The 57,671-nt window shown below is 59.5% G+C and carries 47 protein-coding genes and 2 pseudogenes (1 of these 49 running past the window's edge); 25 read left to right on the top strand and 24 right to left on the bottom strand.

Annotation, left to right across the window (positions count from 1 at the left end):
• A protein-coding gene (locus GA0061102_RS24905) for a GNAT family N-acetyltransferase (protein WP_092854180.1) crosses the window boundary here: on the bottom strand, nt 1-240 show its 5' portion. It extends 387 nt beyond the left edge of the window; 240 of the gene's 627 nt are visible here — the first part of the coding sequence; it begins with the start codon at nt 238-240; the stop codon falls past the left edge of the window.
• A gap of 245 nt (nt 241-485) precedes the next feature.
• Here GA0061102_RS24905 and GA0061102_RS24900 point away from each other — a divergent pair, with 245 nt between their 5' ends.
• The 7 genes from GA0061102_RS24900 to GA0061102_RS24870 all read left to right on the top strand — a co-directional run bounded on the left by GA0061102_RS24900 (nt 486) and on the right by GA0061102_RS24870 (nt 9,828).
• Nucleotides 486-1,484 (top strand): LLM class flavin-dependent oxidoreductase, encoded by a 999-nt coding sequence (locus GA0061102_RS24900; protein ID WP_092854178.1) that lies wholly within the window; start codon nt 486-488, stop codon nt 1,482-1,484.
• Nucleotides 1,485-1,536: 52 nt separating this feature from the next.
• Nucleotides 1,537-3,174, top strand: a complete 1,638-nt coding sequence (locus GA0061102_RS24895; RefSeq protein WP_245298128.1) for an ABC transporter substrate-binding protein — start codon at nt 1,537-1,539, stop codon at nt 3,172-3,174.
• Nucleotides 3,175-3,214: 40 nt separating this feature from the next.
• Entirely contained in the window at nt 3,215-4,837 is a 1,623-nt protein-coding gene (locus GA0061102_RS24890; RefSeq protein WP_092854174.1) for an ABC transporter substrate-binding protein, read from the top strand.
• Between the two features lie 64 nt (nt 4,838-4,901).
• Nucleotides 4,902-5,918: an ABC transporter permease gene (locus tag GA0061102_RS24885; protein ID WP_092854172.1), complete on the top strand. Its 1,017-nt coding sequence runs from the start codon at nt 4,902-4,904 to the stop codon at nt 5,916-5,918.
• On the top strand, nt 5,915-6,784 hold the full coding sequence (locus GA0061102_RS24880; RefSeq protein WP_092854170.1) for an ABC transporter permease: 870 nt from the start codon (nt 5,915-5,917) through the stop codon (nt 6,782-6,784). Before GA0061102_RS24885 ends, GA0061102_RS24880 begins: the two co-directional genes overlap by 4 nt.
• Nucleotides 6,781-8,445: a dipeptide ABC transporter ATP-binding protein gene (locus tag GA0061102_RS24875; RefSeq protein WP_092854168.1), complete on the top strand. Its 1,665-nt coding sequence runs from the start codon at nt 6,781-6,783 to the stop codon at nt 8,443-8,445. Before GA0061102_RS24880 ends, GA0061102_RS24875 begins: the two co-directional genes overlap by 4 nt.
• Before the next feature lie 57 nt (nt 8,446-8,502).
• On the top strand, nt 8,503-9,828 hold the full coding sequence (locus GA0061102_RS24870; RefSeq protein ID WP_092854166.1) for an NtaA/DmoA family FMN-dependent monooxygenase: 1,326 nt from the start codon (nt 8,503-8,505) through the stop codon (nt 9,826-9,828).
• A gap of 98 nt (nt 9,829-9,926) precedes the next feature.
• On the opposite strand, the gene GA0061102_RS24865 is transcribed toward GA0061102_RS24870, so the two are convergent.
• Together GA0061102_RS24865 and GA0061102_RS24860 are read right to left on the bottom strand one after the other, a co-directional pair.
• The gene (locus GA0061102_RS24865) at nt 9,927-11,117 is read right to left on the bottom strand and encodes a cystathionine beta-lyase (protein ID WP_092854164.1); all 1,191 of its coding nucleotides are present in this window, start codon (nt 11,115-11,117) and stop codon (nt 9,927-9,929) included.
• Nucleotides 11,114-11,212: pseudogene (locus tag GA0061102_RS24860) on the bottom strand (pyridoxal-phosphate dependent enzyme); the annotation flags it as partial. The gene GA0061102_RS24865 and the pseudogene GA0061102_RS24860, both read right to left, overlap by 4 nt.
• A gap of 311 nt (nt 11,213-11,523) precedes the next feature.
• On the opposite strand from GA0061102_RS24860, the gene GA0061102_RS33005 reads away from it, so the two are divergent.
• Complete coding sequence (locus tag GA0061102_RS33005; RefSeq protein ID WP_159432203.1) at nt 11,524-12,030, top strand: hypothetical protein; 507 nt, start codon at nt 11,524-11,526, stop codon at nt 12,028-12,030.
• A 15-nt stretch (nt 12,031-12,045) separates the two neighbouring features.
• Here GA0061102_RS33005 and GA0061102_RS24850 read toward each other — a convergent pair whose 3' ends face one another.
• From GA0061102_RS24850 to GA0061102_RS24805, 11 genes are all read right to left on the bottom strand, one after another.
• Nucleotides 12,046-12,669, bottom strand: coding sequence for a helix-turn-helix domain-containing protein (locus GA0061102_RS24850; protein ID WP_092854160.1), 624 nt, complete (start codon nt 12,667-12,669; stop codon nt 12,046-12,048).
• On the bottom strand, nt 12,659-12,835 hold the full coding sequence (locus tag GA0061102_RS33225) for a hypothetical protein (RefSeq protein WP_167668054.1): 177 nt from the start codon (nt 12,833-12,835) through the stop codon (nt 12,659-12,661). Before GA0061102_RS33225 ends, GA0061102_RS24850 begins: the two co-directional genes overlap by 11 nt.
• 176 nt (nt 12,836-13,011) lie before the next feature.
• Complete coding sequence (locus tag GA0061102_RS24845) at nt 13,012-14,697, bottom strand: dipeptide ABC transporter ATP-binding protein (RefSeq protein ID WP_092854158.1); 1,686 nt, start codon at nt 14,695-14,697, stop codon at nt 13,012-13,014.
• Nucleotides 14,694-15,560, bottom strand: coding sequence for an ABC transporter permease (locus GA0061102_RS24840; protein WP_208858703.1), 867 nt, complete (start codon nt 15,558-15,560; stop codon nt 14,694-14,696). Before GA0061102_RS24840 ends, GA0061102_RS24845 begins: the two co-directional genes overlap by 4 nt.
• A complete protein-coding gene (locus tag GA0061102_RS24835; protein WP_092854156.1) occupies nt 15,557-16,510 on the bottom strand; it encodes an ABC transporter permease in 954 nt (317 codons plus the stop codon). The genes GA0061102_RS24840 and GA0061102_RS24835 overlap by 4 nt, the downstream gene beginning before the upstream one ends.
• A complete protein-coding gene (locus GA0061102_RS24830; protein ID WP_245298126.1) occupies nt 16,488-18,119 on the bottom strand; it encodes an ABC transporter substrate-binding protein in 1,632 nt (543 codons plus the stop codon). Before GA0061102_RS24830 ends, GA0061102_RS24835 begins: the two co-directional genes overlap by 23 nt.
• A gap of 283 nt (nt 18,120-18,402) precedes the next feature.
• Nucleotides 18,403-19,185 carry an ABC transporter permease gene (locus GA0061102_RS24825; protein ID WP_092854154.1) on the bottom strand — a complete coding sequence of 261 codons (783 nt, stop codon included), beginning with the start codon at nt 19,183-19,185 and terminating at the stop codon, nt 18,403-18,405.
• A gap of 2 nt (nt 19,186-19,187) precedes the next feature.
• Nucleotides 19,188-20,006 (bottom strand): ABC transporter permease, encoded by an 819-nt coding sequence (locus tag GA0061102_RS24820; RefSeq protein WP_092854152.1) that lies wholly within the window; start codon nt 20,004-20,006, stop codon nt 19,188-19,190.
• Between the two features lie 31 nt (nt 20,007-20,037).
• Complete coding sequence (locus tag GA0061102_RS24815; protein WP_092854150.1) at nt 20,038-21,114, bottom strand: ABC transporter substrate-binding protein; 1,077 nt, start codon at nt 21,112-21,114, stop codon at nt 20,038-20,040.
• A 14-nt stretch (nt 21,115-21,128) separates the two neighbouring features.
• Nucleotides 21,129-21,959 carry an ABC transporter ATP-binding protein gene (locus tag GA0061102_RS24810; RefSeq protein WP_092854148.1) on the bottom strand — a complete coding sequence of 277 codons (831 nt, stop codon included), beginning with the start codon at nt 21,957-21,959 and terminating at the stop codon, nt 21,129-21,131.
• Nucleotides 21,960-21,966: 7 nt separating this feature from the next.
• Nucleotides 21,967-23,322: an LLM class flavin-dependent oxidoreductase gene (locus tag GA0061102_RS24805; protein ID WP_092854146.1), complete on the bottom strand. Its 1,356-nt coding sequence runs from the start codon at nt 23,320-23,322 to the stop codon at nt 21,967-21,969.
• Between the two features lie 311 nt (nt 23,323-23,633).
• On the opposite strand from GA0061102_RS24805, the gene GA0061102_RS24800 reads away from it, so the two are divergent.
• Genes GA0061102_RS24800 through GA0061102_RS24775 form a run of 6 tightly spaced genes read left to right on the top strand, consistent with a single transcriptional unit; the run spans nt 23,634 to nt 29,949 of the window.
• Nucleotides 23,634-24,812 carry an acyl-CoA dehydrogenase family protein gene (locus GA0061102_RS24800; protein WP_092854144.1) on the top strand — a complete coding sequence of 393 codons (1,179 nt, stop codon included), beginning with the start codon at nt 23,634-23,636 and terminating at the stop codon, nt 24,810-24,812.
• 11 nt (nt 24,813-24,823) lie between these two features.
• Entirely contained in the window at nt 24,824-26,179 is a 1,356-nt protein-coding gene (locus GA0061102_RS24795; protein ID WP_092854142.1) for an LLM class flavin-dependent oxidoreductase, read from the top strand.
• 11 nt (nt 26,180-26,190) lie between these two features.
• The gene (locus GA0061102_RS24790) at nt 26,191-26,529 is read left to right on the top strand and encodes a DUF3088 domain-containing protein (RefSeq protein WP_092854140.1); all 339 of its coding nucleotides are present in this window, start codon (nt 26,191-26,193) and stop codon (nt 26,527-26,529) included.
• A 13-nt stretch (nt 26,530-26,542) separates the two neighbouring features.
• On the top strand, nt 26,543-27,763 hold the full coding sequence (locus GA0061102_RS24785; RefSeq protein WP_092854138.1) for an acyl-CoA dehydrogenase family protein: 1,221 nt from the start codon (nt 26,543-26,545) through the stop codon (nt 27,761-27,763).
• Entirely contained in the window at nt 27,760-29,088 is a 1,329-nt protein-coding gene (locus tag GA0061102_RS24780) for an LLM class flavin-dependent oxidoreductase (protein ID WP_245298125.1), read from the top strand. Before GA0061102_RS24785 ends, GA0061102_RS24780 begins: the two co-directional genes overlap by 4 nt.
• Before the next feature lie 12 nt (nt 29,089-29,100).
• A complete protein-coding gene (locus tag GA0061102_RS24775; protein ID WP_092854134.1) occupies nt 29,101-29,949 on the top strand; it encodes an NADPH-dependent oxidoreductase in 849 nt (282 codons plus the stop codon).
• Nucleotides 29,950-29,955: 6 nt separating this feature from the next.
• Here the strand turns inward: GA0061102_RS24775 and GA0061102_RS24770 are convergent, their stop codons facing one another.
• Nucleotides 29,956-30,966, bottom strand: coding sequence for a LysR substrate-binding domain-containing protein (locus GA0061102_RS24770; protein ID WP_092854132.1), 1,011 nt, complete (start codon nt 30,964-30,966; stop codon nt 29,956-29,958).
• Nucleotides 30,967-31,304: 338 nt separating this feature from the next.
• Here GA0061102_RS24770 and GA0061102_RS24765 point away from each other — a divergent pair, with 338 nt between their 5' ends.
• Complete coding sequence (locus GA0061102_RS24765) at nt 31,305-32,924, top strand: ABC transporter substrate-binding protein (RefSeq protein ID WP_092854130.1); 1,620 nt, start codon at nt 31,305-31,307, stop codon at nt 32,922-32,924.
• A 59-nt stretch (nt 32,925-32,983) separates the two neighbouring features.
• Here GA0061102_RS24765 and GA0061102_RS24760 read toward each other — a convergent pair whose 3' ends face one another.
• Genes GA0061102_RS24760 through GA0061102_RS24730 form a run of 7 tightly spaced genes read right to left on the bottom strand, consistent with a single transcriptional unit; the run spans nt 32,984 to nt 40,673 of the window.
• Nucleotides 32,984-34,405, bottom strand: coding sequence for an FAD/NAD(P)-binding protein (locus GA0061102_RS24760; RefSeq protein WP_092854128.1), 1,422 nt, complete (start codon nt 34,403-34,405; stop codon nt 32,984-32,986).
• Between the two features lie 3 nt (nt 34,406-34,408).
• On the bottom strand, nt 34,409-35,644 hold the full coding sequence (locus GA0061102_RS24755; protein ID WP_092854126.1) for an acyl-CoA dehydrogenase family protein: 1,236 nt from the start codon (nt 35,642-35,644) through the stop codon (nt 34,409-34,411).
• 60 nt (nt 35,645-35,704) lie between these two features.
• Nucleotides 35,705-36,763, bottom strand: a complete 1,059-nt coding sequence (locus GA0061102_RS24750) for an aldo/keto reductase (RefSeq protein ID WP_092854124.1) — start codon at nt 36,761-36,763, stop codon at nt 35,705-35,707.
• Nucleotides 36,764-36,777: 14 nt separating this feature from the next.
• On the bottom strand, nt 36,778-37,713 hold the full coding sequence (locus tag GA0061102_RS24745; RefSeq protein WP_092854122.1) for an ABC transporter ATP-binding protein: 936 nt from the start codon (nt 37,711-37,713) through the stop codon (nt 36,778-36,780).
• Nucleotides 37,691-38,686 (bottom strand): ABC transporter ATP-binding protein, encoded by a 996-nt coding sequence (locus GA0061102_RS24740; RefSeq protein ID WP_092854120.1) that lies wholly within the window; start codon nt 38,684-38,686, stop codon nt 37,691-37,693. The genes GA0061102_RS24745 and GA0061102_RS24740 overlap by 23 nt, the downstream gene beginning before the upstream one ends.
• Nucleotides 38,686-39,654 (bottom strand): ABC transporter permease, encoded by a 969-nt coding sequence (locus GA0061102_RS24735; RefSeq protein ID WP_092854188.1) that lies wholly within the window; start codon nt 39,652-39,654, stop codon nt 38,686-38,688. Before GA0061102_RS24735 ends, GA0061102_RS24740 begins: the two co-directional genes overlap by 1 nt.
• 29 nt (nt 39,655-39,683) lie before the next feature.
• On the bottom strand, nt 39,684-40,673 hold the full coding sequence (locus GA0061102_RS24730; RefSeq protein WP_092854118.1) for an ABC transporter permease: 990 nt from the start codon (nt 40,671-40,673) through the stop codon (nt 39,684-39,686).
• A 288-nt stretch (nt 40,674-40,961) separates the two neighbouring features.
• Here GA0061102_RS24730 and GA0061102_RS24725 point away from each other — a divergent pair, with 288 nt between their 5' ends.
• Genes GA0061102_RS24725 through GA0061102_RS24710 form a run of 4 tightly spaced genes read left to right on the top strand, consistent with a single transcriptional unit; the run spans nt 40,962 to nt 45,979 of the window.
• Nucleotides 40,962-42,566, top strand: a complete 1,605-nt coding sequence (locus tag GA0061102_RS24725) for an ABC transporter substrate-binding protein (RefSeq protein ID WP_092854116.1) — start codon at nt 40,962-40,964, stop codon at nt 42,564-42,566.
• A gap of 23 nt (nt 42,567-42,589) precedes the next feature.
• Nucleotides 42,590-43,768, top strand: coding sequence for an LLM class flavin-dependent oxidoreductase (locus GA0061102_RS24720; protein WP_092854114.1), 1,179 nt, complete (start codon nt 42,590-42,592; stop codon nt 43,766-43,768).
• A gap of 11 nt (nt 43,769-43,779) precedes the next feature.
• Nucleotides 43,780-44,817, top strand: coding sequence for an ABC transporter substrate-binding protein (locus GA0061102_RS24715; RefSeq protein ID WP_092854112.1), 1,038 nt, complete (start codon nt 43,780-43,782; stop codon nt 44,815-44,817).
• A gap of 16 nt (nt 44,818-44,833) precedes the next feature.
• Complete coding sequence (locus tag GA0061102_RS24710; protein WP_092854110.1) at nt 44,834-45,979, top strand: acyl-CoA dehydrogenase family protein; 1,146 nt, start codon at nt 44,834-44,836, stop codon at nt 45,977-45,979.
• Nucleotides 45,980-46,018: 39 nt separating this feature from the next.
• On the opposite strand, the gene GA0061102_RS24705 is transcribed toward GA0061102_RS24710, so the two are convergent.
• A complete protein-coding gene (locus GA0061102_RS24705; RefSeq protein WP_092854108.1) occupies nt 46,019-47,620 on the bottom strand; it encodes an ABC transporter substrate-binding protein in 1,602 nt (533 codons plus the stop codon).
• Nucleotides 47,621-47,906: 286 nt separating this feature from the next.
• Between GA0061102_RS24705 and GA0061102_RS24700 the strand changes: the two genes are divergently transcribed.
• On the top strand, nt 47,907-49,226 hold the full coding sequence (locus GA0061102_RS24700; protein ID WP_092854106.1) for an NtaA/DmoA family FMN-dependent monooxygenase: 1,320 nt from the start codon (nt 47,907-47,909) through the stop codon (nt 49,224-49,226).
• A gap of 162 nt (nt 49,227-49,388) precedes the next feature.
• On the opposite strand, the gene rtcR is transcribed toward GA0061102_RS24700, so the two are convergent.
• Nucleotides 49,389-51,047 carry an RNA repair transcriptional activator RtcR gene (gene rtcR / locus GA0061102_RS24695; protein ID WP_092854104.1) on the bottom strand — a complete coding sequence of 553 codons (1,659 nt, stop codon included), beginning with the start codon at nt 51,045-51,047 and terminating at the stop codon, nt 49,389-49,391.
• Between the two features lie 210 nt (nt 51,048-51,257).
• On the opposite strand from rtcR, the gene GA0061102_RS24690 reads away from it, so the two are divergent.
• The 5 genes and pseudogenes from GA0061102_RS24690 to GA0061102_RS24670 all read left to right on the top strand — a co-directional run.
• Entirely contained in the window at nt 51,258-52,814 is a 1,557-nt protein-coding gene (locus GA0061102_RS24690) for an RNA-binding protein (RefSeq protein WP_092854102.1), read from the top strand.
• Between the two features lie 936 nt (nt 52,815-53,750).
• The gene (locus GA0061102_RS24685; protein ID WP_092854100.1) at nt 53,751-55,157 is read left to right on the top strand and encodes an RtcB family protein; all 1,407 of its coding nucleotides are present in this window, start codon (nt 53,751-53,753) and stop codon (nt 55,155-55,157) included.
• A gap of 184 nt (nt 55,158-55,341) precedes the next feature.
• Nucleotides 55,342-55,785, top strand: a complete 444-nt coding sequence (locus tag GA0061102_RS24680; protein ID WP_245298124.1) for a barstar family protein — start codon at nt 55,342-55,344, stop codon at nt 55,783-55,785.
• Nucleotides 55,786-56,073: 288 nt separating this feature from the next.
• A complete protein-coding gene (locus GA0061102_RS24675) occupies nt 56,074-56,697 on the top strand; it encodes a hypothetical protein (protein WP_092854096.1) in 624 nt (207 codons plus the stop codon).
• An 86-nt stretch (nt 56,698-56,783) separates the two neighbouring features.
• Nucleotides 56,784-57,671: pseudogene (locus GA0061102_RS24670) on the top strand (ISL3 family transposase); the annotation flags it as partial.

The following is a 57,671-nucleotide window of genomic DNA, read 5'->3' as shown; positions in this document are numbered from 1 at the left end:
TGTCTCGTCATCGTGACTCATGAACGCCCCGCCTGCGATGGTTTCGCCGTCGCGTTGTAATAAAAGAAAATCGCCGAGCGGCGGCGAAAATAGTGCGACGGGATAACGCAGGATTTCCGCCCGTGCGCCGCCTGGCCGGCTGGCAGCGCCGTACCGGCCGTCATACTCGCTGACTAGACCTTCGATCAGCGGCTGAGTTGCCGGCTCCAGAAGAGAAGAACGGACGATGATATCGGTCACGGAAACGCCTCCAATAACGGCCTGAAGGCTACTGGAGGTAGACTGCAGTCGGATCATCCCGACCTGCCGCTCTCTCAATGCCGCTCAGTGCTTCACGCTTCTAAGATGCATGATTGCTGAAGCGCTTCGCACGGCATGATCTTTCATTGTGCAGCCGACGATTGAAACATCATTGCTCGATTCAATAGTCCATTAAAAATATAGATTATAGCAATTAATGTTGTCGCCGATTGCCAAGAGGACAGATGTCTTACGCCCTGAGTTTTCTCGACAAGAGTCCGATTGATGGGTTCGAGCGTGCATCGCAAGCATTGCGCCGCAGCCTTGCGCTTGCCAGGCGAGCCGAAGAGCTAGGCTATCGGCGCTTCTGGGTGGCTGAGCATCATAATTCCCCCAAGCTCGCAAGCTCCTCCCCCGAGGTATTGATCGGCTACCTACTGGCAAATACGAGACGCATCCGCATAGGCTCCGGCGGCGTAATGCTACAGCATTACAGCGCCTACAAGGTTGCCGAGAACTTCAATCTGCTGGCGTCGCTGGCACCGGGGCGCGTCGATCTTGGGGTCGGCAAAGCGCCGGGCGGGCTTCCGCTTTCGACCGGGGCTCTCCAGAAAGCATACGATCCCTCCCGCAAACCATCGTTCGAAGAGCAGCTGGCCGAACTGGATGGTTTCCTGCGCCATGAACAGGGCGCCGAAGACAAAACCGAGCACCTCGCCGCCTTTCCAGCGCCCGACGAGCCGCCCGGCCGCTTCCTGCTCGGCGCGAGCCCCGACAGCGCGAGATTGGCGGCTCGTCTCGGCTGGGGCTTTGTCTATGCGGGTCATATCCATGGTGACGACGAAGCGATCTCGCAATCGCTATCGGCCTACCGGCAGGCGGGTGACAAGACTGCCCTGCTTGCGGTCAGCGTGGTCACGGCCCCAACGACCTCGCTGGCCGAGGGTCTCGTCGGCGACACGCGCCGATTCCACCTGCAAATCAAGGATGGACAAAGCGTCAATGTCGGCAGCCGCGAGCAGGCGCTCGAATATGTCCGCCAGGCTAGCGCGACCGACTATCGGATCGAAGAGAGAAGCCCGCGCGTCATTCGAGGAACGCCCCCCGATGTCCATCTGGAGCTGCAGCGCCTTCACAAGGGATTCGGCATCGAAGAATTTGTGATCGACTGCCCGGTTTCCGAAGGTGCGCACCGGCTTGGCACTATCGAATTGCTGGCCACGCGTAAGGCCGCAGCCGCCTGATTGGGAGGCGGTCCAAGATGACATCGGCCAAAATGACATGGGAAAGAATGCCGTGGTAACCAGAAGAGATTTTCTGAAGAGTTCAGCGATTGCTGCTCTGTCTCTGTCTGCCGGACTGCAAGCGACCGACACGCTGGCGGATGACAAGCCTGCGCGCGGCGGGTCCCTGATCTGGGGCGTGGAGACGGAACCGACCACGCTCAATCCGCATCTGAACGGCCAGGCCAAGGCGAAACTCATCCTGCGCAATGCCTACGAATGCCTTCTCGCCCGCTCCCCGGATGGCGGTTATGTGCCTTGGCTGGCGAAAGAGTATACGGTATCCGAAGATGGCAGGACCTATACCTTCAATCTCCGCGATGACGTGAGTTTCAGCGACGGGGAGAAATTCGACGCTGCAGCCGTCGTAACGAATTTCCAGAAACTGAGGGAGCCGCTCTATTCCGGCAGTATCAGTGCCGGCCACGTCTCCCACATTTCCGAGGCAATCGCGCTCGATCCTCATACGGTCGTACTCAAGCTCAACGACGTCTATGCGCCATTTCTCGATGGCGCGACCAGCATCGAGATCATCTCGCCGAGATCATTCTCATCGTCGCAGCTGAAGGCAGGCGGGCCTGACATTGCAGGCACCGGTCCTTTCATCCTCGATCGTTATGTCAAAGGTCAAGAAATCCGTTTCATTCGAAACGCGGCCTATAATTGGGCTCCCGGCAATGCCGGTCACCAGGGGCCGGCCTATCTCGATGAAGTGGTCTATCGCTTCCTGCCTGAATCGGCCGTTCGAACCGGCGCGCTGACCTCGGGCCAGGTGCATGTCATCGAGGGCATTTCCGGCAATGACGCAGCACTTTTCCGCGACAATCCCGATTTCACCTATCAAAGCGCGCTGAATACCGGCACGCCCTACACGCTTTACCTGAATGTCACCAACACCCCGACGAGCGACGTCAAGATACGCAAAGCCTTTCTTGCGGCGATCGATGTCGAGCGGATTATTCAATCCGTCTATCGTGGCGAACGCAAACGCGCATGGGGCGTTCTGACACCTGCGGACACCGATTTCTACGACAAAAGCATCGAAGGCAGCTACGGCTTCGATATCGATCTCGCCAAGAGATTGCTTGACGAGGCCGGCTGGACGAGCAGAGACGGCGATGGCTTCCGGACGAAGGTCGGTAAACGGCTGACGATCGAGATCGTCCAGTCGCAAGCGACCTTGCGCGATCAGCGCGACGTTCTTCTCGAGGCCGTTCAGGCGCAGGCCAGACAGAATGCCGGCATCGATGTCGTCTTGCGCTATGTCGACTCCGGAACCTATGCGAACAGGCAGAACGACGGCCAATACGGCATCATTCCGAACTCCACCACGACGCAGGAAAACGGCCTCACCCTCTATTTTCATTATCTGCCACGCGAGAAGGGCGGATCGATCAATTACAGCCGCACCGTGGCACCTGAAATATCCGCCTGGCTCGCCGAGGCCGCCTCTACGCTCGACGTCAAGAAGCGCTTCGAGATCTATTCGGCACTGCAACGTTTCGCACTCCGCGAACAGGGGCTCGGCCTGCCGCTTTATGTTCCGGAGGATCAAATCGCCGCGTCGGCCGAGGTCAAAGGCATCGGCTTTCGCCCATTCAAGCGCCTTCCCGAAAACGTCTATGACGTTTGGTTCCAGCGGCAAGCCTGAGTTTGGGTTCTCAAAGATTTTTCAAAGGAGATATCGATAAATGATTATTCGCAGACATTTTCTAAGCCTGACCGCCGCCATGCTTGCGACTTCCATGCTGTCAGGCCTTGCAATGGCAGCGGACGGCACGCCGGTCAGCGGCGGCAAGCTGACATGGGGCGTTGAGACGGAACCGGCTACGCTCAATCCGCAGCTCAACGGGCAGGACAAGACCAAGCTGCTGCTGCGCAACGCCTATGAGTCGCTGCTGGCGCGGACTGCAGATGGCGGCTACGTTCCCTGGCTTGCAACCGAATACAAGATCTCCGACGACGGCAAGACCTACACGTTCAAGCTTCGTGACAATGTCACCTTCACCGACGGGCAGAAGCTCGATGCACAGGCCGTCATCACCAATTTCATCAAGCTGAAGGACGCGGCTTATAGCGGCAGCGTGAGCGCCGGCCCGGTCTCGCGCATCGTCGAAGCGAAAGCACTGGACGATCATACCGTCTCCTTCACGTTGAACCAGGTTTATGCGCCCTTTCTCGATTATGCCGCGAGCCTGGAAATCCTTTCGCCCGCGGCTTTCAATTCGACGCAACTGAAATCCGGCGGACCGGAGATCGCGGGAACCGGTCCCTTCATCCTGAAGCGTTATGCAAAGGGACAGGACATTCAGTTCGTCAAGAACCCGGCCTACAATTGGGCGCCAAAGACTTCGGCTCATAACGGCCCGGCCTATCTGGATGAGGTGACCTACCGCTTCCTGTCCGAATCCTCCGTTCGAACCGGAGCACTCACCTCCGGCCAGCTCGACGTGATCGAAGGGATCGCCGGCAACGATGCCAGCCTTTTCAAAGGTAACTCGGACTTCAGCTATCAGACGGCCCTCAATACCGGCACGCCCTATTCGCTGTTCCTCAATGTCACCTGGGGACCGACCCAGGATCTCAAGGTACGCAAGGCTCTGATATCAGCCATCGACGTCGATGCGGTGCTGAAAGCCGTCTATCGCGGAGAACGCACCCGCGCATGGGGCATCACATCGCCGATCGATCCGCAATTCTACGACAAGAGCATCGAGGCGGCATATAAACCTGATGCCAAGGCGGCAAATGCGCTTCTTGACGAGGCTGGCTGGACCGCGCGGGACGCCGATGGCTTCAGGACGAAGGATGGCAAGCGGCTGACCATCGAGGTCATCCAGGCTCAGGCGACGGTGCGCGATCAGCGTGACGTCCTGCTGCAGGCCCTGCAGGCACAGGCACGCCAGAATGCCGGCATCGATCTCAAGATCGTCTTCGTGGATGCCGGCACCTATACCGATCGGCGCAAGACCGGTCAGTTCGGCTCGATCGCCAATTCCAATACGCCCACGGATGCGATCGACATCGAGTATCACTATCTGCCGCTCGATAAGGGCGGTAGCATCAACTACAGCCGCGCCTTCGCACCCGAACTGTCGCAATGGCTGAACGAGGCCGCTTCGACGCTGGACCAGAAGAAGCGCTTCGATCTCTATTCGAAGCTGCAGCGCTTCGCCATTCTCGACCAGGCCTATGCCCTGCCGCTCTACGAGCCCGAGGATCAAGTCGCGGCAGCAAGCTATGTGAAGGGCGTCAGCTTCCGGCCCTTCAAGCAATTGCCGGAGAGCGCCTACGACATCTGGCGCAGCGAATGAACCGTACCGTCAACACATATCCCCGGCAACGCAAACGGTCGGGGACAGTGGAGGAGTGACCAGCATGAGTGCTGACAATACGACGGCCTTCGAGCAGAGCCCTTCGGCCTGGTTTTCACGCTGGCGCAGGCTGAAGCACGACAGCCTGACATCGCAGATCCTGGTCCGTATCGGCTCGGCCATCGCGGTCCTATGGGCCGCGCTGACACTGAGCTTCATCAGCATTCATCTGGCACCCGGCGATATTGTCAGCCTGTTGATCGGCGAGCAATTGCGCACGCCGGAGGTAGAGGCGGCTATTCGCCTTGAATGGGGCTTGGACAAGCCATTGCTGACGCAATATCTGACCTATCTTCAGCGTGTTCTGCACGGCGATTTCGGACGGTCCTATATCCTGCAGACGGATGTTTCCGGCCTCGTGCTATCGCAGATGCTGCCGACATTGAAGCTGACCGCGGCCGCCCTCGTCGTCGCCGTGGTCTTTGCCGTTGCCAGCGCCCTGCTGACGGCCGGCAAGCGCCTGCCGCGCAGCATCGCAGGCAGTCTCGAGCTTATCCTGATCTCGACGCCGTCCTTCTGGCTCGGCATCGTGCTCTTGTTCGTATTCTCCTTCACCTTGAAGCTCTTTCCGGTCGCCGGCGACCGGACGTTTTCGGCGCTGGTCCTGCCGGCCCTGTCGCTTGGCCTATCGCTCGGAGCCGTCATCGGACAGGTGCTGCGCGAAGGGCTCGAACGGGCCTTGGAAGAACCCTTCATGCTGACGGTAAAGAGCTGGGGCGCCAATGACTTCGTGCTTAGGTTGCGCCACGGCCTGCGGCATGCCGCACTTCCCGCCGTGACGCTTGCCGGTTGGCTGGTCGGCAATCTGCTGTCCGGCGCCGTCATCACCGAAGCGGTGTTTGGCAGGCCCGGGCTTGGGCGGATTACGGTCGACGCCGTGTTGGCACATGACCTGCCCGTCGTGCTCGCCGTCGCCGTCCTCTCGGCCTTCATCTACGTTGTCCTCAGCACGCTGGTCGACGTGCTTTATCTTCTGCTCGATCCCCGCCTGCGCAATCAGAATGCGGAGGCCAGCCGTTGAGTGTCTCCTCGTCTCCCGAACAGGAAACCGATCACCGCAAACAGCGACTTTATTGGCGCGCGGCAAATCCGGGGCTTATTCTTTCGGCGATTTTCGTGCTGCTGGTGGCGATCGCAACCATCTGGCCGCAAGTTCTGACCGCGGCCAATCCGATCGCCGCCGACCCCTTGCAGGCGCAGCTGCCGCCGTCGACGCAACATTGGTTCGGCACGGATCATCTCGGGAGAGATGTCTTCTCGCGGGTTGTTTACGGCGCACGTTACTCCATCCTCATCGGCGTCAGCGCCGTCGCCATCGCAGCGATCGTCGGAGCCTTTCTCGGGCTTCTGTCGGGCCTTGCCCGTGGTCTTGTCGATGAGGCCATCTCGCGCTTTCTGGATGTGATTTCGTCGTTTCCGGACCTGCTTCTGGCTCTCGTGCTGATCTCCTTTACAGGACCCGGTACGGTCAACCTTATCTTCGCACTCGGCCTCGCCTGCGTGCCGCGCTTTGCAAGGGTCGTGCGCGCGCAGACCTTCGTGATCGCCAAAAGCGGTTATGTGGAGCAGGCAAGGACATTCGGACTAGGACGCAGCGTGCTGTTGGCTCGCCATATCCTGCCGCATGCACTGGCCCAGGTGCCCATCCTGGCAACGATCGGTCTCGGGACCACGATCATTCAGGCCGCGGGCCTCAGTTTTCTTGGCATGGGTCCGCAACCGCCCGCTCCGGAATGGGGAGCAATGCTGGCGGAGGCACGCAATTATCTTCGCGTTGCCTGGTGGATCGGCGTCTGGCCGGGTCTCGCCATCACGCTGACGGTCATCTCCATCAGCGTGCTTGGAAGACGCTGGCAACTTGCATTTGAAGGCAGGAGGCCGTCGTGACACCGGTACTCGACATCCGCAATCTGACGATCGGCTTTCCTCGGGACGGCCGCGATAACAGAGTGGTCCACGGCATCAACCTGCGGATCGAAAAGGGCGAGGCTGTCGCGCTTGTCGGAGAGTCCGGCTCCGGCAAATCGGTGACGGCGCGCTCGATCATCGGTCTCGCCGGCCCGAATGCCGTTGTCGCCGCTGACCGTTTCGATATCGACGGAAACGATGTTCGTGACTTCGATGATAGGCAATGGCAGCGCCTTCGCGGCGAAAAGATCGGATTCGTTCTTCAGGATGCGCTCATCTCCCTCGATCCGCTGAGACGGATTTCGCAGCAACTGTCGGACGCCTTCGGCGGGCGCAGTCTCTTTCGCCGGCCCGATCGGCGCGAAGACAGCCGCCTGCTGCTGAAGTCCGTCGGCATCCCCGATCCGGATCGGCGGCTGCCGCAATACCCGCACCAGCTTTCGGGCGGCCTGCGCCAGCGCACTCTCATCGCCACCGCAATAGCACGCGGGCCGTCACTGCTGATTGCCGACGAGCCGACGACGGCGCTAGACGCGACGGTTCAAAAGCAGATCCTCGACCTGCTTCTCGAACGACGCCAGGCCGGCCATACGCTTCTCCTGATCAGTCATGATCTTGCCGTCGTCTCCCATCTTGCCGATCGCGTGCTCGTCATGAACAGCGGCCGGATCGTCGAAGAAGGTTCGACGGAACAGATATTGAAGAGACCTCAGCATCCCTATACGCGGCAATTGCTGGATGCCGTGCCCTCGGCGGCCTCCAAGGGGTTCCGGCTGTCGCCGGCATCTGTGACACAAGCGGGGAGCGAGCAGGTGCAAGCTCCCGCCAGGCCAAACGCCTGGCAACGCATCCCCTTGCCTGCAAAAGCAATCGATCGCCACAACCACATTCTGTCAGCCCGCAATCTCGTCAAACGTTATGGCGGATCAGGCGGCATCTTCGCCGTCAACGACGTCTCCTTCGACCTCGCAGCCGGCGAAGCCCTTGGCATCGTCGGTGAATCCGGTTCCGGCAAGACAACGGTCGCGAAGATCGTTCTTGGGCTTGTCGAACCGGATCATGGATCGGTTCGTCTTGACGGAGGCGGCTGGAGCAACGTCGCTGAGGCCGCACGGCGCTCCAGGCGCTCCAGCATGCAGCTCATAGCGCAGGATGCACTCAGTTCCTTCGATCCGCGTTATACGGTCGAGAAGATCATCCGCGAAAGTCTCGATAGCGCCAGCATCTTCGGCGCCGCGCGCCGTGACCGCGTGCTTGAGGTGCTGGACGCGGTTCGTCTGAACGAAGCGTTCCTGAAGCGCTATCCTCGCGAGCTTTCCGGCGGCCAGCGTCAACGCGTCGCGATCGCACGCGCCTTTGCGCCGCGCCCGCGGCTTCTTGTGGCAGACGAGCCCGTCAGCGCGCTCGACGTATCGGTGCAGGCGCAGGTGCTCGATCTTTTGGCTGAACTTCAAGCCGCGTCCGGAACCTCGCTCCTCTTCATCTCCCACGATCTCGGCGTCGTCCATCACCTGACGGACCGTGTTCTCGTGATGAAGGAGGGACGCATCGTCGAAGCAGGCGCGGTGGAGGATGTCTTCACCAGGCCACATCACAGCTACACGCGCACGCTCCTCGAGGCCGTTCCAGCCTTGCCCTGAAAGCACAATCCAAACGCCGGCGCAGACCGGAATTTCAAACGATCAAGGACATTCGCGATGACCCACAATCGTCCCCGACGCCTGAAGACATTGACCGGAGCAAGCAGCGTCATCTCCGCCGGAAACGACATAAGCCCCGTCACCGGCATCAAGCGTGCTGTCGAGCTCGCCCGCAAGGCGGAAGCGGAAAAGATCACCGGGCTGTTCACGGCCGACCTGCTCCACATCGACCCGGCGGGACTAGCCGGAACCGCCGGCATCCAGGAACCGATCATCGCGCTTGCCGCCTTGAGCCAGGTGACCTCACACATCGGCCTGATCGCCACCGTCTCCACCACCTTTCACTATCCCTACAATCTGGCTCGCCAGATCGGCACGCTTGACCATGCAAGCGGCGGGCGCGCCGGCTGGAATGCCGTGACCTCCTCGGTCGGCGAAGAGAATTTCGGCGAGACGTTGCCTAGCCCTGAGGAGCGTTACGAACGAGCCGCGGAATTCATCGAAATCGTCAACGCGCTTTATGACGCCAATGAACGCAACGCCGCCGAGCGCAAGGCGTCCGGGGCAATCGGTATCGATCCGGCAAAATTCCATCCGATCAATTATCGCGGCAAGCACTTCAAGGTCGACGGTCCCCTCAACGTGCCGCCCTTGCCGCAGGGCCGTCCCGTTCAGTTTCAGGCGGGTCAGTCCGAAGCTGGCGTCACCGTCGGCGCACGATATGCCGAGGTGGTCTATACTTCGCAGCCCAAGCTCGAAGATGCCATCGCTTTCGCCACGGAACTGCGCCGGCGAGCTGCAAGCTTTGGGCGAGCGGGCGGCCTGCCCTTCATCATGAACTCCTTCCATTCGGTGATTGGCGATTCAGACGCAGATGTCGCAAGACGCCTGAAGGAAAAGCACGAGCGGATCGACTACGAGCAGGGACGTCTCAAATTAGCGGATATGCTCGGCGGAGGGCTCGACTTGTCCGAATTGCCACTGGACAAGCCTCTGCCGGAGACGCTGTTGCCTGAGGTCACCAGCATCAACCGGCGGCGCGGCCGCGTGGAAATCTTTCGCCGCTATGCGCGCGAGGGCCTAACTTTGCGGCAACTCATCATTCAGGCGCAGGAAACCGGCCACTGGTCGGTCGCCGGCACGCCCGAGCAGCTTGCCGATGCGATCGAGGAACGCTTTCGGGCTGGAATTCTCGATGTCCTCTCGCTGCACGGCTTCGGCAATTCGGACCAGGAGGATCTGTTGGTGAACGGGCTGCTGCCCGAATTGCGGCGACGGTCGATCATCGACACCGATTATGTCGGAGACGATTTCCGCTCGAATCTGGAGCTTCCGCCCTACATAAGCGCAACTGGCAGCTTGAGCTCGGCCAAGCGCGTCTGATGCAAGGCGCACCATTGGCATCGCAATTCATCCGCAGCCTTGCAGACGGGATCGCGGATGAAGCTTGGCGCGAGTTCGTCTTTTTCGAGAGATACCGTTCACACGGTTGATGAAGCTGCGAAGGCACGCTCAAGATCAGCGATCAGATCCTCGATGTCCTCCAGCCCGATCTGGAGACGGATGAGCGGTCCTTCCACCGGCACTTTCGCGATGCGGCGATCACTTAGATCTACATGCAACGCGAGGCTCTGATATCCACCCCAGGAATAGCCGAGGCCGAACAAGGAGAGTTCATCGAGAAATCTCTGGGCCTTCAGTTTGAAATCTTCCGTTTGATCGGCTGCGAGCACGAAGGAAAAGACGCCGCCGGCCCCCTTGAAGTCACGTTGCCAGAGATCGTGGCCAGGAAAGCTTTCCAAAGCGGGGTTAAGGACACGGACGACATCGCTCCGTCCCTCCAGCCATTTCGCGACAGCGAGGCTGCTCGCTTGATGACGCTCCAACCGAACGCCCATGGTGCGCAGTCCACGAAGAACCTGATAGGCGTCATCAGGCGTGCCGCAAAAGCCAAGCGCTCCATTGGCGCGTTTCAACGCGCGCCAATGCTCGGCATTTGCCGAAATTGTGCCCATCAATACATCGGCATGACCGGCAGGATATTTGGTCGATGCCTGGATCGATACGTCAACGCCTGCGTCGAGAGGCCTGAAGAAAAACGGGGTTGCCCAGGTATTGTCCATGGTGACGACAGCATCGTGCCGATGTGCAACCTCAACGATGGCGGGAATATCCTGTATCTCGAAGGTGTTCGACCCGGGCGCCTCCGTATGAACCAGCTTCGTATTTGACTTGAATAAGGTCTCGATGTCATGGCCGATCATGGGGTCGTAGTACTGAACATCGACGCCGAACCGGGAAAGCATGGTGTCGCAAAACTGCCTGACATTGCCATAGACGGAATCAACAATCAGCGCGTGGTCTCCGGGAGACAGATAGGCCAACAGCGCGGTTGTAACGGCGGCGAGCCCGGACGGGACGAGGACCGTACCGGCCGCCCCTTCAAGTTCATTGATCGCATCGCATAGCGCGTCGGTCGTCGGCGTGCCTCGCGTCGCATAGGTGTATTTCTGCCCGTTACGATCCATCGTCTGCGCATCCGGAAACAGAACCGTCGATGCATGGACCTTCGGCGGATTGACGAAGCCATAATAGTCGAAGGGATCATAGCCTGCGCGCACCAGCGCGGTATTCGGGCCCAGCGGATCAGCTGGGCCATTGTTCCTGGTCATTGTGGCTGCTCCGTTGAGGTCGATAAATAGCGTTCACCGGTATCGGGCAGAATGGCTACGATGAGCTTGCCGGCATTCTCGGGTCGCCGGGCCAGCGGCGTATTGCCGATCAGCTTCGTGAAGCTCTGATAGAGTTTCGTCACGCTATACTCCCCCGGATGATTGGCTGGAAATGCCATAGGCAAAGGGTCAGTCAATGTCGAAAGAATATCTATAAATTTACTAGACTAAAGAAATAGCTTTCCGCCGCTGCGGCGTGAATCGGCAAAATGAATTTTTCGCTTTGCTGAGCGCTCGGCATTGAGGCGGAAAGCGACTTCAAGGGTAATGTCGTCATCTGCTATAACGGATGGATCTCTAAAATAACGGAGATATCGGCCGAAGCAACGGAGGCGCCTCTATTCTATTGGAGGAAAGAATATTAAAATATTTTTTTGCATTGAATGGAAAAATTGGTTGGCATAACTCAAACTTCATCAAACGCCAAAACGCAGCTAATTTCGGAGATGACGATGATGAACCCCGCAATGAACATGATGCCCATGATGAACCCCATGATGAGCGGCATGCCGATGATGGGTGGAATGCCCATGATGAACCCGATGATGGGCGGCATGCCGATGATGAATCCAATGATGATGCCCATGATGCAGATGATGATGGGCAAAATGACCTGCAAGATGACGCCCAAGGGCATGGTCTGCGAGATGATGCCGATGGAAGGCATGGACAAGGACATGTTCATGGAATGCTGCAAGCGCATGATGTCCATGATGTCGTCCGGGATGCCTGCCATGATGATGTGCGGCAACATGATGATGTGCTGCATGATGGAAGCAGCCTGATCGAAACGATTTCGGCAGCGAAATTAATCAACGGGCCGCTCTCTTCGGGGCGGTCCGATCTTGGCTGAGACACGATCGCGCGTTCAGCCACTGATTTCGTCGACGTAGGTCGTCACCAAGAACAAGACCGCTTCACTTCCGGTCATATTGCGATAGCTATGAGCAACGTCGGCCTCAAATAGGATCGCATCGCCCTCGCCCAGGATCTGCGGCGCATGACGGCCGGCGACGATCTCGACCGTACCCCGCGAAACGACCAGATTTTCCACAGTTCCCGGACGATGTGCCTCGGCCCTCTCCGTGTGATGCGGGGCTATCCGCAATTCGTAGAATTCGACCTTTCGTTCGCTTTCATAAGGAAACAACGCCCGCGTCTGAAACCGACCTTCCGAAGCGGAAAGGACTTTCGCTTTGGCATGCGTGAGAACCTGGAGAGCCGTCTCGTGGGGCTCGGCAATCAGCGAACCGCAGGAGACATCCAGCGCGGTTGCAATTTTCCAGAGAATAGCGACGGTTGGGCTGCTCTTGCCCGTCTCGATCTGTCCGAGCATTGCCCGGCTGACGCCCGAAATTTTCGCCAATCGATCCAACGAATATCCCCTGCGCGTCCTTAGACGCCGGAGATTTTGGCCCGTCAAGGCGGATATTTCGTCGATCGACTCCACTCTTGAGACCAGAGCGAGCGTTCCGCTCGCCTCAACTACCATAGGCCTGATTGCCAAAGGCCACTACGGGAATGAAACCGACATAGGGAACCCACATGAGGAAAGGCTGAGCCGGCCAAACCATACGGGCCTGCGATACGACAACGGACGATTTTTTCCGGGCATCACGATGGGCCTGGAAATCAATGACATTGGCAGCCTGGGACATACGAACTCCTAGAATTCAACGCTCTAAATCTACTTTTAGAGCCCGCTATTGTGGAGAGAGGCCCATCCAATCTGGAAAAGAGGGGCGAAATGTTTTTCGCCGGACAAGCGTTTGCGACGAAAGGCTTGCCAGGAATCGGTCCTCTGCAGGGCGTTTGGCGGCCCGAATGACTGATCCTAATCATCGCCAAATCTCGGCACGGATGCGATGAGTTCGCGCGTATAGGCATGCTGGGGGCGCTCGAACACGTCTTCGACCGATCCCGTTTCGACGACAGCCCCTTGTTTCATGACGACGATCCGATGGCTGATATGCTGGATCACCCCCAAATCATGCGAAATGAAGATCATCGACAGGCCGAGCCTTGCCTGCAAATCGATCAGCAGATCGAGAACTTGCGCCTGTGTCGTGACATCGAGCGCCGAAACCGGCTCGTCACAAATCAAAAGTTTCGGCATGGCAGCGAGAGCCTGCGCGATCGACACGCGCTGTCGCTGACCACCGGAAAGTGCCATCGGCCTGCGGACAAGCAGATCCGGAGACAGACCGACGAGATCCAACAACCGGACGATTTCTTCGCGGCGCGCCGATCTGCTGAGTTTTTTGTGGAGCAGCAGGGGTTGCTCGATGATGCGCTCGACCGTGAAGCGCGGATTGAAGGAACTGAGCGGATCCTGGCTGATGATCTGCATACCGGCCCGCAAAGGACGGCGTGCGCGCTCAGACAGCGTGCTCCACGGCTGCCCTTCAAACAGCACCTCCCCCGTATCCGGATGCTGAAGTGCCAGCGCGATCCTGCCAAGCGTCGTCTTGCCGGAGCCGGATTCGCCGACCACCCCCAGCGTTTCCCCGCCATCGACATGGAGCGACACATTGCTGACAGCGTGCAGAACACTGCCGTCCGCATGCCTGAAGCTCACCGACACATTGCGGATGTCGATGAGCCGCTCACCCGAACGAATGGCCTCCCTGTGCGGCAAGGGTTTATCCGGGGCGCTGAGACGACGACCACGATTGGCAGCCGTCGGAACGGCAGCCAATAGCTGTCGGGTATAGGCATGCTGCGGATCCGACAGGACGCCGCGCGCCGGGCCGGTCTCCACCAATTGCCCCTTCTGCATCACGGCGACCCTATCCGCGAGCTGGGCGGCAACGGAAAGATCATGCGTGATCAGGAGGATGCCATGGCCGGCAGCCGCCAACTCCCTGAAGATGGCGAGCACTCTTTTCTGAACGCTGACGTCAAGCGCTGTGGTCGGCTCGTCGGCAACGAGCAGCCTCGGCTGACCGGCAAGTGCCGAGGCGATCAATGCTCTTTGCCGTAACCCGCCCGACAATTGATGGGGATATTGCCCTGCCCGCAATTCCGGCTCTGGAACGCCGACACGCGCCAGAAGTTCCGCGACCTGCTGTGACACGAGTGAGCGCGGCGCCAAACGATGCGTGAGGATAGGTTCTGCAATTTCCCGACCGATGGTCCGCAAGGGATCGAGTGATACCAGCGCGTCCTGGAGGATGAAGCCGATTTCCCGCCCTCGCACATGTCGCCAGGCCTTCTCCGACAGATCAAGGAGGTTCAGCGGACGCCCGTCATGGGCGCTCAGCTTCATCGTCTTCGCGGCCACGGTCGCACGTGGACCGGCAAGGCCGACGATCGCTCGCGCGGTCACGGATTTTCCGGATCCGGATTCGCCAACGAGTGCAAGGATCTCACCCGGCGCGATCTGCAGCGACACGTTGCGAACCGCATCCACCCGGCCCTGCGGGGTCGAAAAGCTCACCGTCAACCCTTTGACGTCAAGCAGCGGCGCCGGCTCGGAACCAGCCGACAGAAAGTTTCGCAGACCGGCCTGCATGTTCATCGCAGATCTCCCGTTGCAAGCAGGGTCTGCAACCGGCGGCCAAGCAGCGTGATCGAAATGACGGAAAGCGCGACCACCGTTGCCGGCAGCAGACTGGTCCAGGGTGCTATATCGAGAAAATTGCGGCCATTGGCGAGGAGCGCGCCCCATTCCGCCGCCGGCGGAACCACGCCGAGGCCGAGAAAGCTCAGCGCCGAAGCCGACAGCACGGAACTCCCCACGCCGATGGTCGCAAGGATGAGAAGTGGTCGGATGGCGTTGGGTACGATATGCCGCCTGATGATGGTCCAGGGATGTTCGCCAAGTGCCACGGCATGCTCGACATAGCCCGACAGCTTAATCTGCAGTACCTGCGAACGGATCAGTCTGGCATAGCTGGCAATGCTGGCGAGCCCGACCGCCAATAATGTATTGGCAGGCCCACGCCCGAGAACCGCGATCACCAGCAGCGCAAGCAGCATCTCCGGAAATGCGAGCAGGATATCGATAATGCGCAACAGAAGCCTGCCGATCGGCCTCGGAGCCAGCGCGGCCGCCGTGCCCAGCACAATCCCGCCGATGCTTGCGATCAGGGTCGCGCCGATACTGATCGTCAGAGATTGCGAGGTTCCGTATACCACCCGCGAAAACAGATCGCGGCCCAGCTCATCCGTTCCAAACCAGTGCGCGGCATCCGGCGGCAGCAAGATCGCATTCGGATCGACCGCCTCGGGATCGAAAGAGGAAAGCCATTGCGGCATCCAGACCGCTACGCCAAGCACGACCACAAAGGCGAAGGGAATAAATAGACCGAAAGACAGCCAGATCGGGCGTTTGCGTGTTGCGCGCTCCTGCCCGCCAGCAGCCAGAACGACATTGCTCAAAGGCCCGTCCTCCGTAAACGTGGATCGATCAAAAGGTAGAAGGCATCGACCAGAAGATTGACGATGACGAAGACAAGCGCGGACAGCATCACCAGGCCAAGGATCAACGGCATGTCCCGATTCTTGATCGCTTGAAGCGTGATCTGCCCAATTCCCGAACGGCCGAATACCGTTTCGGTCAGGATCGAGCCGCCGAGGGTGCCGGCGAGCAGAGTGCCGGTAAGGGTCGATGCCGCCAGCGCGGCGTGCCGCAAACCATGCCTCACACGTAAGACCGTCTCGCCGACGCCGCGCGTTCTCACGGTCAGCGAAAACGGCTGCGACAATGCCTCTTCCAATCCGTCTCGCAACACCTGGCTTAAAAGAGCGGCCAAGGGCAGGCTCAGTGCAATGGCTGGAAGCACCAACGCGGATGGCCCGTCATTGCCGGTCACCGGAAACCATTCCAGATTAAAGCTGAAGATCGTCAGCAGGACGATCCCGATCCAGTAGACGGGCGTACTCAACAGGATCAGCTCTACTCCCGAGGACAGCAGCGTCAGGCTCCTGCGGCGGGCCGCCGTCGTAAGGGCAACGCTGATCGCCAGAAAAAGAGCGAGAGCGACAGCACTGCCGGCAAGCTGCAATGTCGGTCCGGCCGCCTCATAGATTACCTCGGAAACGGGCTGGCGATACTGATAGCTTTGCCCGAAATCGCCGATCAAAGCCTTGCCGACATAATGCGCGTATTGCAGCGCGAGCGGCTGATCCAGACCATATTGATGCACCAATGCGGCGCGCTCGGCCTCGTCGACGACATTTTCGCCGCCGGCCAATATCGCCACAGGATCGCCCGGTATGAGCTTGACGGTAATGAACGTAATCGTTGCCGCGCCCCAAAGCACGGCAACGATTACGCCGATCCGCCGAACGGCGATCCGCGAGACCTTACTGATCCAGCCAGGCATCATAGAAATTCGGCTTCGCGTTGGTGGCCCAGGAAATGCCGAGAAGCTTCTTGGAGGCGCCGAGTTGATAGGCCGCTACAAAAAGTGGCACGGCATAAGCCTGATCGATCACTTCTTTCTGCACTTCGGCATAAAGCTTTTTGCGTTCGGCATCCGATGCGCCCACCGCCTTCGTCAGCTTTTCATCGAGGCTTTTGACACGAGACACATTCGAACCGGCTGGTGGAATGTAGGCCGAATGGAATACCGTGCGCAGGATATCGGGCTCCGCACGCACATAGTAGAACGAGGTCAGATCGTAATCATTGGCATTGGTGCGCGCGGTCAAGCCGCCGGAATCGACTGGATCGAGCTGAAGATCGAAGCCCGCCTGCCGCACCTGATATTGAACGGCCTGCGCCAAGGTCACTTCCGTCGCGGCGAGCGAGGTGCTGTCGTAGACATAATGCAGGGTCAGCCGGCCGCCGTCCTTTTTGCGGACACCATCGGCGTCCTTCTGCGACCAGCCCGCCTCGTCAAGCAACCGATTGGCCTTTGCCAGATCGAAGCCCCATAAGCTGGAAATATCGTGGTCATAATAGAGCGTCGAAGGACCGAGGATATTGTCGGCCGGCTTCAAGGTTCCGAAGAAGGCAGCCTTGACCGCGGCAGGCCCATTGACCGCGCTCTGGAAAGCCTGACGTACCTTCAAGTCTTGAAACGGGCCTTTCGAGGTATTCAGGAAATAGGAGCTGTTGACGCCGGGGTTTTCCCGCGTCACTACCTGCAGCTTGCCGTTACCTTGAACGGAGCGATAATTTGCGGGCGGCACCGCGTCGATCGCCTGCAGCTGGCCGCTTGCCAGCGCACCGAGGCGCACGGAGGCCTCCGGCAGGTATTTGAAAACGATCTGATCGAAATGAGCCGGCCCCTTATGCGCGGCATAGCCGGGCCCCCAATTGTAATCCGCACGGCGACTAAGCTTGCTGCCACTGCCCTTGGTGAAGTTGTCCAGCACGTAGGGACCCGATCCGATCACCGTATTCGTCGTGCTCTGGGCTTTCTGAAGGTAGGTCGGCGACTGGATGCCAAGATAGGGAAGGCTTAACCCCTGCAACAGGGGAGCGAAGGACTGACGGTAGCGGATAATGACCGTACGAGCGTCGGGAGCCTCGATCTTGTCGATCGGCCCAAGCAATGACTTGGCATAACTGGAAGTCGTTTTCGGATCGAGAATGCGGTCGAAATTATACTTGACCGCTGCCGCGTCGAACGGCGTGCCGTCGCTGAAGGTTACACCTTGACGCAGATGGAACGTATAGACGGTGTTGTCGCCGTTGATGTCCCAGCTTTCTGCAAGCCACGGCGTGAATTTGTTGTCTTCAGCCTGCCCGACAAGCGAGTCGACAATATTGCGGGTAATCAGTGCCGTAATCGAATTGCCGGTGATGGAAGGATCAATGATCGACGCATCGGTCCCCAATCCCACATTGAGAACACCGCCATCGACCGGCTTTGTCGCGTCCGATGCCGCATTCGCCGCGGTACCGATCATCGCCAAAAGTGAAAATGCAAGGGCGATGCCGCTCTTAGCTCGCTTCGTACCATTCACGCTCGAATATCTTTCGTTCATATCCCGTCCCTAATATTGGTCGCTGCCGCTCTCATCATCCGCTCGGAAGGAGAACAGAGATCGCGCGGCGTGAACGGGATCATAATTGTCTATAAAATTAATAGACTAAAGGTATCCTGATGCGTTTGTGAATGCCGAAACAGAAATCCGTTTCAATATACGCAGGCATGCCGGCAGCGCTGCCGACAAGGTCTTCTGAACTGATTTTCTCGAGGTCCCCGATATTGTTTCTTCAAGGACGATCCAAAGGCGGTGCCTACCCATAACTATTGGCAGGCGCAACCTATGTAGTCTGCTGCTGTTTGGGTCGCCAGCGCAGCAGATAAGCCTCCAGCGCGGAGGCAAGTCGATTGAGGGTGAAGCCGACTAGGCCCAATATCAGGACGCCTACCATTACCAGGGCCATGTCGAACCGTTCACGGCCGGCAATCACCAGACCGCCGATACCCGGACCGACGGCTAGGAAATATTCTGCTCCCACGGTCGCGAGCCAGGCGTAGATCAAGCCCAGATGGACCCCGGTCGCGATAGACGGCATTGCCGAGGGAATATAGATCCGCAGTGCCTTCTGGCGCACATTGAACTTCAGCGCGCGGCCGACCTCTAGCAGTTCGGCCGGCGCCTCGCGCATGCCGTCATAAGTGTTGAGAACGATGGGAATGAAAGCGGCAAGCGCGACGAAGACGATCTTCGCCTGTTCGCCAAAGCCGAACCAGACCGAGATCAGCGGTATCCAGGCCAGAAGGGAGATCTGCTTCAGCCCGTTGAAGGTCGGCATGATCAGCCGATCGGCAATGCGCGAGAGCGCCAATAGGCTGGCGAAACCGACGCCCAACACGCATCCGATAAGAAAGCCGGCAATATTACGCATAAGGCTGAAGCCAAGCTCACCGATCAGATCATTGTCGATCAGCTCGCGTTTGGCCGTCGCTACCACGTCTTCCAACGGCGGCAGAAAGCGCGCATCCGCCAAACCGACCCGGCTTGAGACTTCCCAAGCGACAAGGAGAAGAAGCGGCAGCGTGATCCCACGTCGGAAACGTACGAGACGGCTAGTCTGCACCATAGTCAAAGCTCCTGCCGCTTCCAGCGCTGAATGAGGAGCTCGGTGCGGTCCAGCCCCTTGTCCATGACGAAGCCGACCAGACCGACGGCAATCATTGCAACAATGACGGTATCGAGCCAGAACATTTGCCGCCCCCATACCAGCAGATAGCCAAGCCCCTCAGAAGAGGCCAGCAGCTCCACGCCGACAAGCGATGTCCATGAATGGGTGAGACCATAGCGAATGCCGGTGAATATGGAGGGAACGGCTGCTGGCAGCACGATCAATCGCAGGGTCTGCCAGCGGCTGAAACGCAATGCCCGACCGACCTCGAGATATTTCGGCGAAACGCCGCGGATCCCGGCGAGCGTGTTCATTGTCATCGGCACGATGGCGCCCTTGGCAATGATGATGATCTTCAAGGTTTCCTCGATGCCGACAAGCAGCATCAAAAGCGGAATCCATCCGAGCGTCGGGATCTGTGCGAAGGCGAGGAAGAGCGGCTTCACATAGTCCTCGACCCTTTCGGAAAGCCCCATGGCTATGCCGAGCAACAGGCCAAGCCCGGCGCCGATGGTAAAGCCGATGACCACACGGCCGAGACTGACGCCGGTGTGATAGAGAAGCTCGCCGCTTAGGATCATGTCGCGGCCGGTTTGGTAGACATAGGCTGGCGGTGGCAGAATCTGCTCCGGCAACCAGCCTCTGATGGAAGCAACCCACCAGAGACCGAGCAAACCGAGCGGAGAGATCAGGCCGGTCAGGAAAAGGACAAGGCGCTGGAGCCTTGCTAACGATAGCGGCAAGCCGGCCCGACCGGTAGTCTCGACAACAGCGCTCACGCCAATCTCCTAGTCTTGATCGCGTCTACGATCAGGAGGCAACCGGCTTTCCATCAGCACCATAGGGCTGCCAGAACTTCGTGAACCCGAGCTTTTCCAGCGCATTGTTGAGATATTTCGGCTCAAACCAGCCATTGAGATCGACGTCGCGGCGGATCAGGCCATATTCCTTGCTCTTGACCGCCTGCTCCCTGTACTGGGACGTGAGCAGGTCATCGATCAGCGGCGAGTTGCGATAGGCCAGGGTATCGTTGCGGAAAAACTCCTCCAGGATCGGAACAGGCGTGCCGGACTTGTGCCAGAGTTCAAAGAGTGCCGCACGATTCTGTTCCTCCGACGACCATTGCGCTGCCTTGACAAAGGCATCGACAACACGCTGCGTGATCTCCGGATGAGCCTCGATGAAAGCCTCGCGGCCGATGATCCCGGCATTGCGGCCGAAGCGTGGATCGTCGCCTTTGGTCGTATAAATGATATCGGCGCTATCTTTGGCTGCCAGATTGATGAGCTGCGTGTCGCCGAAGGCTGCGTCGATATCTTTGCTGCTCAGGGCGGCAACCGTTCCGGCCGTATCGAGATTGATGACCTGAATGTCCCGTTCCGTCAGCCCATGCGCTTGCAGCACCTTGATGGCGGCAAGATGCCCGTTGGTTCCGCGCTGCAGGGCAATCTTGCGTCCCTTCAGATCCTCGATCGTCTTGATGCCGGAGCCCTTGGCGGCCGCCAGATAAAGCGGCTTGCGCGCGCCGCTTGCCAGCAGGAACTTCGTCTTCAGGCCGGTTGCCCGCCCGATCAGCGCTGGAAGATCGCCCTGATAGGCAAAGTCGAGCTGGTCGTTGGCGAAACCCTCGTTAACCGCCGGCCCCGCACCCTTGAAGAAAGTCCATTCGATCTTGACGTTCGGATCGTTGGCGAATTCCTTTTCCAGAAATTCGCCGGCGCGCGCCGTCGCAGCCGAGGTTCCCTCAGCATAGGGTTTGTTGTCGACGCCGATCGCGGCGTAGCCAACATAAATGACGAGGGAATCCTGCGCCTGGGCGGCGGCCGAAAGCAGGGTCAAGGCGACTGCCGCCCCGGCGACCAAACGCGAAATAATGGACAGTTTCATCTGTTGCTCCGTGATTATTCTGCTGCGACGAACGCAGGCCGGTTTTCAACCGCCGGACTTGTGATGCTCGATGGCGGGCGAGGCGTTGACGTCGTGGCGTTGAGGCTCTCAAGAACCCGATTGCGGATTTCGACCAGCCTGGGAGAGGTGCGATCGCGTGGACGCGCCAAATCCACTGGAACGATGTCACGGATGCGACCTGGGCGAGGTGACATGACGACGACGCGATCGCCGAGATAGACGGCTTCCTCGACGTCATGCGTCACCAGAACCATGGTGATGCGTTCCTTCGCCCATATCGTCTGCAACTCGTCCTGCAGCCTTGCCTTGGTGATGGCGTCGAGCGCGCCGAAGGGTTCATCGAGAAAGAGTACGTTGGGGCGATTGACCAGGCCGCGCGCAATACCGGCACGTTGAGCCATCCCTCCCGAAAGCTGGTGCGGATAGGCATCAGCGAAGCCCGAAAGACCGACGAGTTCGAGATGCAATTCGACCAGCTTCTTTTTATCCGCCTTAGGTAGGCTGGAATTTTCCAGACCAAGCGCGATATTGCGAGCGACCGTCAGCCAGGGGAAAAGCCTTGGCTCCTGAAAGACGATGCCTCGCTCGAGGCTTGGCTCCCTGACAGGTCGCCCTGCGTGACCAACGAATCCCGATGTCGGAAGATCAAGGCCGGCACCGAGGCGCAAAAGCGTCGACTTTCCGCAACCGCTCGCTCCGACGATGGTCACAAACTCGCCCTCGGCAATATCAAGACTGACATCATCGAGAGCGGTCAAAGTCTCGCCGTTCACCTTAAATTGGCGGGTGACATGGCTGATCTGAACATGCAGGGAATTACCCATGGCTTTGCTACTCCGCAGCAACCGCGTGCCGCGCTGGATGAAGGGGCACTTTCAATCCGAGGTTTTCGCGCAGTGTCGAACCTTCGTAATCGTTACGGAAGAGGCCGCGACGCCGCAGCTCCGGCAGCACATGTTCGACGAAATCGTAAAGGCCGGTCGGCAGCTGTGGCGGCATGACGTTGAAGCCATCGGCAGCCTCCCTCCTGAACCATTCTTCCATCTGATCGGCGATGTCGATCGGCGTTCCCACGATCTGCCAATGACCACGCGCACCGGCGATGCGGAGATAAAGTTCCCGGATCGTCAGGTTTTCGCGCCTGGCAAGATCGAGCAGCAGTTTCTGACGGCTTTTACTGCCATTGGTTTCCGGTAGATCCGGAATAGGTCCGTCCAGCGGATATTGCGACAGGTCGACGCCACCAGACATGCCATTCAGCATGGAAAGGCCGACCACCGGATGAACGAGATCCTGAAGTTCGGCAAATTTCCGCTGCGCCTCCTCCCGCGTCCGGCCGACGACTGGGAAAATGCCGGGCATGATCTTGAGGTCATCATGATCACGCCCGTATTTGGCAAGACGGCCTTTGAGATCGGCATAGAATGCGCGGGCATCCTCAATCGTCTGATGCGCGGTGAAAACGACCTCGGCCGTTCGAGCGGCGAGCTCCCGCCCCGGCTCGGACGAACCCGCCTGGACCAGAACCGGGTGGCCCTGCGGAGCGCGCGCCACGTTCAGCGGACCACGAACCTTGAAGTGTTTTCCCTTGTGATTGAGGATGTGCTGCTTTTGCGGATCATAATAGATGCCGCTTTGCTTGTTGCGGGGAAAAGCGTCCTCCTCCCAAGTGTCCCAAAGGCCGAGAACGACATCGGCAAATTCTTCGGCTCGTTCGTAGCGTTCGGCATGGGCATAATGTTCGTCCCTGCCGAAATTATGCGCTTCATGATCGCTGGAGGACGTGACAAGGTTCCAACCGGCGCGGCCGCCGCTGATATGGTCGAGGGAGGCGAATTTGCGGGCAATGTGATAGGGCTCGTTGAAGGAGGTCGAGGCGGTCGCCACGAAGCCGATATTCTTCGTCACCGCCGCCAGCGCCGAGAGCAACGTGATCGGCTCGAATTGCGCGACATAGCGCTGGGCCGTGCGATGTAGCGCCTCCGTATCGTCGCCACGCGTACCGGCGCCGTCCGCCAGGAAGATGAGATCGAATTTCGCCGCCTCGGCGATTTGTGCAAGTCCGACATAATGGGCAAAATTGGAGCCTGCATCGGCCTGCGTCAGAGGATGCCGCCAGGCGGCAATATGATGGCCGGTCGGGTAGAGAAAAGCCCCAAGCTTCAATTGCCGTCGTATACCCGCCATTGTCTTCTCCGCCATCGCTGCCGGAACAAGGCTAATCATTAAAGACAGTAATCTATAGAAATTATATTCTATTTACCGCCGCCACTTCGGATTTGTTCGTCACGCGACATGCCAAACCGGCGGAGATCGTTTCGCGGCAACTGCTCGTAACGGCTGGAAATTGCGGTCGCCTAAGTTTTTCCGATAAGCGAGGGAAAGAATTTCTTCCCACCGGATCAAATAGATATTGCTGGACTTGGGTCTGCAATCACCGAACCCTTCATGCCTCAAAGCGGCGATGCGCCGTTCAAGTCCATGGTCGTGGAGCAGACATGTCTTTCCCATCAGACACATCCGATCCCCTTGTCGCAAAAGCCGTCGAGCTCCGGCGGGCATTCGACCGGGACGCAGTCGAGCGCGACAAATTGGGTGGCAGGCCGACCGAACAGATCCGCCTCCTGAAGGAGAGTGGATTGCCTTCGGCGCAGATCCCGACCCGATATGGCGGTCGCGGTGCTTCCTGGCTCTCCATCTTGCGGATCGTGCGCGAATTCGCGCGTACCGACGGCTCGCTCGCACATCTTTTCGGCTACCACCACCTCCCCTTGAACCTCGTGCTTTTTCGGGGCTCCGACGTGCAGCGGGAGCGCCTGCTCAGGGCATCTGCCGCCGGCAATTTCGTCTGGGGCAATTCGGGCAACGCTATGTCGAAAACCTCGTCTGGAAGGCGGATCGACCGCGGCTGGCTGGTCAACGGCAAGCGCCCGTTTTCCTCCGGCTCGCACATATCAGACTATATTCAAATCTCTTTCGAGAATGCCGAAGGCGAGCGCCTGACCGCGGCCGTCCCAGCCGATCGCCAGGGTATCGTCATAGAGGATGATTGGGACGGCATAGGACAGCGCCAGACCGGCAGCGGCACAGTCAGCTTTCACGATCTCGAAATCGCCGACGACGAGCTTATCAGTTCCCCGGCAGTTCCACTCACCCCCTACACCTCCCTGACCTCCTTGTTGCAGCAAAGCGTGCTGCTCAACGTTTTCGTCGGCAGCGCACAGGGTGCGTTGGAGGAAGGCCGGGCTTATACGAAGACTTCCTCGCGACCATGGATCTATTCCGGCGTCGACAAGCATACCGACGATCCCTGGATCAAGCGGCAATATGGCGATCTCTATATCCGCACACTGGCGGCTACTGAGCTTGCCGACAAGGCGGCACTGAGCCTCGATAGAGCCTTCAACCAAGGACCCGGCCTAACGCATGAAGATCGTGGCGCGGTTGCCATCGATATCGCCACGGCAAACCTCTATGCGGGTGAGGTGGGGCTTTCCGTTTCCAGCGAAATCTTCGAGGTCATGGGCGCGCGATCGGCAACGACGGCAAACGGTTTCGATCGCTTCTGGCGCAACGTGCGAACCCATACGCTGCATAATCCCGCCGAATACAAGAAACGCACGCTCGGCACATGGCTGTTGACGGGTGAATTCCCCGTTCCGGCGATGTATCGCTGAAAGGACATTCCATGGCTAGACGCAAGGATCAGATCAAGCTCGGCGCCTTCCTGCTTTTCACCGGCCACCATGTCGCCGCCTGGCGGCATCCGGAAGCATCCGTGGGTACCGAGTTCGAGAACTATCTCGAGCTCGCCAAACTCGCCGAAGCCGCCAAGTTCGACACTATCTTCTTCGCCGACGGTGTTGCCGCTCGTCTGAAGGACCTGGATGCGGCAAGCCGGAAGGCGCATAGCGGCATCTATCCGTTCGAACCGATCACGCTACTCTCGGCCCTTGCCAGCGTCACCCGCAATATCGGCCTGATCGCCACCGCCTCGACAAGCTTTTCCGATCCCTTCAACCTCGCGCGCCAGTTCGGCTCGCTCGACCGCCTAAGCGGCGGCCGCGCCGGCTGGAACCTGGTGACCTCTTCCGATCCGGACGCCGCCTTCAACTTCGGCCATGACGCGCAGGTCCTGCATGCCGACCGCTACGACCGTGCGGAAGAATTCGCCGATGTCGTGCTCGGCCTCTGGGACAGCTGGGAGGACGATGCGTTCATCCGCGATCGCGAGAGCGGTCGCTATTTCGATCCCGAAAAACTGCATCGACTCGACCATAAGGGGCGTCACTTCAAGGTGCGCGGGCCGCTGAACATTCCGCGCTCGCCGCAGGGGCGCCCAGTTGTCGTGCAGGCCGGAGCCTCCGAGCCTGGCAAGGAATTGGCTGCGCGCACTGCCGAGGCGATCTTCGCCGCACAGATCACGCTTGACGAGGCAAAAGCCTTCTATGCCGACGTCAAGGGCCGGCTTGGCAAATATGGCCGTTCGCCCGACGACTTGAAGATTCTGCCGGGAATCTTTCCGGTCGTCGGGCGAAGCGAGGCGGAAGCCCAAGACAAATTCCAGGCCCTGCAGAAGCTCATCCAGCCGGAAGTCGGTCTTAACCTGCTCTCGCAATTGACCGGCGTCGACTTAAGTTCCTATCCGCTTGACGGTCCCGTGCCGTCCGAGCCGCCGGTCACCAATGCCGGCAAGAGCCGCCAGGAGCTGGTGCTCGATCTCGCGCGCCGCGAAAACCTGACTATCCGCCAACTCTATCTGCGCATCGCCGGCGCACGCGGCCATTGGCAGGTTGTTGGGACGCCCACACAGATCGCCGATGTCATGGAAGAACGCTTCGAAAACTACGGCGCCGACGGCTTCAACATCATGGCGCCGATCATGCCTGGTGGCCTTGCCGATTTCATCACGCTTGTCGTGCCGGAGCTGCGTCGTCGCGGCCTGTTCCGCAGCGAATATGAAGGCACGACGCTTCGCGAAAATCTCGGGCTCAAGCGTCCGGCCAATCGTTTTTCCGCAGGCAATGCGGTCGCAGCAGAATAGGAGAAGACCAAATGACGCGTGACAAACTGTTCCTCATTTCACCCGGTTTTGCCGATCCGAAACATCCAGGCGTCAGCTTCGTCTGCCCCTATTGCAACGCGATCGAGGGACTGCTCGCCTCATTCCCGGATCTTGCCTCGGCGATCGATGTCGAAAGAGTTGCGTTCCTGCGGCCGCGGCAAAAGGTGATCGATGTTGCCGGTGAGGAGAACCAGTCGCTGCCGCTCCTCATTCTCGCGGAGAACCCGCCTGATGACGCCGGCGATTGGAACGGAACGCGCTTCATCAATTCGACCGATCGCATCCTCGAGCTGCTTGCCGCACGGCACGGCTTTCCGCGCCTACATTAGGGACGAGGCCGTCATGACGATAAAACCCGATGGCTTCGAGCCGCCCCATCCACCACCCTCCCTTTTCGAGGCGGATCAATCGAATCCCCATCTCGCCAAAGCCGTCGAGCTTCGGGATATATTTGCCCTCGATGCCATCGAGAGGGATCAATCCGGTGGCAGGCCCGCTGAGCAGATCAGGCTCCTGAAGGAGAGCGGCCTCGTCAATCTGGTCATCCCGAAGGAATTCGGCGGTACCGGCGAACCCTATTCCACCGCCATGCGCATCGTGCGCGAATTCGCCAAGGTGGATGGCTCGCTCGGCCACCTCTATGGCTATCATTTCAGCCCGCTGCAAAATGCCGTTACCACGCTCCACGATAAGCGATCGCAAGATATCCTGCGCCGCTCGGCCTCAGGACGCTGGTTCTGGGGCAATACGACAAACAGCTTTTCCAAAAGCCTCTTCGGACGGCAGGGGGCCGGGAAGGTCATTCTCAACGGCTTCAGGCCGTTCGCCTCCGGCTCGCATGTCGCCGACTATCTGATGGTCGCCTGGGAAGACGAGGAAACCAACAAGCGGAGCTTTGCCTATATACCGGCTGACCGCAAAGGCATCACCATCACCGACGATTGGGATGGGATCGGCCAGCGGCAGACCGGGAGCGGCCGTGTCCTCTACGAGGATGTCGAGATCAGCGACGACGAAATATTGCCAGAGCGCCCGAAGGATCCGATCGCTCTATTGGCACCGTTGCAGCAGCAAAGCGTATTGCTCAATGTCTTTGTCGGCTCCGCACAGGGAGCGCTGGCCGCAGCCCGGGATTATACGGTCACGAAATCGCGCCCGTGGATCTATTCCGGCGTCGAACGGCATTCCGACGATCCGTGGATCAAGAGACAGTATGGCGAGTTATGGATCAAGGTACAGGCGGCAACGGCGCTTGCCGACCGGGCGCTCTCGGCAGTCGATGCCGTCTATGCGAAAGGGCACGATTTGACGGCAGAGGAGCGCGGTGAAGCGGCGATCGCGGTCGCCTCCGCCAATGTGCTTGCCGGCAGGGTCGCCCTTGAGGTGACGAGCGAGATTTTCGAGGTCATGGGTGCACGGTCCGCCGTCAGGCCGCTGGGGTTCGACCGCTTCTGGCGCAATGTGCGCATCCACACGCTGCACAATCCCGCTGAATACAAGACCCGCAATGTCGGAACATGGTTTCTGGATGGCGAATTTCCGGAACCGGGGATATTCCAGTGAGCAGGAAACGCGAGCTTCATCTCAATATCAACATCCTGCATTCCGGTTTTTCGCCGGCTGCCTGGCGCATGCAGGGAAGCGATCCGCGCGCATCCTTCGATATCAATCACTATATCAATGTCGCCCGCATCGCCGAGCGCGGCGCCTTCGACGCGATCTTCCTTGCCGATCAGGCAGCCATTTCCGATCGCGTCGATTTCCGCCCGCTGACGTCTCTGGAGCCGACCATCGTGCTGGCCTCGGTTGCGGCCCATACCGAGCATATCGGCCTGATCGCGACAGCCTCCACCACCTATAACGAGCCCTATAATATCGCCCGTCGCTTCGCGACGCTCGACCATGCGAGCGGCGGTCGCGTCGGCTGGAACATCGTCACCAGCGCCGATCTCTCCCAAAGCCGGAATTTCGGCCTGGAAAAGCCGGTCGCGCATCAGAGCCGCTATGAACGCGCGGAGGAATTTGCATCGGTCGTCAAGGCCCTTTGGGACAGCTGGGAGGAGGATGCTTTCATCGGCGATGTCGAAAGCGGTCGGTTCGTCGACACCAGCAAGGTCCATGCCATCGCCCATCGTGGTAAGCATTTCTCCGTTCACGGTCCGCACAACGTGCCGCGTCCGCCGCAGGGACATCCCGTCATCGTGCAGGCCGGTGGCTCGGATGATGGGCGGGAGCTAGCAGCCCGGCACGCCGAGGCGGTATTCTCAGCATCGCAATCCCTGGAGGAATCGCTCGATTATGCGCGCGACCTCCGAACGAGAGCCGCTCGCTACGGCCGCGCGCCGGACAGCCTTCTGGTGCTCGCAGGCCTTGCGACGATCATCGGCAGCACCAAGGCGGAGGCCAGGCGGCGGCAAGAGGAGCTGCGCGAACTCATTCCGCTGGAATACAGCCTTGCGCGCTTGTCCGGCGTCCTGCAGGTCGATCCAGGCAGGCTAAAGCTCGATGAGCCCCTGCCCGACGATATTCCATTGCCCAAAGATGGCGGTCACACCTTCTTTCGGGCGACGCTGGCTCTTGCACAACGCGAGCAGCTGACGGTGCGTGGCCTTATCCGCGCTTTGAACGGCGGGACCGGACACCGCACCATCGTTGGCACGCCCGAGGCGATTGCTGATGATATCGAAACATGGTTCGTGGCAGGGGCTGCCGATGGCTTCAACCTGATGCCCGATGTGCTGCCGCATGGCCTGGAGGTCTTCGTGGACGAGGTGGTGCCCATCCTGCGCCGCCGCAGCCTGTTCCGGCGGGACTATACGGGCCGGACTCTGCGTGATCATCTAGGCCTTTCCCGGCCAGCCAATCCCTATGCAATTGCCGCCGAATGAAGGAGAAACAGCATGACATCAGCAACGACGGCGAAACTTCCCGACGATGATCGGCTCGCCTCTCTTGTCGGCGAGCGTTATCGCAATAGTCAGCATATCGGCGCGGACTGGAATGAGACGATCGAGACACTCCTCTCCCATCGGACGGTTCGCGACTATCTACCAAAAGCGGTCCCGGACGATATACTCCACCTTGCGATCGCAGCGGCGCAGTCGGCCCCAAGCTCATCCAATCTGCAGGCCTGGAGCGTCGTTGCCGTCAGGGACGATACGCGCAAGGAAAAGCTGAACGCCGTTGCCGGAACACAGAGGCAGATCACACAGGCGCCGCTACTGCTGATCTGGCTTGCGGATCTTTCGAGGCCACGCCGCATCGCGGCCGACCAGGGTTCAGCCGCCGATGGACTGGACTATGTCGAGAGTTTCCTGCTCGGTGTCATCGACGCTGCCCTCGCCGCACAAAATGCCGTCGTGTCCCTGGAATCGCAGGGCCTCGGCACCTGTTATATCGGCGCCATCCGCAACGATCCCGAAACCGTCGCACGCGAACTGGAATTGCCGGAGGGCGTGTTTCCTGTGTTCGGGCTAACGGTTGGCTATCCCGATCCGGCAACACCGGCCGCCGTCAAACCGCGGCTGCCGCAGACGACGGTGCTGCACCATGAACGCTACGATCATCGCCGACGGTCGGATGATCTACGTCATTACAATACAGTCCTGCAGGACTTTCAGACCGAGCAGCGTATGCCGCGCATCGACTGGACAGTGCAGGTGAAGAACAGGATCGGCACGGTCGAAGCCTTGAAGGGGCGACATCTGCTCGGCGTTGCCGCGCGCCGTCTTGGCTTCAGGCTGAAGTGATCGATATTACTCGGCGGCGGCGACATCGAATTTGTGCAATGAGTTCCGCAACAGGATATCGCCGATCGTCCGCAGGGCCTTGACCTCGGCCTGAAGCCAGTTGCGGAACAGCTCGACGCGCATTAGGCGCTCCTTGGCGGGCGTCGTTACGAAGAAGTAGGAAAAGCTTACCGGCTGAGGGCTGCCGAACGGGCTGACAAGGCGTCCCGCCTTCAGCTCGGCTTCGGCAAGACGGACCTTTCCGAGACCAAGCCCCTGCCCCGCCAGTGCGGCGTCGATGACGAGAGAGGACTGGCTGAGACGGAAGCCGCCATTCGGCAGACGTAGGACCAGCCCCTCCGCGCGGAGCCAGGCGTTCCAGTCGGGGCAGGAATGGTCGTGCTCGGCCCCATCCTCATGCAAAAACGGCACGCCTTCGATCGCCTGCGGGCCATTCCAGAGCCAATGGCGTTCGGCGAATTCCGGGCTGCAGATCGGCACCACGGCTTCGGAGAACAGATGCTCGACGACCAGGCCGGGATAACCGCCGCTTCCATAACGAATGGCACAATCGGTGTCGCCTGCATTCAGATCGGTCAATTGCGTGGAGGCATCGAGGAGGATCTGCAAGCCGGGCGCTGCCTGGCGTAAAGCGTCCAATCTCGGGATCAGCCATTTGCTGGCAAAGGACGGCGCCACGGATACGCGGATAGGAAGATCGTGATCGCTGGCAACGAATTGCGTCATCGTCGCCAGCACCGCGTCGAAGGCATTCGTCAGGCCGGGAACAAGCGCGAGACCGGCGGCAGTCAATTGCAACTGCCCACGGACCCTGTGAAAAAGCGCCTGTCCCAGATAGTCCTCCAAGAGACGAATCTGCTGACCGACGGCGGCCGAGGTCACATGCAATTCCTCCGCAGCGCCAAGAAAGCTCAAATGCCGGGCGGTGGCGACAAAGGCGCGCAGCGAGGTCAGTGGCGGCAAGCGCGCCAATGTCGGCTGGATGGCTTTTTTCCGGGCATGCGCAATCGTGTTCATGGCGCGATTGCAGCACAATACGACCAGCAAAGACGAGAACGCGCTTTGCGTTTACCGGCAAGCGGACGGACATTTTCTTCCATGCCTTGAAGGCATCAGGGAAGCAAAAACTAAAATCGCGAAATAGTCTATATTTTTAATAGACAACCATCGGCGACGGCTTCCAGCGAAATGGGATTTCGCGAAGCTTTTCTTTCTCGGCGGAAGAGAAAAACATTCTTCCGTTTTGCCAGCCCGCGACCTGAAGATGCGACAGTCGCGTGTGGTCCGCAGCCAGTTTGCAGCCCCGCCGCCTATCCGCATAGGGACCGATCTATTTCAGCCGGCAAGGAAACCGAATGACTATCAATCGCCGCCGTTTCAATCAACTGCTTCTGCTCTCCACCGCAGCGACGCTCCTTCCGTCCGTAGGCGCCTATGCAACGGAGGCGACGCCGGCTCGCGGCGGCACGCTTAACTTCATCGTCGAACCCGAGCCGCCGACAATCCTGGCGCTCGCCCATACTGCTGGCGGAACGCAGAAGATCAGTCCGAAGATCACCGAGGGCCTGCTCACTTACGACTTCGGCCTCACGCCGAAACCACAGCTCGCAACCGAATGGTCGATTTCCACCGATGGTCTGACCTATACGTTCAAGCTTAGGCCCAACGTCAAATGGCATGACGGCAAACCGTTCACCTCGGCGGACGTGGCCTATTCGATCGAGCTTTTGAAACAGGTTCATCCACGCGGACGCGGCTCGTTTGCCAACGTCATCGCGGTCGATACGCCTGATGCGCTCACTGCGGTGTTCCGCCTCTCCAAGCCGGCACCCTATCTCTTGAAGGCGCTCTATGCGGCCGAGTCTCCGATCGTGCCTAAACACGTCTATGAGGGCGTCAAGATCGCGGACGTCCCGACCAATCCCAACGGCAGTGCGCCGATCGGCACGGGGCCCTTCATCTTCCGGCAATGGGTGCGCGGCTCGCACATCATTCTCGAGCGCAATCCCGATTACTGGGACGCCGGCAAGCCCTATCTCGACCAAATCGTTGTGCGTTTCGTGCCCGACGGCGCTGCCCGCGCAGCCGGTTTCGAAACCGGCGAATTCGATCTCGGCGGCGACAATCCCATTCCGCTCGCCGATCTCGAGCGCATCAAGGCGCTGCCGAATATCGGCATCGATTCGCGCGGCTACGAGACGAAGGGCGACCAGACGCAGCTCATCCTCAACCTCGACAACGAGTATTTGAAGGATGTCCGCGTCCGCCGTGCGATCGCTCACGCCATCGACCTCAATGTCATCCTCAACACGGTCTGGTATGGTTACGGCCACGTCTCGCCGACGCCGATCAGCACTTTCCTTCCGCAATATCTGGATGCCACGATCAAGCCCTATGCATTCGATCTCAAAGCGGCGGAGCAATTGCTTGACGAAGCCGGTTACAAGCGGAACGGCAGCGGAATCCGGTTTGCGCTTCGCCTGACACACAATTCCTATAATGAAGGCTTCAAGCGCGTTGCCGAATATCTGAAGCAGAACCTTGCGCGAATCGGTATCGATGCAAGGATCGATTCCTACGACTTCTCTACCTACATTCAGAAGGTCTATACCGAGCGCGCCTTCGACCTGACGGCGGAATATCTTGGCAACCAGTTCGATCCGACGCTTGGCGTGCAGCGCATCTACTGGTCGAAGAACTTCAAGCTCGGCTTGCCCTTCTCCAATGCCAGCCACTATCAGAACCCGGAGGTTGATCGCCTGCTGGAGGCGGCGTCGGTCGAGGTCGACGAGGCAAAGCGCAAGCAGGAATTCAATGACTTCCAGAAGATCGTGGCCGACGAGCTGCCCGTCATCAATCTGATCTCGCTCGAAAACGTCACCGTCTTCAACAAGCGTGTCAGGAACCATACGATCGGCGCCGAAGGCGTGCAGTCGAATTTTGCCGATGTCTATATCAAGGAAGGCGAAGGCTGACGCAGCAGGCAACGCAATCTTCTTGAGGGGGCGATGCGGCGCCCCTTCTTTTTGTCGTTTTACGAAGCGGCAAGAGCAAGCGGCGTGAGCTTGCTCAAGATGCGATCCGCCAGCGCGATCGCCTGCGTACGCTGTTCCGTGATCGAGCTCGATTCCCAGGCAACCCCTCGAAGCGGATGGCCGATGGCGCTAATGTTGCGATGAACCCGCCCTTCCTCGGAAATGACATCACCCTCCGGCGTGGCATCGATGCCGAAGCCAGTGCTATGCGGGCGGACTTCGCCGCTTTCGACGAGGCTCCTGACGAAAGGATCGGAAATGTGCCGCCAGTCGTGCAGCTGATGACCGCGGCAATCAATGACGCCGCCGAAGGACTGCCTGTGAGTACCAGAGCGTGCCTTCAAGGTCGCCGCGATCATGGCTCCAGACGGCTTAAGTGCGAGCAATCTCGCGGGCTGATGCCGGAAGCGGCCTTCGGCAATCGCATCGGTGACGGCGCGATAGCTGTCGGGTGCGGCCCTATGAGCCGTCACGTCCCAAAATGCACGCAAATGGCGGGCAAATCGCAACCTCTCCGTATCATCAGCCCTTTGCCATAAAGACAGGATGTAGGGCCGGATCGCCTGCGGCAGCGCCTGCCAATCCCTGGACGCGGCAGCCAGTGCACGGCGTTCGGCCTTGACGAGGGACAATAATGATCGCGCCGTCGTCGGCAATGGCCCTTCGGCAAGAAAATCGCGTTCCAGCTCGGCATTGCGCCGATCCTCGATCAATTGGCCACGCCTGGATATCGCTTGATATCGGCCACGAAAGCCGCGTGCCTCCATGCTGGCGACCGCATCGACCATCGACAGGCTCGACCCGATGAGCAGGATTTCGTGGGCATCGAGAAGACGATCCAGGGCGGCAGCATCCCAAGGAGAGGCTGCGAAAGCGGGATGATCCGCAACGTAAGCTTCTCGCGGATTGAGAGGAGGCTGGAAGACACCAAGAGCCAGGATCACTTCATCCGCCTCTATGCTCTCCCCCGCGCTCGTCGTGATCCGCACTTTATGGGGAGCGGAGACAAGGTTGGTTGCGGAAGCCCTGATGTGACGAAACGTCGACCCGGCGCGAGCCGACGTGATCGCACGGTTCAGTTCGTCGCGGACATAGGTTCCATAGAGATGGCGCGGCGGGAAGCTGCCGACAATATCGGCGGGCGGTGTCCAACCGTATCGTGAGGCATTGTCTGCGAGCCAGCGAACGAGATGATCAGGCTTCTCCGGGTGAAGGGAAAATGTGCTGGCCGGCCCGTTGACCAGATGAACGGCCTCGGTCGTGCTATAGGCGACCCCACGGCCGAGCTCCTCGCGAGGCTCCAGCATCGTGATCGACAGCGGCACTTCCGTCCGGTCGAGCAGCTTTATCGCGGTCAGCGCACCAGCAAAGCCACCGCCGATGATGACGACGGATTGATGGGAATGCGGGTCTATGTACATGGCTCAGAAGACCTTGCCTTCCTCCAGATGCGTCATGGTGCCGTTGATGTAGTAATCGCCCACGACCCGCGCCTTGTGCAGCAGAGGATTATGGTTCAGCACGGTGCGGATGTTGCGCCAATGGCGATCGAGATTGAGATGGCGCGATGTCGCCGACCCGCCGCCGAGCTCGAAGACGTTGGTCGCGGCAGTAAGCGCGAGCTGCGATGCGACGATCTGGGTGCGCGCCGTCGTCAGCGCGCTTTCGACCAAAGCCGTCTCCAAGACCTGCGGATCATCGCCTGCAAAGGCCGTAGCCGTCCGATCGAGCGCGCGGGCACTCTCGCGGATCAGCGTATCGACGGCAAAGGAGTTTGCCGCGATCTCGCCTAATATCTTCTGGACGAAAGGATCGGCATTGGCCGTCTCGGCGGTGCTGTGGGCTGCCGAGCGCGCCTGCCTACGCACGTAATCCGTGCCTTCTGTTAGCGCACCGCGGACCGCGCCCGCCATCGAGGCGGCAAGATGCAGCTGACGTAGCGTGGAGGTGTGCCTGCCGATCAGCGTGTTTAACCCACGCCTCGAGATCTCGTGCGGCAGCACTTCCACGTCGTCGAGCAGGACGCCACCGCTTGCCGTCAGACGCTGACCCATGCCGTCCCAGTCATCGAGGATGCTGATCCCCTTACGGTCGATGGGCAAAAGCACGCTGACCAGCTGGTCTTCATCATCCTTGGCGCTGAAGGAGGCGAAATCGGCAAATGCCGTGCCGGTCGCATACCATTTGCGCCCGTTGAGCCTGTAGCTCTCGCCGGATTTCGTCAGCCGCGTCGTGACATCGCCAGGGCGTTTCGTGCCCTGCTCCGTATGGGCGCCGCCGAAGAGCTTGCCACCAAGTACACGGGCAAGCTGCGTGCGATCGAGCGAACTGTTCGGATTGAGCAGCAGCGCTTCCGTAAAATTGAAATGGCTCCGGAGAGCATGGGCGACGTTGGAATCGGCGGCGGCGATCGTCATCACCATCTCGATATAATCCAGCACCGATCCACCCGGGCCGCCAAGCGCCGTCGGTATGCGCAACGCGCCAAGACCCGTCTCCTTGAGCAACGTGAAAGCCTCATAAGGTAGCTCGCGTTCGAGGTCTCGACGCGCAGCGCCTTTTGCGATCTCCGCAGCAAGATCGGGTATTCTTGCAAGCAACGTCGCCCTATTGGTTTCGACGGGTGCGGAGGGTACGGCTGATGAAGCTGTTATAGGCATGAAAGGCTCTTTGCGCCGGAAGGAAAGGGCCCCACTCGAGCGAGGCCTTGGGCTTGGTGATCAGGCGACGGCGCGAGCAAGCGGCACGACGTTTTCATTGTCGCCGGCGGCACTGACGGGAACGCGACCTTCGACCGGATGGCTCGGATCGTTGAAACCCGGGGTCGATGGATGGCCCGTCGTGACCAGACGGTCGATCAGAGCCTCGTCCTCGGCAGTGAGCTTGACGTCGAGGGCTCGGATATAGCTGTCCCAATGCTCTTCCGTGCGCGGGCCGGTGATCGCCGAGGTGATCAGCTTGTTGTTCAGCACCCAGGCGATGGCGAATTCGGTTGGCGGGACCTTCTTGGCGGCGGCGTGAGCGGCGATTTCCTTGGCAATGGCGATGGATTCCGGACGCCATTCGGTTTCAAGAATGCGCTTGTCGCCGCGGCCGGCGCGGGTATCGGCAGCGGGCTCCTTGCCCGGCTCATACTTGCCCGTCAGCACGCCACGCGCCAGCGGCGAGTAGGAAACGACGCCTAGCCCGTAATGATAGGCAGCCGGCAGCTGCTCGGCTTCGGCCGTGCGGTTGACGATGTTGTAGAGCGGCTGGCTCGCGACGGGGCGATCGATGCCGAGCTGATCGGCCAGATGCGAGATCTCGGCGATGCGCCAGCCGCGGAAATTCGACACGCCGAAATAGCGCAGCTTGCCCGCACGAATGAGATCGGCAATCGCACGCACCGGCTCCTCCAGCGGCGCGTCGAAAACAGCGCGATGGAAATAAAGAATGTCGATGTAATCGGTGTTGAGGCGGCGCAGCGAATTTTCGACGGTCTCGATCACCCATTTGCGCGAATGGCCACCGAGATTGGGACCTTTCGTGTGCGAGTTGACGAATTTCGTCGCCAGCACCCAATGATCGCGGTTTGCGTTGATGCCGCGGCCGACGACCTCTTCCGACTTGCCGTCATGATAGACGTCGGCGGTGTCGATGAAATTGATGCCCTGATCACGGGCCTTGTCGATGATGCGGAAAGCGACGTTGTCGGGGGTCGGGCCGCCGAACATCATCGTTCCAAGGGTGAGTGGCGATACCTTCAGCGCACTGCGCCCGAGATAGCGATGGTCGACCATGTCATTTCTCCATTTCATTCTGCTTGATGGCAGGCGACCGCATGGCCGCTGCCCATTTGCCGGTAGGCCGGATCGTCGGTCCGGCAGATCTCTGTTGCGATCGGGCAGCGCGTGTGAAAACGGCAGCCGGACGGCGGATTGTGTGGACTCGGCAGATCGCCGGTGATCGGTGCCGCCTGCTTGCGCCGCGACGGATCAGGCACGGCGGCGAGCAGCGCGCGCGTGTAGGGATGTTTGGCATCGCTCCAGAGCCTTGCCGTCGGCGCGCTTTCGACGATGCGGCCGAGATACATGACCAGCACGCGATCGGCGAAATAGCGCACGACCGAAAGATCGTGAGAGATGAAGAGATAGGAGAGTGAAAGCTCCGTCTTCATCTCGACGAGAAGATTGAGGATCTGCGCCTGGATCGACAGATCGAGCGCGGAAACGGGCTCGTCGCAGATGACGAGTTCCGGCTGCAGGATCAAAGCGCGGGCAATGCCGATGCGCTGGCGTTGGCCACCGGAGAACTCGTGCGGATAGCGATCGAGCGAATCCGAGGGCAGGCCGACATGAGCGACCATCGAGGCGGCAATGGCATCGCGGCTCTTGCGATCGCCGATGCCGTGAACGGCAAGCGGCGCCGTCAGGATCGTCCGGATCGTCTGGCGCGGATTGAGCGAGGCAAACGGATCCTGAAAGATCATCTGGATATGTCGGCGGATCGACTGCAATTCCTTGCCCGACATCGCGACGACGTCCCGTCCCTTGAAGGTCACGCGGCCGGAGGTGGGATCGATGAGACGCATCAGGGATTTACCAAGGGTCGACTTGCCACAGCCGGATTCGCCAACGAGCGCCACCGTCTCGCCTTCCAGAATCTCAAGCGATACATCATCGACGGCCCGCACCGTTCCGGCCGCCGCAGGATAATGCGTGGAAAGCCTATCGACCGACAGAAGCGACATAGGCTCTCTCCGCAATGGCTGGAACATAGGGACAGGCCACTTCACGACTGGCCGAAACCTCGACAAGTGGCGGCACGGACTGTGCACACGCCGATCTCGCCACCGGGCAGCGCGGCCGGAACGAACACCCTTGCTCGCCGGCTGCCGAGACGATCGAACCACGAATTTCCGTCAGCGGCCCATCGCGATAGTGATAATCCGCCTTCAGCCGCGGCGAAGCCGCAAGCAGCCCTTGCGTATAGGGATGATAGGGCGTCTCGAACAAGGCATCCGGCAGGCCCTGTTCGATCTTTCGTCCCGCATACATCACGACGACTCTGTCGGCCCATTGCGCAACGATACCGAGGTCGTGCGTGATGAGGATCACGGCCATATTGAGCTGGCTGCGCAGGCGATCGAGCAGTTGCAGCACCTGCGCCTGGGTCGTGACATCGAGCGCCGTCGTCGCCTCGTCGGCGATCAGGAGCCTGGGATTGCAGGCAACCGCAATGGCGATCATGACGCGCTGGCGCATGCCGCCCGAAAGCTGGTGCGGATAGTCGTCAATACGCTTGCCGGGCTCGGGAATGCTGACAAGATCAAGCAGGTCGATCGCGCGCTGGCACGCCTGCTTTCTGTTCAATCTTTCATGAATGCGCAGCACTTCGACGATCTGGTCACCAATCGTCAGTACGGGGTTGAGCGATGTCATCGGTTCCTGAAAAATCATGGCGATGTCGTGTCCGCGAATGCGGCGCAGCTCGCGTTCGGACAGTTTTAGGAGGTCGCGTCCGTCAAAGACAATCTCGCCGGCCACTTTAGCATGCCGGGGCAGTAGCCCCATCAAGCCAAGCGCAGTCAGCGACTTGCCGGAACCGGATTCGCCGACAATCGCCAGCATCTCGCCGGCTGCAGCGCTGAAGCTGACACCCTTGACCGGTTGCGCATTGCCAAAGCCGACGGAAAAGTCGCGGGCGTTCAGAAGCCCCGTCATCAGCGCTCCTCCGAGAAGCGTGGATTAAGCGCGTCGTTCAGGCCGTCGCCGATCAGATTGAGCGACAGAACCGTGAAGACGATGGCAAGGCCCGGCAAGGCGGTGAGATACCAGGCCGTGCGGATGACATCGCGTCCGGCGCCGATCATGGAGCCCCAGGAGACGCGATTGGGATCGCCGAGCCCCATGAAGGACAGCGCCGATTCCATCAGGATCGCGCTAGCCACCATGACGGACGATGTCACGATCAAGGGTGGCAGAGCGTTCGGCAGGATTTCCCGGAAGATGATGCGGGCATGGCCGAAGCCGAGGCTGCGGGCGGCGAGCACATAATCCTTCTCGCGAATGGCACGGAACTCGGCGCGCGTCAGGCGCGCAACCGTCGGCCAGCTGACGATGGCGATCGCAATGGTGACGGTCGATGTGGTCGGCTGCGCGATCGCGACCAGCACCACAAGGAGCACGAAGCTCGGTATGGTCTGGAAAATCTCGATGAGCTTGACGAGGAGGTCATCGACCACGCCGCCGAAATAGCCGGCAAGCGCGCCGACCGTCACGCCGGCGCCCAGGCCGAGCAGGGTCGCGGCAATGCCGACGGTCAGCGAGATCTGGGCACCATGAAGAATGCCCGCCAGCACATCACGCCCCATAGAATCCGTGCCCAACGGATAGGCCGAATTTTGGCCCGGCCAAAGGAAGGGTCGCGCCACCATCTCCAACGGATCGCCGGGATAGAAGATCGGCGCAAGCAGGGCCGCAAATATGATACTGGCGAGAACAGCTATGCCGAAGAGCGCATTGGGGTTGGCAAGAAAGATCCTAAGTTCGCGCCGGCGCCCCTGCCACCGCCCGCCTGACACAGCCGTGGTGCGCGCGTCGGGCGCGTGGATATGGGTCCAGCGCCGTTCCGGAACAGGCGCGGGCTTTGTCGGCGTTTCAGATGCTTTGGCACTGAAATCACGCGCCATGTCCGTATAGACCTTCAGCTCCTGCGCTTTCATCGGCTTGCTCCGATCCTGGGGTCGAGCCAGGCTTGCAGGAGGTCAACTGCAGCGTTGGCGACGATGACGAGAAGTGATGAGAGAAGCAGGATGCCGAGGAGCACGCTGAAATCGCGGGCCATGACCGCCTCGAAAGCCAGTCGCCCGAGGCCGGGCCAGCTATAGACGGTTTCGACGACGACCGCACCGCCAAGCATGCCGCCGAAATGCATGCCGGCCATTGTCGTGATCGGGATCAGCGCGTTGCGCAGCACATGGCGCGTTGTCAGGATGAAGGGCGAGACGCCTTTCGCCCGCGCGGTGCGCACGAAATCCTGCGACTTGACCTCCAGCATGGCGGCCCGCGTCAATCGCGCATAGATGGCGAGATAGAAGAGGGCGAGCGATATGGCCGGCAGCACCATGTAGCGCACGCGGTCGAGCAGCGCCGGCAGACCGGTGAGCCGCGAACCGATGGTGCTGTCGCCGCCGCTCGGGAGCCAGCCAAGCTTGACGGAGAACAATAGGATCAGCATCAGGCCGATCCAGAATCCGGGGATCGAATAGAAGAGCAGCGAGATGATCGAGATCAGCCGGTCCGGCAGCCGTCCGGCAAAGCTTGCCATCAGCGATCCGAGCGTCAGACCGATCACGATCGCAAAGATGAGCGCCGCCAACATCAGGGTAAGCGTTCCAGGTAAGCGCTGGCCGATCAGATCCGCGACCGGCATGCCGTAACGCGGCGAGAAGCCGAGACTGAAATGTGCGAGATTGTTGAGGTAGTTCGCCAGCTGCACAAGGATCGGATTGTCCAAGCCGAAGCGTTCGCGCAGGGCTGCCATCGTCTCGACCGTCGCCGAGCCGGCTTCGGCCGCCATGACATCGGCCGCATCGCCTGGCGCCAATTTCAGCAGGAAAAAATTCAGAATGACGATACCGAGCACGGTCGGCACCGCCTGAATGGCCGTCCGGCGCAATGTTCGCCCAATCCGCATGTAAGCCGACATTGAAGCTCCTCGGCAGCGTTACCGATTTTCCAATCGCTGCATCGTAATAGTAGTTGACTAAATCTGTAGGTTTTGTCAAATCAGTATTGGTAGATATTTCCAGAATTTCTTGAAAGCGCCGATCTATTTGGAATCTCATCGCTGAATAACGATATTTCGTGGTTATTTTTCCCAATAGATCGAATTGTCGGAACAAACAAAACCCACAAGAAAGCGCTCCCCGAGAAGATAAATCCAGCCGCAGCTGACAAGTCGCAGCACGGCCACCGACATGCGAGGCAACCCTAAATGATCAAACTTCCGGCTATCACCCGTCGCAGTTTCCTGCTCTCCTCGGCAGCGCTCGGCGCAACGGTCATCACCGGAACCACCGCATACGCGGCCCCCTCCCGTGGCGGCTCGGCCACGCTCCTGCTTGCCGCCGAACCGCCGGTTCTGACGACGATCGCTCACACGGCCTACAACTCGGTCTATGTCTCGCCGAAAGTCACCGAGGGCCTGCTGACCTACGATTTCGATCTCAACCCGCAGCCGCTGCTCGCCAGACAATGGACGGTCAGCGACGACGGCCTGCGCTACACTTTCAAGCTGCGCGAAGGCGTTAAATGGCACGACGGCCAGCCGTTTACGGCCGACGATGTCGCCTTTTCGATCAGGACCCTCAAGGAGGTTCATCCGCGCGGGCGCAACACATTTCTCAACCTCGTTGACATCGAAACGCCCGATCCGCTGACGGCAATCCTCGCACTCTCAAAACCCGCGCCCTACCTGATCACCGCGCTTGCCGCCTCGGAGTCCCCGATCGTGCCCCGCCATCTCTATGAAGGCACGAAGATCGCGGAAAATCCGGTTAACCTGGCGCCGGTCGGCACCGGGCCGTTTAAGTTCAAGGAATGGGTGCGCGGCAGCCATATCGTCTATGAGTGCAATCCCGATTACTGGGACCAGCCGCGTCCCTATCTCGATCAATTGATCGTCCGCTTCATACCGGATGCCGCCGCTCGCTCCATCGCGATCGAAACCGGCGAGATCGACCTGGCGCCCTCGACCCCCGTTCCCTTGAGCGATCTCGATCGCCTCAAGAGCGCCGACAGCATCGCTTTCGAAACGCGCGGCTATCAATACGCAAATGGCGTCAGCCGCATTGAATTCAATCTTGAGAAACCGATCTTCAAGGATGTTCGCGTGCGGCGAGCCTTCGCACATGTCATCGACCGCAAGGTGATCCGCAATACGATCAATTATGGCTATGGCGAACCGATCCCCGGGCCGATCAATCCCAACCTGACAAAATGGTACGTGGCCGATCTGAAGACTTATCCAATCGACCTTGCCGCAGCTGAAAAGCTGCTGGATGAAGCTGGCCATCCGCGTGGCTCGGATGGCATACGCTTCCGCCTCAATCTCGATTATGTGCCGAGCGGCGAGCCCTATGTTCGAGGATCGGAATATATTCGCCAGGCGCTTGCCAAGGTCGGTGTCGAGGTGACGGTGCGCAGCCAGGATTTCGCCACCTATACCAAGCGCATCTACACCGATCGAGATTTCGATTTCGCCTATGAGGGAATGAGCAATCTCTTTGATCCGACGGTCGGCGTGCAGCGCCTTTACTGGAGCAAGAACTTCAAGCCGGGTGTACCCTTCTCCAATGGCTCGGCTTATAGCAATCCGAAGGTCGATGCTCTGCTTGAAGCCGCCGCCATAGAGGTCGATCCAAAAAAGCGGGTCGAACAATGGCGTCAGATCCAGGAGATTCTCGTCGAGGATCTACCGGCGCTCGACATCGTTAGCCAGCCGGAACTGACCATCTACAACAAGCGTATTGCCGACCACACGCTCGGCGGCGAAGGCATCGCCGGCAGCCTTGCCTACGCCTATGTCGCAGCCGCCTGAGGCATAGAAAGCAAGGAACCGCCATGTCCATCCAGCACCTTCCCGGCTCCATCGTCGGCCTGCCGAAATTCGCCGCGCCGACCGATTTTCCGGACAGCCCGCTATCCCAGGCTTTGAAGCAGCCGGTTCTGCTCGGCCTGTTCCTGCCGATCCAGGCCGGCGGCTGGACCCAATCCACGCTCGAACGTTCGACCGACTGGCGCTTCGATTACAACAAGGCGCTGACGCTGCGCGCGGAGGAACTGGGTTTCGATCTGGTGTTCGCCCTGTCGCAATGGCTTCCCAAAGGCGGCTATGGCGGCGTCTTCGACGGGCACGCACTCGACAGCTTTGTCTCGACCGCAGCACTTGCCGGCCTCACGAAGAAGATCATGCTCATCTCCACCATGCATGTTCTTTACGGGCCATGGCATCCGCTGCACCTTGCCAAGTTCGGCGCTACGCTCGATCACATCACCGGCGGCCGGTGGGGCATCAACGTCGTTACCGGGCACAGGGCCGTCGAGCACGAAATGTTCGGCTGGCAGCGCATCGAACATGACAGGCGCTATGAGCTTGCGGCGGAATTTCTCGAGGTCGTGCAGCGGCTTTGGAGCGACGACGAGAATTACTCTTTCGAGGGTGAGAGCAGCTGGAAGCTCGGTGGCGGCTTCGTCACACCGAAACCGAATTTCGGCCGGCCGATCCTGGTGAACGCCACCGGCTCGGATGCCGGCATCGCCTTTGCCGGCCGCTATTCCGATATCGTCTTCATCACCAGCCCGACGGGTGCCGATATCGACAGTGCCCTTGCCTCCCTGCCGGCCCACACGAAAAGGGTGAAGGATGCCGCCAAAGATGTCGGACGCACCGTGCGCACCCTGCTCAATCCAATGGTGATTTGCCGGCCGACCGAGAAAGAGGCTTGGGAGCTGGCTGACCGCATCGTAGCTCACGCCGATCAGCGATCCCCAAAGGGCTTCCAGTCGCTGAATTCCGACGCGCAGGCCTGGAAGGGCCGCGATCCGCAGGATCCCTATCGCTTCATCGGTGGCAATATCCGCGTCATCGGCTCGCCGGAGCAGGTGGTCGACCAGTTCGTCAAGTTGAAGGCAGCCGGCATCGACGGCTTGCAGCTCAGCTTCTTCGACTTCCGCGACGATCTCGAATTCTTCGGCAGCAATGTCCTACCGCTGATGAAACAGGCCGGCCTGCGCCACTGAAAGGAACGATCATGACCAGCAATGCCATTTCCGAAATCTGGTACACGCGCTGCCCCGTTCCGACCCCTGTGGGACTTGCAGCGCAGCTCGGCTATCTAGAAGACGGCTTTCGCAGCGAAGGCGTCACCCTGAAATCCATTATCGACTCTCCGGATCGCAATATCCGGCAGAGCCATTTCAACCACACGCTCGACTGGTCCTTCCGCCATGGTGGCAACGTGCCGCCCATTCGCGCCCGCTCCGAAGGCCGCCGCACGCGCCTTGTCGGCATTACCTGGACGGATGAGTTTCAGGCAATCATCACGCTGCCGGGAACCGGCATCAAGACGACCAGGGATATTAAGGGCCGACGCTTCGGCATCGCCCGCCGCCCCGAAGGGATTGTCGATTTCATGCGTGCCACCGCGCTCAAGGGATTGATCTCGGCCCTGTCGCTTGAAGGCTTATCCATCAACGATGTCGAGATCGTCGAAATCGCGCTTGCCGATTCCGTGCTCGCAAGCCAGGAAGGACCATCCCTCTTCGGCCTCAAACGTCGGCAGGCCTATGGCGAGGAGATCGCTGCTCTCCTGCGCGGCGAGGTGGACGCGATCTACGTCAAGGGAACCGCCGGCATCAACGTCGCCAATCTCATCGGCGCGGTGCAGGTTGCCGAATTCGGTTTTCATCCCGATCCGAAAATCCGCATCAATTCCGGCTCGCCGCGCGTGCTGACCGTCGATGATCTATTGGCCGACGAGCGGCCCGATCTCGTGCGGAAACTGATCGAAGCGATCTTCAAGGCGAGCGCCTGGGCGGAGGCGCATCCGGAAGAAACCCGCCGCTTCGTGGCGCGTGAATCCGGGGCGACGGAGGAGCAGGTTCTTGCCGCCAATGGGCCGGAAATTCATCGCCATCTTGGCCTGGGATTGGAACCGGAACTCGTCGGCGCCGTCGAACACTACAAGAATTTCCTGCGCGACTTCGGCTTCCTGGCCGGCGATTTCGATATTGGCGAATGGGTGGACCGGCGCCATATCGAGGGCTTTGCCGAACGCGCCGTCGCCTGAGTGACGTTGTAACGAGATGACAGAAACCACTGATCTGATCGGCAAGGCGAAAAACCTTGCCGAGGATTTTTCTAGGACAGCCGCGCATCACGATGCGACGGGCGCCTTTCCTTTCGAAAATTTCGACCGGCTTTTCGATGCCGGCCTGCTCGGCCTCGTCAGCAGCCGGGATCATGGCGGTCACGGTGAGGGCCTAACCTCGGCGCAAGCCGTCATCAGCGAGATCGCCCGTGGTGAGCCCTCGACCGCGCTGGTGCTCGCCATGCACTACACGTCGCATTTTGCCATTCGCCGCTTCGGCAAATGGCCACAGCATCTGGCCGAGCGGGTGCTTCTGGCAAACGGGCAGGGAGTGGCGCTGATCAACAACGCGCAGGCCGAACCGCGCATCGGTTCGCCAGCCCATGGCGCCCTCCCCGAAACGGTCGCGCGCCGTGACGGCGATCGCTGGCGCATTTCCGGCCATAAGAGCTACGTCACAGGCATCCCCGTGCTGAAATGGGTATCGCTTCTTGCTGTCACGGACGAGGAGGAACCGCGTCTTGCCTCGTTTCTGGTGCCGACCGATGCCGCCGGCTTTCGGATCGAGAAGAGCTGGAATGCGGCCGGCATGCATGCCACGGCGAGCGACGATATCATTCTCGAAGACGTATCGGTACCGCTCGATAATCTCATCGAGGCGCAACCCGCCAGCGAACCGATCCGCCGCGACGAGCATGCTGCCGCCTTCTTCTTTGGCCTGCTCGGTGCGGTTTATCATGGCGTTGCCAGAGCCGCGCGGGACCGCGTTCTTGGCTTTGCGAGCAAGCATAGCCCTGCCAGCCTTGGCGCACCAATCGCGACGGTGCCGCGCGTCCTGGACGGCCTCGGTGAAATCGAGGTCCTACTTGCGACGAACGCGCGATTGCTGCGTTCGCTCGGAGAGGATGTCGATGCCGGCAGGCCGGTGGGAATGGATGGCATGCATGTCCGCCACGTCGTCATCGACAATGCCGTCGCGGTCACCAGCCTGGCGCTGGAACTTGCCGGCAATCCCGGTCTCAATCGCGACTTCCAGCTCGAACGCCATCATCGCGATGCGATTACCGCCCGCTCGCATGCGCCGCAAAGTCATATGATCCGCACGATCGCAGCGCGGAGCGCCTTGAGCCGGCTTGGGTAAGCCGGCTCCCGTTCACAAGCAGAGCCCTGCCTAGCCTGTTCAGGCGCTTGGGCTCAGCCATATCTGGCCGAAACTGTTGTTGATGCCCTGTGCCCCGGGCGCGAAATTCCTCACCCGCTTGTTGGCAACGATCTGCGCGCCTGCCGCCACCAGATCGACGGAGACGACGTCGTTGTGGATAATATGCTGGAACTTGTACCAGAGCTGCCGGCGCTTGGCCTCATCCGGCTCGGTAGCGGCTGCTTCAAGGACCGCGTCGACCTCCGGGTTTGAATAGTGGCTGGCATTGGAGAAGACCAGGCCGATCTTGAAGTTCTTCGACCAATAGGCGCGCTGTACGCCAAGGGTCGGATCGAAGGTGTTGGACAAGGATTCGATCACCAGATCCCAAGCGCGATCCGTATAGACTGTCTTCAGGAAGGTGGCGAGATCGAGCTTGAGGATCTCGGCATCGATGCCGACAGCGGCAAGCGATTGCTTGATGAAGTCGGCATAGGAGGGCTGGAGAAAGGAATTATAGGCAAGCCGCAGCTTGAATCGCGTGCCGTTGGCACCGCGCGGATAGCCGGCATCGTCAAGCAGCTTGTTGGCAAGTTTGGGATCGTGTTCACGCGCCTTGATGCTCGGATCATACCATTTCGGCAAGGCTGTGCTGATCGGGCTTGGAGAAACCTTCGCATAGCCGAACAGGGCAATGTCCACCAGTTTTTGCAGATCGATCGCATGCGCAATCGCCAGCCGCACATCCTTCTTCGTGAGAATCTCGTTCTCATAATTGAAGAACAGCTGCTGCTGCGGGCCGGAATAGGCGTAGGTCGTAGTATCGACAACGAGGTTGGCATTGGCCTTCAGCCGCTCGATATCCGATAGCGGGACGGGGTTGGCGCCGATATCGATCTCTCCCGTCTCAAGTGCTGCAGCCCTTGCCGCTGGATCGAGGATGACGCGTAGGACGACGCGGTCGAGATAGGGTTTCGGCGCGTCCCAATAATTCGGGTTACGGTCGAAGATCAGATGGCTGCCGGGTACCCATTCCTTGAGGATGAAGGGACCGGTGCCGATCGTCTGGGCAAGGGTTGGCTGCTCGGTCGGCTTGAAGGTCTCGTAGACATGCTTCGGAACGATCGGCGATTCCGAACTGCCGAGCGCGGAGATCAGATAGGGGGCAGGCTTGAACAGAACGATAACGGCCGTCAGCGGATCGGGCGTTTCGACCGACGTCACATTCTGAAAGGTGATGCGCCCGCGCGGATGTGCTTCCTTCAGGCGAAAGATGGTGAACTTGACATCCTCGGAGGTGAAGTCCTTGCCATCGTGCCACTTAACGCCCTTGCGAAGCGCGAAGGTGTAGCGCAGACCATCGTCGCTTGCCGACCATGACGTCGCCAGAAGTGGCTTCGGATTGAGATCGTAATCGAAATCGAGCAATCCCTCGTTGATCTTCGGTCCGATCGCCTGTCCTGTGCCGGAGGAGGTGTTGATCGCGATCAGCGCCGTCGGATCGGGGTAATAGGCCCAGTTCAGGGTGCCGCCGCTCACCGGCGTTTCCACGGCGCTTGCCCCTGACGGAATGCCTCCCCAGGCAAGACCTGCGCCACCTAAGAGCAGCAATTGGTTGAAGTGACGGCGATTGATCGACATTTGCGCGCTCCGAAATTGGCGTTAAAGGCCAGATGACCCATCGCGAAAATGATCGTTACGAAACCGAGAGATCCAAAGTGAGTTTTTCTAGCGCGCTGCGAAAGCAATCCTTCCCGCAGCCGGAAAATCGCCCATTTGCAGCGCAGAATGATGCAAGCTCCCACTCGGCTTGCGATCGATAGAAACAATTTTTCCGGAGCCGCTCAATATTAGTCTATAAATTCTATGGGGAATTGATTGCGCAAACTAGCGTGCATCGCCCTCACAGAACAAAAGGCGCATCCGCATGACCGCCACCAAACGTCAGCTCCATCTCAATGTCGGCATCAACACGACAGGTTATCTTGCCAATGCCTGGCGCTACCGCACCGGCGACCGCCACGACATCAACAATCCCGACTACTACCGCAGACTGACGGAGCTTGCACATAAAGGGCTATTCGATGCCGTCTTCTTCTCCGACCACCCCGCCTTGATGACCGATCCGAACGGACGCCCCTTCCATACGATCGACCCGCTGATCCTGTGCACCGTGCTGGCGGCGCAAGTGCCTGATATCGGCTTTGTCGCCACTATGTCATCCACCTACAATTCGCCCTATAATCTTGCCAGACGCACACAGTCCGCTGATATCATTTCGGGTGGGCGCATGATCATCAACATCGTGTCCTCCTTCAATCCGAATGTCGCCGCAAATTTCGGCGCCGAACCCTTGCCGCCGCGCAGCGAACGCTATGCAAAGGCGTCCGAATTCCTCGATGTCGCCAAGCGGCTGTGGTCGAGCTGGGATCCGGCACGCGAAGGCGATATCCCCGAAAATCGCTTTTGGGATGCGGCAAGCGCGCAGGCGATCGATCATTCCGGCGATTATTTTACCGTGCAAGGTCCGCTGAACGTACCCGTCGGGCCGCAGGGACATCCGGTGATCGCTCAAGCGGGCACCTCCGAGGGCGGCATCGATCTCGCAGCCCGCCATGGCGAGATTATCTACTGCAATATTCTCTCCCGACCGGCTGGCCAGGCCTTTGGCAGAAAGGTGAGGGATCGGGCCATCGCTTTAGGCCGCGACCCTTCCGCAATCCGGATTGTCCCTGGTCTGGTGGCCATTCTGGGAAAGAACCGCGAGGAAGCCCTGCGCAAGCATGAACTCTTTAGCGGTACCGGGTCCGAGGATGGGCTGATTGCCCGCTTCATCAAGGATAACGGCATCAATCCCGATGGTTTCGATCCGGATGCCGTTCTCGATCCGGAACGTTTTATCCCCGATCCAAACCGTATCCAGGCCGTCGGCATGGGGCTCGGTCTATCGGACCTTCTGTCTCACGAGCAACTCACCGCACGCCAGGCAGTACGGCGTTCCGAAGGCCACCACCGCCTCGTACTCGGTACACCGGAAGAGGTTGCCGACGCGATCATAGATCTCTGGGCCGACGGCACGGTAGATGGCTATACATTGCAGCCGCCACGCGCACCCGACGATATCGAGGAATTCGTCACCAACGTCATTCCTATCCTGCAGGACCGTGGTGTCTACAGAACAGCTTACGAGGAAAAAACGATGCGCGAACGCTACGGCCTGCCCTATCCATTCAATAGGTTTGGATAACTTGATCACCCTTGAACAGGGGGCTTTGGGCTATCGCGATTGGATAGCGGGTTGGGTCTCACAGTCGATGCTCTTGAAGGGGTTTGAACCGACGACCCGGTGTTTCAAACGCCCAGGAACCTACTAAGCCATCGAGAATATTACGTTTTAGACTAGGCTGACCTACGAAACTCGTCTTTCGGTGTTTTGGAGAGAAGCGCGGCCGACCCTCCCATTGCCACCGTTAGTGATATCCTCAAATCTGAGACCGAAGCGAGCGAGATACTTCGTTAGACGATCTGCATCATTGCTGCTCCTTTTCTCCAATCGCGAGACTGCAAACAGGGCTCTGCCGGCAGAGCTCGCCGTCGCATGCTCGCGGCAGGTATGGAGAACAGTCGCAAGCTGCATCGCGTCGAAGTGATCGAGGCGAGCCGCAGCTTCTGCGCCTAACACTTCCTCGATGATCAAATCCGCTCCACCGCGGTCAGACGCACTTCGCCAAAACGTATTCAGCCGTCGGACTTCATCGTCAACAACATCAGTCGTGATGCGCCCATGCGGGGCGAGCGTCGCCATACGCGTCACCGAGGCAGATAGGTCGCGAAAGTTGGCGCTCCAGACGGCTTGTGGACCGGTCGCGAACGCAAGATAGCGACCGCGCGCTTCCTTGTTGAAGGTAATGTTTTCACCTTCACGTTCCAGATAGCGCCTGAGCTCGAAGTCGAGATTAGGTTCTATGTCCTCCTTGCGCTCGCGCAGGGCTGGCAGTTGGAAAGTCCAGAGATTGAGCCGGGCATAGAGATCCTCGCGGAATCTTCCCTTGCGGACATCCTCGCCGAGGTCGCGATTGGTGCCGGCAAGCAGTTGAAAGTCCGCAGATGTCTCCCGGTCGGCACCCACCGGCAGGAACCTCTTTTCCTCGATCGCGCGAAGGCACATGGCTTGTTCGTCGCGGCCGAGTTCGCCAATCTCATCGAGGAACAGCACGCCCTTGTCAGCGGATTTGAGCAAGCCGGCCCGCTCGCCTGCAGCACCGGTGAACGCGCCCTTTACATGACCGAACAGGGTGGACATGGCCTGGTCGCCGCGCAGGGTCGCGCAATTGACCTCGATGAAAGGGCCGCTGATCTTGCGCTGGCTCTTCTTCAGCTCATAGATGCGTCGGGCGAGTTGCGACTTGCCGGCGCCGGTTGGCCCCGTCAAGAGGACGGGAGCTGTCGAGCGGATCACCACTCTCTCGATCTCGTCGATCATCCTGTTGAATGCGGCGTTGCGGGTCGATATTCCCGACTTCAGGAAGGAGGCGGCGTCTTCGCGCTCGGACGCGAAGCGCTTGGCGATCTCGTCATAGCGCGAGAGGTCGAGGTCGATGATCCGATGTGTGCCGGCGAAGTCCTGTTCTGGCTCCCGATCGCGAGGCGGCGAGAGTTGCAGCAACTGACCAGGAATGATGCGGGCTTCGGTCAACAAGAACCAGCAGATCTGCGCCACATGGGTGCCGGTCGTGATGTTGACGAGATAGTCTTCCGTGTCGGGGTCGAAGCTGTAGCCGCGGGCGAAATCCCTGAGGCTCGTGTAGACCTCTGAAAAATCCCAGGGGTCCCGAAAGTTGATGACGTTGCTCCGCACTTCCGTCGCCGGCGCCACCGTTCCGATATCGCCGACGATCCGCTGACAAAGTGCTTGCGAGCGATTGTCGTGGATCAGCTCCAGCCGGTCGATAAACAGGCCAGGCTGCTGGCAGAGCGCGACATTGGGCCGCCAGCGGCTCCAGCGGTTTTCCCATTTCCCCGCATCCAGGGTGGTTCCCAATATGCTGATGGCGACTCGGCGCTTCACGACTTATCCAAAATTATAAAGAAGTATAATCTGCGATAATATAATCGGAATGCGAATTTTGCAAACCATGATCGCTTCCGAGAAGATAGAGAAATTTCTCCTTTAAAAAACAGATAGATGACTAAAAATTTCGCGCATCTCTCGGCTCCTTCTCCAAACTGGCACGCGTCTTGAAATGTATCTGGCACGAACCAAACAAGAGGTGCTGTCATGGTCAACAAGTCAATCTTCAAAACCTACCTCGGAAACCTGCTTCCGGGAACGGACACCAAAAATCACGAAGCGGCCCCGGCCTACCAGCTGACGCCGCGCGAGGCGCTGGCGCAATACGCCGTCACCGGCACGTTCAACGGCACCTTCTATGCTGGCGGAGCCGAGCAGCTTGACGCGGTAAAGGCACTTGCCCTTCAGGTCGAGCCGGAGTTCCTCGCCAGGGTGGCTGTCTACGCAGCTGAACAGGGTCACATGAAGGACATGCCGGTGACGCTGCTCGCCATGCTTTCCAGCCTTCAGAGCGATGCCTTCGCCCGGGCATTTCCTCGGGTGGTGAAGAGCGGCAAGATGCTGCGCGGCTTCGTACAGGTCATGCGTTCTGGCGCTACGGGTCGTAAGTCACTCGGCACGCGCCCGAAGAAGGTCGTGCAGGCGTGGCTCGAACGAGCCAGCACCGAGCAGATCCTGCGTGCAATGGTCGGAAACGACCCTTCGCTTGCCGATGTCATCCGCATGGTGCATCCGAAGCCGGCAACGGAAGAGCGCAAGGCGCTTTATGCCTGGGCTATCGGCAAGCCGTACAACTACGCGGCGCTGCCGGAACTCGTCAAGTCACTGGAAGCGTTTCGACGCGACCAGACCTGCCCGGTGCCGGACGTGCCGTTCCAGATGCTGACCTCGCTGCCGCTGACGCGGGAGCATTGGGTCGAGATCGCCCGCAAGGGCGGCTGGCAGATGGCGCGACAGAACCTCAACACCTTTGCACGCAACGGCGTGTTCGAGGTCAGGGGTTTTGCCGAGGCATTGGCGGCGCGGCTTGCCGATCCGGAGGAAATCCGCAAGGCGAAGGTCTTCCCCTATCAGCTGATGATGGCGTGGAAGATGGTCGACGGCCAGGTTCCGGATGTCGTGCGGGATGCGCTGCAGGATGCGATGGATATCGCCATTGCCAACGTGCCGTCGCTGACGGGCAATGTGGTGCTTTGCCCCGACGTATCGGGTTCCATGGGCTCGCCCGTAACCGGTCACCGGAAGGGCGCGACGTCCTCGGTCCGTTGCATCGATGTTGCCGGTCTCATGACCGCGGCATTCCTGCAGCGCAACCCGAAGGCACGGGTCCTGCCGTTCGAGAATGACGTCGTGCACGTCAGCCTCAACAAGCGGGATTCGGTGATGACCAATGCCGACAAGCTGGCGAAAATCGGCGGCGGCGGAACGAATTGCTCCGCACCGTTGAAGAGGCTCGCAAACGAGAAGGCGAAGGTTGATCTCGTGGTGTTCATTTCGGACAACGAATCCTGGGTGGACGCACGCAAAGATGGCCAGCCAACCGCTGTGATGACGGAATGGGCAAGGATCAAGGGGAATAACCCGGCTGCAAAGCTGGTTTGCCTCGATATCCAGCCCCACGCCACCACACAGGCGACGACGCGAGAAGACGTGCTCAACATCGGCGGGTTCTCGGACGCCGTCTATGGAGTGATCGCGGCTTTCGCAGCCGACACCAACGGCTCGAATGGCTGGGTGAAAGCCATCGAGGCGATCGAGCTCTGACGAGCTCACAAGAAGCAATACCTCCCGCGCCGCCGTGAACGGTGCGGGGGCCGTGACGAATGCCGGATGAAACTACAGGCTATTACCCTCCAGATCGCGGGTTCGAATCCCGTCGGGTCCTCCAGTTCATGGACCCGTAGCTCAGCGGATAGAGCAGGACGTTTCACCACACCTCGTCGTCACGGACGAATGGAATGACATGGCGAATGCAAAAGGAACTACATGGCCGCGGTAGGTTCGAACCCTGCAAGGGATTGAACATCCCCCTTGGTAGCGGGAAGTTTCTTAAACACTTGTCGCCATAGCCAAAAGCAGCGGCGAATGCCGGACGGAACTACAGCCGCCAAAGTTGGATGGTCTGGCAGGTTCGACTCCTCCTGGGCATACGCTCTCTGGCACGAGCGGGGCCATCCGGTTTCGTCCATCCTCGTCGCCGCTGCAAGTTCCTACCAGGTGGGAACGAACTATCCCGGCAAATGCCGGCAGGACTACAGGTAGAGCGGCTTGCCGGATTTTCGGCAGGCAGGTCGGATGTTCAAGTCATCCCGTGTTCCTCAGGGAATGCGTAGCTCAGATAATACTGTCCTGCCACTTTCGTCGTCGGGGCTGCAATGAAGGAGATGCCCGGCGAATGCCGGCAGGACTACAGGGATAGAGCGGCCCGCCGGATTTCGGCGGGCAGGTCGGATGTTCAATTCATCCCGTGTTCCGAAAGGAGCCCGTAGCTCAGTAAATTGTCCTGCCACATCTCGTCGCCGGGATGATGAAGACGAGCCTGGGCGAATGCCGCCGGTGACTACAGGGGCCGCATAGCGCCATGACCATGGAATGCGTGCGGTGAGATAGATCTCCGGCAACGCTTGTCGCCCAGGCGGTGTGAAGAAAAGCAACGGAACAAGAAGGACTGCAGACGCAGAAAAGACAATGACAACGGTAATGAGCGGACAGGATTTGATCGATGCCGGCATGAGCCAGGGGAAGTGGTTCCGCCCGGCTCTCGATGCGGCCAATGCGGTTTTGAGCAAGGGGGGTTCGGTGACGGATGCCCTGGAAGCGGCAAAGGCATTTGCGCCAGGGCCAACGCTTGCCTTGAAGGCCGATAACGACATCGAGATCTATTCCAACATCCGTGCCGAGAACGCCTTTGAGCAGGACAATCTGGAAAAGGTCAATGCGACGATGCGCGCGCTGGTGCGCACGCCCGTCGTTCGGGCGGCTGCGATCATGCCCGACGCATGCCCGGCCGGCCCGGTCGGGACGATCCCGGTCGGCGGCGTGGTCGCATCCGAAGCAATCCATCCCGGCATGCATTCGGCCGATATCTGCTGCTCGATGGCGATCTCGATCTTTCCGGATGTGGATCCGAAGTCGCTGTTGGATGCCGTGCATGCCGTGACGCATTTCGGTCCCGGAGGTCGTCCGCGCGGCGCGCAGATCAAGCCTTCCGAGGCGACGCTTTTGGCTTTCGAGCAGAACCCTTATCTGCGCGACGGTGCACTGAGCGTTGGTATCGAGCATTTCGCGACCCAGGGCGACGGCAATCATTTCGCCTATGTCGGAACGATGAAGTCGACCGGCGAAACGGCGCTTGTGACCCATCATGGATCGCGAGCACCGGGTGCCCGCCTCTACGACAAGGGCATGAAGGTCGCCAACCGGTTTCGTGAGCAGATCTCGCCGGAAACGCATACGGAAAATGCCTGGATTCCGGCGGATACCGACGAAGGCGATGCCTACTGGTCGGCACTGCAGACGATCCGCCAGTGGACGAAGGAGAACCACTATGTCCTTCACGACATGGCGGCGGAAAAGCTCTCGGCCAAGGTCGCCGATCGCTTCTGGAACGAACACAACTTCGTCTTCCGGAAGTCGGACGGGCTGTTCTATCACGGAAAGGGTGCGACGCCTGCCTTCGACAACTGGGCTGACGATGCGACCGATCTGACCATCATTCCGCTCAACATGGCGGAACCGATCCTGATCGTTCGCGGTTCGAATGCCGCTCATGGTCTCGGCTTTTCGCCGCATGGCGCCGGCCGAAACTTTTCGCGCAGCGCGCATATGAGGCAGTTGTCTGCGGAATATGGCGCGGATTCGCGAGGTCTCAGCCCGAACAACATCGCGGCTATTCTGGAGAAGGAAACAAGCGGTCTCGACGCGCGGTTCTTCTCCGGTTTCGCGGATGTGTCGGAACTGCCAAGTGCCTACAAGAACGCTGCGAGCGTGCGGGCGCAGATCGACCACTACGGTCTTGCCGAAGTGGTCGATGAGGTGATCCCGTTCGGGAGCATCATGGCCGGTGACTGGCAGAAGAATGCGCCTTGGCGCAAAAAGCGCCAGTAAACGTCGGTGAAGGCGGCGAGTCCGCCTTCACCATTATCAGCACGATTACAATAACGCGGCGGGTTTAATGTTCAGGGCCTTTAACGCAGCTGCGGCTGGCCGGCCACAACATCGCGCTCGGTGATCAGAACACGGTAGGGCGGACCTCGAGCGAACACAGGACATCCAATGGCGGCGAAGGGCAATGGTCCGCAATTCTTCTAACAATTATGAAAGAGTTCATTTGACGACCGAATACGTGATCGGCGGTTCTCGAATAACATCGCTGGAGTCATTTTATGACGAGATCAGCCGAGTGCTGATCCGTGACGCTTACTGGGGTAAAAATCTTGATGCCTTTAGCGACATTCTGCGAGGTGGCTTTGGAACGCCTGATGAAGGTTTCACGATCAGGTGGTCTCACTCGGATGTATCGAAGCAAAGACTGGGTTATCCCGAGACCGTGAGGCAACTCGAGCGCCGTCTGCAACGATGCCATCCCAGCAATCGAGATCATATTCGCCAGGAACTTGCTGACGCCCGTGCCGGCACGGGCCCGACAGCGTTTGATTGGCTCCTCTGGATCATTGACATCCACTGTCCTGGCGGCGAGGAGGAGGCCGACAATGTTCGGTTGGTGTTGGAATAGTTGGGTTGCGTGGGAAAGTGTCGCTTGGCGTTTAATCACGGATTGGCGGGATGCTGGAGAACGGCCGCGGAGACCCGGGAAGCCCTCGGGGTGGGCACCCGATTTTGGCCAGCTTAGCCTCAGCAATCATCCATACACCCTGTTCGTGTGGAATTGCCCTTCAAGCTATGCCGTTGTAGGCATTCAGATCTGGTTTCCTTGCAAGTTCATAATCAGCATAAAAATTGTTCGCACCGCAACCTTGGGCTCTCCATTTTGGGCAGACGAACCGAATCGTAAAGCAATCGAATGAACCAGACAGACAAGCTACCATCTGCCTTCGAGTGTTTTCGGAAGATGCTTGGTGTACTCGACTTCGTGGTCTTCGAGGACGCGGATGGCACGGATGAGGAAATCCTTTCAGCTATTCCGCAGGCGCTGCAACCGTCGTCTACAATTGACATTGAGAAACTGCGCCTGCTCGGGCGCAGATGCATCTCCGACAAAGAATTCTTCGGCGACTGGTACGACCTGGACGGCGGTCAGCTGCTGAAGTTAGGCCGCTATAGAACCTCGGACGGATCAGAACTGCACAATCCAATTCTGAACACTCTCGACAATGTAAACATTACGTCGGGAGGTGGCGGGTTGCCCGAAGTTGGAGCGGGGGGACAGTTCGCCTATGCGTTCTCATGGACTCCCTACTCTCTCCGGGCCAGACCGAGTGAGGTGCAGACGGAATTCGAAGAGATTAGAGACTTTATCCTGCCACCTCTGCAGACGAGTGAGATCTTCGACTGGTCGAACGTGCGGCTGCCCGAGGTTTCGGATTATTTTGACGCCGGCGCCGATTGGTGGGGTGTCTTCTTGTTTAGCGTATACATTCCATCGCTACGGCGGCTGACGATCATCGCAGGTTCAACAACAGACTGACTCATCATGTCGTTTTGCATTTAACCGGGTTCTCCCTCAAAGTCTGTGGTTAACAGGGTGTTAGCGCACAGTTGCTATCTGCGGAAATGCAAACGAAATCGAATTGGTCACCCGGCCCAGGGGTTAGAATTCTGGATGTCACCCTTCATGATGAAGAAAATTGGATTGTTTCCGCCGCTGCGAAACCCGTCGGTGTCTGCCCGGAGTGCGGCGTGAAAAGCCGACATCGACATGGCTGGCACAAACGCTGCCTTCAGGACTTGCCTGTTCAGGGACAGGCTGTGAAAATCCAACTCGCGCTGATCCGGTGGCAGTGTAAACACCCGATATGCCCGCGGCGAACTTTCACAGATCAGTTATCCAAAATTGCTTTACCCTATGCACATCGTACAGTGCGGATGGCCGATATCGTGGACTTGGTCGGGCACAGGATGGGCGGTCGCCCTGCAGAAAACCTGATGAATCGGCTCGGAATGCCGATTAGCGACGACACGATCTTGCGGCAGTTGAAGCGCAATGCTCCCAAACCCAGGCGAGACGACAATATTCGAGTTGTGGGTATAGATGATTGGAGTTGGCGGCAATCCTCGCACTACGGCACCATTATAATCGACCTTGAGCGCCGGTCAGTCATCGATATTCTGGACGACCGCAGCGTGGAAAGTGCAAAGGCATGGTTGCAAGAACGCCCATCTATCGAGGTTGTCAGCCGAGATCGATGTGGCCTCTATGCCCAGGGGCCGCCCGGGAGGGCGCACCCCAGGCCCGGCAGGTGGCCGATCGCTTCCATCTGGTTCAAAACCTTCGAGCCGCGATCAAGGAGCAGATGAGCCTTTCCGGTCATGCTCATGTCAGACCGATTTTGTCGGAAGACACGATCGCCAGCAACACGGCACAACACCGTCGGGCTCGCATGGCGCATAGACAATCGCGCCAGAAAACCTTTGATATGCTCCATGCCCTTCGTCAACAGG

The sequence above is a fragment of the Martinezella miluonensis genome (genome assembly GCF_900094545.1).
GTDB classification, from domain to species: domain Bacteria; phylum Pseudomonadota; class Alphaproteobacteria; order Rhizobiales; family Rhizobiaceae; genus Rhizobium; species Rhizobium miluonense.
This window is presented reverse-complemented; position numbering and strand designations above follow the sequence as displayed.

Coding starts and splice junctions, on each gene's coding strand:
- GA0061102_RS24900 (WP_092854178.1), top strand. CDS start 486: ATGTCTTACGCCCTGAGTTTTCTCGACAAGAGTCCGATTGATGGGTTC.
- GA0061102_RS24890 (WP_092854174.1), top strand. CDS start 3,215: ATGATTATTCGCAGACATTTTCTAAGCCTGACCGCCGCCATGCTTGCG.
- GA0061102_RS24885 (WP_092854172.1), top strand. CDS start 4,902: ATGAGTGCTGACAATACGACGGCCTTCGAGCAGAGCCCTTCGGCCTGG.
- GA0061102_RS24870 (WP_092854166.1), top strand. CDS start 8,503: ATGACCCACAATCGTCCCCGACGCCTGAAGACATTGACCGGAGCAAGC.
- GA0061102_RS24865 (WP_092854164.1), bottom strand. CDS start 11,117: ATGACCAGGAACAATGGCCCAGCTGATCCGCTGGGCCCGAATACCGCG.
- GA0061102_RS24850 (WP_092854160.1), bottom strand. CDS start 12,669: ATGGTAGTTGAGGCGAGCGGAACGCTCGCTCTGGTCTCAAGAGTGGAG.
- GA0061102_RS33225 (WP_167668054.1), bottom strand. CDS start 12,835: ATGTCCCAGGCTGCCAATGTCATTGATTTCCAGGCCCATCGTGATGCC.
- GA0061102_RS24845 (WP_092854158.1), bottom strand. CDS start 14,697: ATGAACATGCAGGCCGGTCTGCGAAACTTTCTGTCGGCTGGTTCCGAG.
- GA0061102_RS24835 (WP_092854156.1), bottom strand. CDS start 16,510: ATGATGCCTGGCTGGATCAGTAAGGTCTCGCGGATCGCCGTTCGGCGG.
- GA0061102_RS24830 (WP_245298126.1), bottom strand. CDS start 18,119: ATGAACGAAAGATATTCGAGCGTGAATGGTACGAAGCGAGCTAAGAGC.
- GA0061102_RS24825 (WP_092854154.1), bottom strand. CDS start 19,185: ATGGTGCAGACTAGCCGTCTCGTACGTTTCCGACGTGGGATCACGCTG.
- GA0061102_RS24815 (WP_092854150.1), bottom strand. CDS start 21,114: ATGAAACTGTCCATTATTTCGCGTTTGGTCGCCGGGGCGGCAGTCGCC.
- GA0061102_RS24810 (WP_092854148.1), bottom strand. CDS start 21,959: ATGGGTAATTCCCTGCATGTTCAGATCAGCCATGTCACCCGCCAATTT.
- GA0061102_RS24805 (WP_092854146.1), bottom strand. CDS start 23,322: ATGGCGGGTATACGACGGCAATTGAAGCTTGGGGCTTTTCTCTACCCG.
- GA0061102_RS24800 (WP_092854144.1), top strand. CDS start 23,634: ATGTCTTTCCCATCAGACACATCCGATCCCCTTGTCGCAAAAGCCGTC.
- GA0061102_RS24795 (WP_092854142.1), top strand. CDS start 24,824: ATGGCTAGACGCAAGGATCAGATCAAGCTCGGCGCCTTCCTGCTTTTC.
- GA0061102_RS24790 (WP_092854140.1), top strand. CDS start 26,191: ATGACGCGTGACAAACTGTTCCTCATTTCACCCGGTTTTGCCGATCCG.
- GA0061102_RS24785 (WP_092854138.1), top strand. CDS start 26,543: ATGACGATAAAACCCGATGGCTTCGAGCCGCCCCATCCACCACCCTCC.
- GA0061102_RS24775 (WP_092854134.1), top strand. CDS start 29,101: ATGACATCAGCAACGACGGCGAAACTTCCCGACGATGATCGGCTCGCC.
- GA0061102_RS24770 (WP_092854132.1), bottom strand. CDS start 30,966: ATGAACACGATTGCGCATGCCCGGAAAAAAGCCATCCAGCCGACATTG.
- GA0061102_RS24765 (WP_092854130.1), top strand. CDS start 31,305: ATGACTATCAATCGCCGCCGTTTCAATCAACTGCTTCTGCTCTCCACC.
- GA0061102_RS24760 (WP_092854128.1), bottom strand. CDS start 34,405: ATGTACATAGACCCGCATTCCCATCAATCCGTCGTCATCATCGGCGGT.
- GA0061102_RS24755 (WP_092854126.1), bottom strand. CDS start 35,644: ATGCCTATAACAGCTTCATCAGCCGTACCCTCCGCACCCGTCGAAACC.
- GA0061102_RS24750 (WP_092854124.1), bottom strand. CDS start 36,763: ATGGTCGACCATCGCTATCTCGGGCGCAGTGCGCTGAAGGTATCGCCA.
- GA0061102_RS24745 (WP_092854122.1), bottom strand. CDS start 37,713: ATGTCGCTTCTGTCGGTCGATAGGCTTTCCACGCATTATCCTGCGGCG.
- GA0061102_RS24740 (WP_092854120.1), bottom strand. CDS start 38,686: ATGACGGGGCTTCTGAACGCCCGCGACTTTTCCGTCGGCTTTGGCAAT.
- GA0061102_RS24735 (WP_092854188.1), bottom strand. CDS start 39,654: ATGGCGCGTGATTTCAGTGCCAAAGCATCTGAAACGCCGACAAAGCCC.
- GA0061102_RS24730 (WP_092854118.1), bottom strand. CDS start 40,673: ATGTCGGCTTACATGCGGATTGGGCGAACATTGCGCCGGACGGCCATT.
- GA0061102_RS24725 (WP_092854116.1), top strand. CDS start 40,962: ATGATCAAACTTCCGGCTATCACCCGTCGCAGTTTCCTGCTCTCCTCG.
- GA0061102_RS24720 (WP_092854114.1), top strand. CDS start 42,590: ATGTCCATCCAGCACCTTCCCGGCTCCATCGTCGGCCTGCCGAAATTC.
- GA0061102_RS24715 (WP_092854112.1), top strand. CDS start 43,780: ATGACCAGCAATGCCATTTCCGAAATCTGGTACACGCGCTGCCCCGTT.
- GA0061102_RS24710 (WP_092854110.1), top strand. CDS start 44,834: ATGACAGAAACCACTGATCTGATCGGCAAGGCGAAAAACCTTGCCGAG.
- GA0061102_RS24705 (WP_092854108.1), bottom strand. CDS start 47,620: ATGTCGATCAATCGCCGTCACTTCAACCAATTGCTGCTCTTAGGTGGC.
- GA0061102_RS24700 (WP_092854106.1), top strand. CDS start 47,907: ATGACCGCCACCAAACGTCAGCTCCATCTCAATGTCGGCATCAACACG.
- GA0061102_RS24690 (WP_092854102.1), top strand. CDS start 51,258: ATGGTCAACAAGTCAATCTTCAAAACCTACCTCGGAAACCTGCTTCCG.
- GA0061102_RS24685 (WP_092854100.1), top strand. CDS start 53,751: ATGAGCGGACAGGATTTGATCGATGCCGGCATGAGCCAGGGGAAGTGG.
- GA0061102_RS24680 (WP_245298124.1), top strand. CDS start 55,342: ATGGTCCGCAATTCTTCTAACAATTATGAAAGAGTTCATTTGACGACC.
- GA0061102_RS24675 (WP_092854096.1), top strand. CDS start 56,074: ATGAACCAGACAGACAAGCTACCATCTGCCTTCGAGTGTTTTCGGAAG.